Here is a 53,534-nt window from a genome sequence, read left to right as displayed (position 1 = left end):
AACCCAGGACCCCTACATTAAAAGTGTAATGCTCTACCAGCTGAGCTACAGAGTCGTAGCAATGAAGTTGTAATTTTATATATTTTAGTGACCCCGCTGGGATTCGAACCCAGGACCCCTACATTAAAAGTGTAATGCTCTACCAGCTGAGCTACAGAGTCTAAAACTATTTCTTCATTGCGGGTGCAAATATATGATGATTTATTTATTTTGCAATATCTTTTTTATATTAATTTTATTATTTTTTTAATTTTATTTATAACCCCTTAATTAAGAAGTGTTTGTTACGATTTTGGTGTTATTTATAATCAAGATTTCATTAATTTATTATACTTTTATGCCATATAAAAATTTAAAAAATCATGAAAATAATTCTAGTTGGTTATATGGCTTCGGGAAAAACAATGATTGGAAAAATACTTTCTGAAGCATTGGAAGTGCCTTTTTATGATTTAGATTTTTTAATTGAACAAGAATTACACCTGAAAATAACTGAAATTTTTGAACAAAAAGGCGAACTTTTCTTCAGAAAAAAAGAAAGGAAAATTTTGGAATCATTTTTAAATAATACAGCTAGTTATGTTTTAGCTTTAGGCGGCGGCACGCCATGTTATTATGATAATTTCAATTTATACCAGAACCAGAATATAAAAAGTTTTTATTTGAAAGCATCTGTTACTTCCTTAACGGAACGTTTGAAATTCCAAAAAAGTACTCGACCAATATTAGCGAATTTAAATGGTGAAGCGCTAAATGAATTTGTAGCCAAACATTTATTTGAACGTAATTATTTTTACAACCAAGTTGAAACAATTATTACTGTTGACAATAAAAACGAAAAGGAAATTGTTTCAGAAATGCTTTCTAAATTAGCTTAAATACACATAAGAATTTTGTTCTTCAAAAACTACTTGTACGTGTTCCTGTAACGAAGTAGACAGTGATAATCCTTTAAAATCCGCTTTTACGGGGTATTTTTTATGATTTCTATCAATTAAAACCGCTGTTTTAAATTTATTTAAAGGTACGTTAAGGAAATGTTTAATAGCGTAAATTAAGGTTGCACCAGAATTTAATACATCATCTACTAAAACTAAGTTTTTATTAGCATAAGCTTCTTCTGGTAATGAGGTAGTAATCGTATCAGAAGGATTTTGCTTGTTGATATTTACTTCGCAAATAGTAATTTTAATATCACTAATAGTTTCTAATTGTTTGGCAATTTTTTGTGCAAATAAAAAACCACTATTTGAAATTCCAGCAATAATTAATTCAGAATCGCTAGCAAATGTTTCGTAAACTTGATACGCTATACGTTTTGTTTTGTGTTCTATTTCTTTGTGAGTTAAAATAATGTGTTGCATGGTTTATTTTTTTTCAAATGTAAAAAACAATTCTTTATTTGCACGTGGTTTTATGGAATTATATGCAAGATTTAATGTTTTTATCGAAAACGTATTAGAAAATAAATTTATATATTCCTCTACACTTCCACCAAAAGGCGGGCCTTCTTCAGTTAATGGAAAATTAAATAATAATCCAGAAACTTTTCCTTTTTCGGATAATAAATCATGCATTTTAGTAACATATTTTCGTCTTAAATTTGGCTGTAAAGCACAAAAGAAGGTTTGTTCTAGTATTAAATCATACCTGCCGTTATGATTAAAAAAATCATCGTGAATTAAATGCTTTTCTAATGTTTTATTTCTTCTGATTATAGCATCTAAAGGATGTTTTGCATAATCTATTACGAAGACATTTTGAAAACCATTTTCAATTAAATAATCCAATTCATACCCATTTCCAGCACCAGGAATTAAAATACGACTATTTTTATTTTTTAATTGGTCAATATATGTTTTTAATGGAGTTGAAATTTCACCAATATCCCAATTTGTAGTTACGGACTCATATCTTTCTTCCCAATATTCTTTATTTAATACCATATTTATTCGGTATAATCATCAATATCTCTTCTGTCTTTTTTAGTAGGCCTACCTTCGCCTTTAGCTCTGTAATGTTCTTTCGCAAGTTTTATTATTTCTAAATGTTCAAAGGTTTCTGGTGGTGTTTCATCTTTTCTGTATAAATCTACAATTTTTGCTGCAACTCTACTTGGCGGAATGCCTAAAACTTTAATAATATAGTTTATTTGGTCTCTTCTTAGCGTAATTTTGTCTAAAGGAAAGACATCTCTTGATGCTTTTGCTTTTATGTTATTTACAGAAACATGTCCTTTTTTTATGGCTTCAGCAGCCAAACCTCTTGTTTTAAAGTACCTGATGCACCATAAATATTTATCAATTCGCATAAAAATCAAAAATGAATGTTAATATTTGTACAAAAATAAATGAAAATCGTATCTTGCGACCACTTTTTTAAATTAAATTTTTACAAAATGAAATTATTATTAAGATTATCACTTTTATTACCTTTTATATTCATTATGGTAGGTTGTCCAGCTGATGATACCACAGAAACAATCCAGTCAAGACCTTATTTAGAGGTTTATAATGAAGATATTACTAAAATTGAGGATTTTATGGACTCGCATTACATTACTGTAGATGCTAATTATAATGTAACTTTTACAAAAATTTCTGCAACAACACCTGGAACCCCAATATTTGATGCATTAGATACTTCCGTAAGTCAAAATAATCCTGCGAAACCTTTAAAATTTAAAACTATTTCAAAAGAAGGTGTAAATCATAAATTATATTACTTAAAACTTAATGAAGGTCTAGGTTCAAACCCAACTAGATTAGATTCTGTTTTTACAGCTTATAAAGGATACAAAACGGATTTAAGTAGTTTTGATGCGGCTTCAAGTCCTACATGGTTTGAACTGCAAGATGTAATTCAAGGTTGGCAAGAAGTTTTCCCAGAATTTAAATCTTCTAATGGACAAACTATAAATACTGATGGAACAATTACTTATAATAATTTTGGTGCAGGTATAATGTTTGTTCCTTCTGGATTGGCGTATTACAGTCAAAGTCCAGGAACTATTGGTTCATATACACCAATTATTTTTACTTTTAAACTAATGAATGTAAGATACAAAGATCATGATGGGGATAAAATTTTATCTAAAGACGAATATGGCGGACCCGCATCAGGCACACCACTAGATACCGATGGTGACGGCAAACCAGATTATGCTGATTTTGATGATGATAATGATGGAAAACTTACTAAAAACGAACTTTTTGATGTTCTTCCGGCAATTCAAAAGACAAATGGATATTATAATTTTAATGATATACCTGATTGTAATGGAATACGACCAGCAATTACAAAAAGAAAACATTTAAGTAATTCTTGCCAATAATATTTTAATCCTGCTAAAAGCAGGATTTTTTATTTGTATTACTAATTTGAAACTTTATCTTTGTTAAAAATAGTAGTATGACAAATTTACAATTAATTATAGAAAACGCATGGGATAACCGCGAGTTATTACAAGAAGAAATTACACAAAACGCCATAAGAGAAGTGGTTAATTTATTAGACACTGGTTCACTTCGTGTAGCAGAACCTGTTGCTAATGGATGGCAAGTAAACGAATGGGTTAAAAAAGCGGTTGTAATGTATTTTCCAATTCAGAAAATGGAAACATTGGAAGCGGGTATTTTTGAATATCACGATAAAATTCCGTTAAAGCGAAATTATGCTAAACGAGGTATTCGTGTTGTGCCAAATGCAGTAGCTCGTCATGGGGCATATATTTCATCAGGTGTAATTTTAATGCCTTCTTATGTAAATATTGGTGCTTACGTAGATGAAGGCACAATGGTAGATACTTGGGCGACAGTTGGAAGCTGTGCACAAATTGGAAAGCATGTACATTTGAGTGGAGGAGTAGGCATTGGTGGCGTATTAGAACCTTTACAAGCAGCACCTGTAATTATTGAAGATGGTGCATTTATTGGTTCCCGTTGCATAGTTGTTGAAGGTGTGAGGGTAGAAAAAGAAGCGGTCTTAGGAGCAAATGTTTGTTTAACGGCTTCTACTAAAATTATCGATGTTACGGGATCTGAACCAATTGAATACAAAGGAGTTGTACCTGCAAGATCTGTTGTAATTCCTGGAACGTATACTAAAAAATTTCCTGCTGGAGATTTTCAAGTGCCTTGCGCTTTAATTATCGGACAACGAAAAGCTTCTACAGATTTAAAAACATCTTTAAACGATGCTTTACGCGAATATAACGTAGCGGTATAATGAAAATTTTAGTAATTCAGAAAAAAAGAATTGGAGATGTACTAACAAGTACTATCATTCTGGAAGCACTTAAAGAGCGTTTTCCAAATGCTGAATTACATTATTTAGTATACGAAAATAGTTACGCCGTTGTAAAGAACAACAAATTCATTGATAAAATAGTAGTTCTTGATGAAAAATCAAGAAAAGGAAAATTGGCTTTTCTTGCTTTTTTATTTAAAATAAGAAAAGAAAAATACGACATAGTTATTGATGCTTATGGCAAACCAAATAGCGTGATAGTAGCTTGGTTTTCAGGTGCTAAAAAAACAATTTCATTTGAAAAAGGGTATTCAAAATTACTTCTATCTGATGTAATTAATAGAAATGTTACTACAGAATCAAACGCATCCAAAGCCATCGAACACAGAATGGCTTTACTAAAACCATTTGGTATTGATTTTAATTTAATCGCTCCAAAAATATTTTTATCTGAAGAAGAAATCAATAGCGGTAAGCAAAAATTAGTTGAAGCAAAAATTGATATTTCTAAAAAGATACTTATGATTAGCGCTTTAGGCAGTCAGGATATTAAGAATTATCCATTGCAATATATGGCGGAAGTTTTAGATTATATTGTGGCTCAAAAAGAAGTGCAAATTTTGTTTAATTACTTACCGTGGCAAAAAAATCAGGCAATTGAAATATATAATTTATGTAATGAAACTACGAAAAATAAAATATTCATTGATTTTTTTCAAGACGATTTACGTGAATTTCTAACAATTTTATATCATTGCAAAGCCTTAATCGGCAATGAAGGAGGCGCTGCAAATATGGCAAAAGCATTAGAGATACCAACTTTTAGTATTTATTCTCCAGGTATAGAAAAGACAGATTGGAATTTGTTTGAAAACACTACCACAAACATTTCTGTTCATTATGATGATTACGCAAATGAATTGCCCAAAGAAGGCGATTTATTTAAAAAATACAGTAAATTTAAACCCAATTACTTTTACGACAAGTTACATGATTTTTTAAATTTTAATTGTAGTTAAATGAATATCGGATTTGAAGCAAAACGAGTTTTTCATAATAAAACGGGATTGGGTAATTATAGTCGAGATTTAGTTCGGATTTTAAGTAATTATTTTCCTGACAACAACTATTTTTTGTATAATCCTAAAAAGTTTAAAAAAACGCTTTTTGTATCAAATAATACCAATATATTCGAGAGAAATCCGATTTCTAAATTTAATCAAAAATTTAAAAATTATTGGCGACAAAATACGGTTGTTAAAGATTTAGTTAAGGATGAAATTATTTTATATCACGGGCTTTCAGGTGAATTGCCAGCTGGTTTAGCTAAAAATGGTATAAAATCTATTGTTACTATTCACGATTTAATTTTTGTGCGTTATCCTAAATTGTATTCTTTTTTTGATAGGAAAATTCATTTTTATAAGTTTAAAAAAGCAGCCAATAATGCCGATTTAATTATAGCAATTAGTGAACAAACCAAAAAAGATATTATTTCGTTTTTAAATATTGATGCGAGTAAAATAATAGTAGTTTATCAAGGATGTCAAGATGTCTTTAAAAAAGATTATTCAGAATTAGATAAGCAACTTGTTTCCAAAAAACACAATTTACCTCAAAAATTTGTTTTAAACGTGGGTACAATAGAAGAAAGAAAAAATGCGCTAACTATTGTAAAAGCAATTATAAACTTAGATATCGATTTAGTTTTGATTGGAAAGAAAACAGATTATACGGATAAAATCCATCAATATATTATTGAAAATAAATTAGAAAAACGAGTTCATTTTTTAAAGTGTTTATCTAGAACAGACTTAGCAATTATTTATCAATTAGCGACAGTTTTTGTTTATCCATCTCTATTTGAAGGGTTTGGTATTCCTATAATCGAAGCGTTATATTCAAAAACACCGGTGATAACATCAAAAGGCGGCGTTTTTCCAGAAGCAGCTGGGCCAAGTTCGTTATACATTTCTCCATTTGATGTGAAAGATTTATCTGATAAAATAGCACTTGTTTTACAAGATTCGTCACTTGCTTCAAAAATGAAAGAGGAGGGATGGCAGTTTGTGCAACAATTTAATGATGAAGAAATTGCAAGAAATATTATAAATTGTTATCAGAAAGTTCTTTCAACTTAGCATATTTAAGATAATTGCTAAATGCGGCAAACATGCTCCAGGTAAAACCTTCATACCCATTTAGAAAATTGCGTTGCAAAAAATAATATCTAATAAAATCAAACGGAAATTTTATAATTATTTTTAAAACACTACTTTTTTTCTTTTTTTCGTAAAGCAATTCTCCACCTAACAACGCATATTTAATTTGTTTTTGTATGGCGGTATTTATGTCAAATACTGTATAATGTAGCATTTCTTGTTCTAATTTTCCTATCGAACCTTTTATTTCAATGGTTTCGTGCACTATGTTTGGAGTGAATTTGCCGAAATTTTTATCAAACAATCTTAAAATTGGACGTTTAGTTTCGGCACCATTTTTAAAAACTTTATTTAAAAAAACATGCGTTCTTGGAATAGTATATGCCTTTACATTTTCTTGGTGATTTATGTTCTGTATTTCCGAAATTAATGCATCAGACAATACTTCATCAGCATCTAAAGATAAAACCCAATTATGAGTAGTTTGTTCCAATGCAAATTGTTTTTGCGATCCAAAATTTTCAAATTTATGTAAAATTACTTTTGCACCAAATGATTCACATATAGAAACTGTAGTATCAGTACTTCCAGAATCTACAACAATAATTTCATCAAATGTTTTTAATTTCTCTAAACATTTTGAAATGATATGTGCTTCGTTATACGTTATAATAAATATTGAAATTTTATGTTTCATTGTTCAAATATTTAGATAAACCATTTTGTATAGCAGTCACTTTTTTTTGCTTGTTAAATTGCCTTATGTAATTGTTTTTTAACCAATTATCTTTTGTGGCGTAATTTCTGTTATGGTTTAAATGTAAACAAATGGCGCTATATCTTATTTGTTTGCTTCTGATGTAATTATTAAATAAGCGTTCGCCAATTTCTCTATCTAATCCGCCATATTTCATATCTTCATTAAATCCATTAACAGCTATTAAATCTTCTTTGAAACAAGAAGTATTGTGTCCGTTAAATGTTTTTTTTGTAGGTGTTATCCAATTCATAAAATAGGCAAAAAACGAATTCTTTGTTAATTTTATTAATTTAAAATTCCATTTCAAACCATTTTCTAAAAGCCATTTAGACTGAAAACAACTTTGATTTTTAACGTCAATTTCGGAAATCGAATTAGAAACAAAATCATTTAATTTAAAGTAGCCACCAGATAAAAAACTTCCTTTTTTCATGTGTTTTAAATGGGTTGCAACAAAGTCATTACGTGGAATACAATCTCCATCTGAAAATAAAATATACTCGCAAGACGCTTTAATAATAGCTTTATTTAAAATTTTAGTTTTTTGAAATCCTTCATCTTTTTGCCAAACATGAATTACAGGATTTTTAAATTCGGATTGAAATTTTTCAATTAAATTTTTCGTTTCTTTTTTTGAGCCGTCATCGGCAATAATCAATTCAAAATCGGAATAGGATTGCATAGTGTAACCCCATAAAACTTTTTCTAACCAAGTTTCAGAATTGTATGTAGTTAGTATTATCGAAATTGTACTCAAAAAGATTATTTTAAATTTTTTAGAATTAAAAATTCTTTGAAAGTACCAAATATATATTTTTTTTCTTTCATGGCATGTATAAAACTACTTAATCTTTCCGTCATGGCTTCACCAGTGTTTTTACTAACATATTTAGGAAAATTATAGGCGGTTTTATTATCTAATGGAGTAAATTCCCATGGATGAAAATAGATATTTAAATATCCGTCATTTTTATATGTCCATTTTGCTAAAAATTTATAAATACTCAAAGGTAAATTATGAAAAGATAGCCAGAATAAAGGAAATCGAACTAAAGGGCTTACAGATGCTGGTATTTGCCAAACATTGTGTAATTTAAAATAGGTTCTGGGTTTGTCTAAATGATTATATCTTCCAGGTAAAAATGTTGGATTAATTGATGAATTATATAAATAGCCAGCATTTTCGATTTCTCGTTCATCTACAGGATACATTCTAGGCATTCTAAATCCAACAACTTCAGAATTTGAAAGTGCTTCTAAAGCATCTTTGGATTGTTTTAAATGTACCACTTCAAAATTACTATGATAATAGGTGTGTGATGCTAATTCATGCCCTTCATTTATAATTCGTTTTATTAAATGAGGTACTTTTTCAGCAAAAACTACCGTAGAAAAAAACGTAGCCTTAATTTGATGTTTTTGTAATAAATTTAAGATGATTTCCGTTCCATTTTCGGAAACGGCAATTTGATTTTCAATTGAAATATCTTTACCGTACTCAAAAGGCATGTCAAACTCTTCTATATCGAAACTAAGTAAAATCATTTGTAATTTGTACTGCTAATTAAATAATTTGGTCTTCCTTTAGATTGCATAAATAATTTACCAATGTAAACACCAATAATTCCTAATACAACTAAATTTAAACCTCCAAAGAAAACAACTGTTGTTATTACTGAAGCCCAACCAGAAATTACATGTCCATAATATATGCTATACAATACATATGAAATATAAAAGATAAATGCCATTACAGATAAACAGATACCCAAAATAATTGCCATTGAAAGTGGCTTCGTACTAAAAGAAGTAATCCCCTGAACCGCAAAACGCATCATTTTTCCTAGAGTGTATTTGCTTTTACCTGAATATCTTTCATTTGGTTCATAATGTATGGCAAATTGCTTAAAACCTACCCAATTAATAATACCTCTAATAAATAATTCATTTTCAGTAAAATCCGAAAAAACCTGAGCTACTTTTTTGTCTATTAACCTAAAATCGGCTGTTCCAGGTTCAAATTTAATCTCTGACAACTTATTCATTAAGCCGTAAAACAGATTAGATGTTTTGTTTTTTATGAAACCTAATTTTTTATCTTCTTCTCTAATGGTGTACACTACCTCAAAACCTTCTTCCCATTTTTCAATAAGTTTTGGAATTATATTTGGAGGATGTTGCATATCGCCATCCATTGAAATAATTGCGTCTGCATCATTTTTTACTAAATCTATACCCGCTTTAAGGGCATTTTGATGTCCGAAATTTCTAGATAATTCTAAATAAAAAACATGCTGATGTTCCTTTGATTTTTCTTTCAAAATAGCAACGGTTTTATCACTTGAGCCATCATCCACAAAAATAAATTTAAAAGTATAATTTATATTTTTAATGGTTTCGTTTAACGCATGTATTAAAACATCAATATTTGTTGCTTCATTATATGAAGGTATCACTATGGCAATGGATTTAATCATAAGCAATGGATGAATTTGATTCTTTTTTTAATGTCAGCAATTCGTAAATAATTTGAAACCAAATTAACACACAAGGTAACGCTTTTAAACTATAAGGTCTTACATACGTTTCTTTAATAAACTTCGGAAATAAATCTGAAGGTGAAAAACTGGTTAACAACATAGCAAATATAAACAAAAACCAGGTCCATTTTGTTTTTTCTTCTTGTATTACAAACCAAATGGCAACACCTGCAAATGCAATAATATAAGTCGGACTTTCAGATCCTGAACTAAAAATAACGGTGAAAATCAATACAGATGACAATAATAATAATTGAAATTTTTTGTTCGAAAACATATTAAATCTTAAATAAGGTAATCCGAAAAGTACTAATCCAGGAATTAAAAACAGCAAGTTTGAAAGATTGGGCATATTTAATATTTTCTTGACCATTCCCATAATTGAAATATCTTGCATAGAATCAAAGGAAGTATTTTCATTGTTTTTTTCCACCAATCGAGCAAACCATTCCGAATAACTATTTATAATAAATTCTGGAGAAGAAATAGCCATTGGTAACACAAAAAATACAATTGACCAAAAAGCCAATGAACTTATAAATTTTATTTTATTTTTTGAAAAAAAGAAAAAAGCCAAGCCAACGATGCCATATAATTTTATGAATGTACCTAGAATAATTAGACAAGCGGACCAAAAATCTTTTTCTTTCTCAATTAAAACATAAGACAAAATAATAATACTAGTCATTATAGGATTGAATTGTTGTCCTAAAATAGCCGTTAAAAACTCATGAGCACAAATCCATAAAATTAAGTTAATTTTAGAGCTTTCTAGATTTATCTGACGAATGGCATAAACTAGAAATAAAGCATTAAACACACACCATAAAACCGTACCTAAAAAATCTGGCATCAAAGCAAAAGGAGCAATAAATAGGCTGAAAATAGGGCCGTAATGGTTGTGATCAAAATATAAATTTGGATAAGTTGCATATAATGATTTTTGTTCTATGGTATTATAAAAAACATTTTTAAAGATAAGATAATTGTTGATTTTGTTTATGAAATATTGTTTTACCGAAGTAATTAATGCCAATAAAATCCAAATAGTAACTATAAATTTTTGATTATTAAAAAGTTTGTTTATCATAGTCCTAATTTTTGTTTCATATTTCTTTTTTTAGCGGTACCTTTAAAAAAAGCATCCGTGTAATGCCACATTAATTTAAATACTTCTTCTTCTGGTTTTTTATATAATTTAGCATATTCAGTACTGATTATCTGAACCATATACTCTGAGGGTGTTAATTTACAAAGGTTTTTCATTCGTAACTTAAAATCCATTTCTTTATGAAATCGCATTCTATTTAAATCGATAAGAAAAAAATCAAAAGTACCGGATTCATTTTTTTTAATCAAAGTGTTTCCAGGAGAATGATCTTTAAATTCAATACCCGCTTCATGTAGTTGAAAACAAAAATGGGCAAGCTCTTTTAAAATAGCATCGGTATCAGGGCTATTTACAACAAACAAATCTTTAAAAACATAATCGGCATACAGGTGTTCGCAAACATAATAACTGTCTAAAAGTCGGAAAAAGTTTTTGTTTTCATAAAACCCAATTGGATTAGGAGTTCCAATGTTTTTTTGTTTTAAAATCGTAGCAAATTCATAAGATCTTCTGGCTTTTGATTTTCTAAAATATCTATAAATTATTCCATTAATAAATATCGGAATTTTAAACGATTTTATATTTAAAACAATAGAATTATAAGGAAATGTTTTAATAATATTCCTTTTTCCTGCAACTAATAAATCGCCTTCGGTTTCAAAATTTTTAATTAAGCTTACTATCGATTTATCCATTGGTTTAATTTGATTTAGCAAATTTAATTGAAATCTTTTAAAAAAACAATATCTTTGTTTTTTTTAAAATGTATGTATGTCGCATAAAATTGCCGTAATTAGTTTTGATCATTGGAATTATGATGCCCATATTGTTATCGCTTTACAAAAAAAAGGAATAGAAAGTTTTCATATAAAAATTGGGGATTTCAAATATAAAAACATTTGGGAACGTATTTTAAATAGTTTATCTAAAATATTTTTAGGTAAAAACCCCAAACTTAAAAAACGCCAAGATTATATTCTTAAACAACTTGAAAAAAGCGGCTTTCAAAATCAAATTTTAGTAATTAATCCAGAATTAATTGATTTAGAATATCATCTAGAAATTAAAAAACATACTGATAAATACATTGCTTATTTGTACGATAGTGTTTCGAGATGTCCAGTAAAGCATCTTTTAGAGGGTGTTTTTGATGAAATATTTTCATTTGATAAAGCGGATATTTTAACTTATGGATTTTCAGAAACTACTAATTATATTTATTTTGATACACCTGAAAAAGCGGCCATACAAAAGCAAAATTTTGTGTATATAGGTTCAATAGATAATAGATTGAAATTTTTGAACAATTTTGCTGAACACTTAAAAAAGCAACAGCAATCTTTTATTTTTTATGCCATCGGAAAAAAAGCATTCATCAATAAATTGAAGCAATTATTTTTAGGAAAAAACAAGAATATAATTTTCCAAAAGAAAAGATTTACTCAAAATGAAACCTTAAAAATGTATGATGAAAGTGAAATTATTGTCGATTTAGTTCGGGATAATCAATCGGGTTTAAGTTTCCGAATTTTTGAAGCTTTAGGTTTACAAAAAAATGTAATAACTAATAATAAGTCAATAATTTTTTACGATATTTATGATTCTGGAAAAATTATTTATTTAGATGATTTGCACAAACTTAATGAAGTAACATTTAATAAAGAGAATTTTTCAAATGCTATTATAAAAAAATATAGTTTAAATAATTTTATTAAAAATATTTTTCAATTATGATTAAACAAACAATTCTGGTAATGATGACTTCCGATGTTAAAATTTGCAATTCGGTAAAAGATAATTTGGAATTTTTAAACTATAAAGTTGTTTTAGTTGTTAATGATGATTTTAAATACAAAAACTTTAAAGACAAATTAGTAAATTTTTATAAAAAAGTATTTAAAAATGATAAAAGTTTTAAAAGGCAATTGACAAGAAATTATGAAGAAAATAAAAACTTAATTTTTTTAAAACAACAAAAAACAATTTTTGATTATACGTTAGTCATAAGACCAGATAAATTCAGCTTAAAAGTACTTGAAGAAGCTAAAACAAAATCAAGAAAAATGGTTGCTTATCAATGGGATGGTATGTCAAGATTCCCCGAAGTTATAGAAACTGTTGATTTTTTTGATGAATTTTACGTTTTTGATAAAAACGATATCGAAAGCAATTCAAAAAAATTGTCTTACACTACAAATTTTTATTTTGATTGTTACAACAATTTATTTAAAAATGAGATTAAATATGATGTCTATTTTATTGGTTCTTACGACAGTAGAACGCAAGATTTGATTCGTATGTGTTCGGAGTTAGAAAGTATGGGATTGAAAATTAATGTATTGTTAGCCACTTCACCAAAAAAGCATTTGAAAAAATATAAATTCATTACCTATCTGAAGAAATCATTAACCTATTATGATAATTTAGAAATTTTGTCTCAATCAAAAATAATTATCGATTTAGCTCATAAAGATCTGCATACGGGCTTGTCTTTTAGAGCATTCGAGTCTCTAGGATATAACAAAAAAATGATTACTACAAATAAAATTATTAAATCTATGGATTTTTATAATCCACAAAATATTTTTGTTTATGATGATGATAGAGCCGATTTAATTGAATTTGTAAAATCAGAATATATTTCTATTCCGGAAACGATTAAATTGAAATATAGTTTCTCAAATTGGTTTAATTATATGTTTAAAATTGAACCTTTTATTAACATAAATAATTAATAAATTAATTTTATTTAAAATCGATTAACGTTTAATAAGAGTTAAAAAAATGAAAGTATCTGTTGCACTTTGCACTTATAATGGTGAAAAATATATTGTAGAACAATTAGATTCAATATTAAATCAAACAAAACCAGTTGATGAAATTGTTATTTGTGATGATATTTCAACCGATGGAACTCACGATATTATTTACCAGTATTGTAGTAAATTTCCAAATATTATTAAGTTTCATATTAATGATGTAAATTTGAAAAGTGTAAAAAATTTTGAAAAAGCCATTTCATTGTGTACTGGTGATGTAATTTTTCTTTCCGACCAAGATGATATTTGGTTACCAGAAAAAGTTGCAGATATCGTTCATCATTTTGAGTTAAATCCTCAAACAAGTGTGGTGGCAACTAATGGTAATTGTATAGATGAAAACTCTGAATTAATAGAAGATTTTCTTGTTTGGGATGTTCCTCAATTATTTATTGACAAAAAAATACATCTTGATTATTATTATTTAATTTCTTGTTTTTTTAATATTGCCACAGGTGCAACGATGGCTATAAGAAGTAAATTCATAAACGAATGTGTACCTTTTCCGTTAATTCCAAATTTTCATCATGATGAATGGATTGCAAGGGTTGCTTGTTCTAAAGGACAATTTTCATTCTTGCCAAAGAAATATATTTATTACAGGCTTCATGATGCTCAACAAGTTGGTGGGATTATATATGAATCAGATGAGGAAAGTAAAATTGAACTATTAAATTTATTAGATTTAACTAATTATGAAATAACTTTTTTTGAATTTAAAAGAAGAATAAAAAGATTATGTACGGGTTACAATAATAATAAAAAATTAGCTCAATTTGATGTAAGTAGCGACGTTTTTAACAATACATTATCTAAAATTTGTAACTTAGTTGAAAACTACAAATTAAATATGAAGAAAAAATATCCGATATCGGCATTTTTTCTAAATTACACAGATAAAATTTTAAACAAAAGACAATTAAACTAAAAATAAACTTAAAAATCACAAATCATGTTAAAAAAGTTAGCAAAACTTAGATTATTAAAAAATCATTTTTCTCTAAAAGACGCTTTATCTCTTTACTTCGGATTAAAAAATAATAAAGAAGAAATTAATCTTTCTAATTTAGGAAGAAAAATATATTTACGAAAAGATACTAAAGATACAGAAACATTTGAAGAAATATTTTTATCAAGTTTATATAATACTACTTTGCCAATTGTTCCTAAAACAATTGTAGATGCGGGAGCAAATGTTGGTTTAGCGTCATTGTTTTTTAGAATGAAATATCCAAAAGCAAGTATTGTTGCCATTGAAATTGAAGATAATAATATTTTAGCAATACAAAAAAACACGGCAAATTTTACTAATTTCGAAATTAAACACAATGCTCTTTTTAACAAAAAGGCTTTCTTTAAAATTACCGATCACTACAATGCTACAAATAGTTTTCAAATAGTAGAAACAACCAATCCAGAAGAGGCAAATAGTACCTCAATTACTTTAGATGAAATAATGACTTCCAAAAATTGGGAAACAATTGATGTTTTAAAAATTGATATTGAAGGTGCAGAAAAACAATTATTTGAAAGTAATTATGAAAATTGGTTGCCAAAAACTAAAATAATTATGGTTGAAACTCATGACAGAATGATACCAAAATGTTCGTATACAGTAATGAAAACCATTAATGATTATAATTTTATTTTATATACCACAACTGAGGGAACTTTGATTTATTATAATCTAGATTTTATTAAAATTCCATAATGGTATCAATCAACACCGAAATTCACAACGCCTACGAAGTCATTAAAAATGGTGGAATTATATTATATCCAACAGATACCGTTTGGGGAATTGGTTGTGATGCCACTAATGAAGATGCTGTAAAAAAAATCTATACGTTGAAACAAAGAGAAGAAAGCAAAAGTATGATTTGTTTAATGAATGGCGAAAAAATGATGTACCATGTTTTTGCGAAAATTCCAGAAGTAGCTTGGGAAATTTTGGACCATTCTGAACGTCCAACGACTTTAATTTTGGATCAACCAAAAAATGTAGCTAAAAATATAATCGCAGAAGATAACACTTTAGGAATCAGATTAGTAAAAGAACCATTTTGCTTTAAATTAATGGAACGTATGAAAAGACCATTGGTTTCCACCTCTGCAAATATTTCTGGAAACGCCACACCGATGAATTTCAAAGAAATTTCACCAGAAATTATAAAAGGAGTCGACTATGTTGTAAATTTGCATCACGATAAAGTTTGCAAAAAACCATCGGCAATTATCAAATTATCACTAAATAGTCAGGTAAAGGTGATTCGCAAATAAAATGTGCCAATATTTTGATTTGTCAATTAGCTAATAATTTTGTTTGCTATGATATTGGCACATTGGCTAATTGTCAAATTGACTAATTAACAAATGAATTACAAACAACATTTAGAAAATAAAATATTCAAAATCATATCACAAGCAGCACTAGAACTAAACTTGGAATGCTATGTGATTGGTGGTTTTGTACGCGATATTTTATTGAATAGAAATCATAAAAAAGACATCGATATTGTTGCTGTTGGAAGCGGTATTGAATTAGCTTTAAAAGTGTCAGAATTACTTCCAAACCAACCTAAAGTTCAAGTTTTTAAAAACTACGGAACTGCTATGTTACGTTATAAGGAAATGGATATTGAGTTTGTAGGCGCAAGGAAAGAATCATATAAACATGATAGCAGAAATCCTTTAGTTGAAAATGGAACTTTGAAAGATGACCAAGAGCGCAGGGATTTTACCATTAATGCGATGGCTTTTTCTCTAAATTCTGTTGATTTTGGAGACTTAGTGGATCCATTTAATGGGGTTGCCGATTTAGAAAACAAACTATTAAAAACGCCTTTGAATCCAGATATTACTTTTTCTGACGATCCTTTACGAATGATGCGCGCCATTAGATTTGCGACCCAATTAAATTTTGAAATTGAAAGCGAATCGTTAACTTCAATTGCAAAAAATAAAGAGAGAATCAATATTATTTCTGGTGAACGAATTGTAGATGAATTAAACAAAATTTTGTCATCAGAAAAACCATCTATCGGTTTTTTACATTTGTATCAAAGCGGTTTATTAGATTTAATTTTACCTGAATTGACCGCTTTAAACAATGTCGAAGAAGTAGAAGGGCATACACATAAAAATAATTTTTACCACACGTTAGAAGTTGTAGATAATATTTGCCCAAATACGGATGATGTTTGGTTACGCTGGGCGGCATTATTGCACGATATCGGGAAAGCACCCACTAAAAAATTCAACAAAAAGCAAGGTTGGACGTTTCATGGACATGAATTTTTAGGTGGAAAAATGGCAAAAAAAATCTTCGAAAGACTTCATATGCCTTTAAATCAGAAAATGAAGTTTGTGCAAAAAATGGTTATGATGAGTTCAAGACCAATAGTAATAGCTGAAGATATTGTTACCGATTCAGCTGTTCGTCGTTTGGTTTTTGATGCAGGAGAAGATATAGAAAATTTAATGATTCTTTGCGAAGCGGACATCACTACCAAAAACAGTAAAAAATTTCAAAAATATCACAATAATTTTAAAATTGTACGTCAAAAAATAGTTGAAGTAGAGGAGAAGGACAGAGTTCGTGTGTTTCAGCCACCAATTTCTGGAGAGGAAATTATGAAACTATTTGGATTAAAACCAGGTCGTGAAATTGGAGTTTTAAAAGAAGCCGTAAAAGAGGCCATTTTAGAGGGTGAAATTCAGAATGAATACGAAGCTGCAAAAGAATTTGTTCTAAAGCGTGCTGAAAAAATGGGATTAAAAAAAGTATAATTAATACATAATAATCTAAAAACTGCATTATTAACCAATGAAAAAATATTTTCTTACAACAGCAAAAACAGCATTAGTTTTAGTTTATTTAGTAATTCTTGCTGGAGCCTTGGTACGAATGACTGGCTCAGGAATGGGTTGTCCAGATTGGCCAAAGTGTTTTGGATATTACATTCCGCCAACAGAACAAAAAGAACTTGAATTTACACCTAATAAAGTATACGATAAAGGTCAAGTGATTATTAAAGACGAAGGATTACTTGTAGCAAAATCAGATTTCACGGCTGCTGCTTCTTTTTCAGAAACTAATTGGGAAGCTTATACCAAACACGATTATGCTATTTTTAATACAGCACATACTTGGATAGAATACATCAATAGATTGCTTGGTGCTTTGGCTGGAATTGCCTGCTTTGTAACATTTATTTTCGCTTTTGGTTATTGGAAAGAAAACAAAAAAATAGTTGTCTATTCTTTTTTGGTTTGTGTTTTGATGGGTTTTCAAGCTTGGTTAGGAAAAACGGTGGTTGATTCGGTATTAAGTCCCGTTAAAATTACTACTCACATGTTAACTGCCTTTTTAATTGTGGCTTTACAGTTGTATGTTATTTATGTGGTTTCAGCTAAAAATAGCATTAGAAAATATGACAAAAAGTTTAGTATAACGCTTATTATTGTATTGCTTCTTACGATTGTTCAAGTGGTTTTAGGAACTTATGTTCGTGAGTTTATTGATACAATAGAGAAATCGGGAGTTCCAAAATCATTTTGGTTGTTACAACCCGAAATCACATTCTACTTTCACCGCAGTTTTTCAATTGTCGTCTTTTTGGTAAATTTATTTTTACTACTTAGAAATAGAAATCTTCAATTGGGTTTCGAAAAAGTAAATTGGGTGGTTCGGATTTTAATTTTCGAAATTATTTCTGGAGTGATTATGGTGTATGTCGATTTCCCTTTCGGAAGTCAAACCTTACATTTGGTTTTGGCGACATTCTTATTTAGTGTTCAATTTTATTTACTTTTAGAAAACAATAAAATAACAAAAAATTAATATTACTTTTGCAATCCGACTATATTGTCACAGTTCTTTAGATTTGATGAATGTCTAAACTAGCAACTCAAGATAAATTTTTTGATTTATCAGATTACGGAAGATCTTTTGGTACGTTTTTGGCCAATTCTTTAAAAAATACTCGTTTTACACCCATTCATGTTACCTTATTATTCGGACTTTCTGGATTAATTGCAATTTATTGTATGTTAAACCAATATTATATAGCAGCAGCATTTTTCATCATTTTAAAATCAGGAATTGATGCCGCTGATGGAGAATTAGCCCGTTTGAAAAACACACCATCCTATTCTGGAAGATATTTAGATAGTGTTTTTGATATTATCTTAAATTTTATGTTTTTCATGACAATTTGTTACATGTCAAATAGTACAATTTGGTATGCATCACTTGCCTTTATTTGTATTCAATTACAAGGCACCTTATACAATTATTATTACGTGATTTTAAGAAATAAATCGGTTGGAGGCGATACAACCAGTAAAATATTTGAGTACAAAACGCCAAAAGCGTTACCAGGTGAATCGCAAAAATCGGTAACTATTTTATTTGGAATTTATACTGTTGTTTATGGTCTTTTTGATAAAATCATTCATTTATTAGACCCAAATGCGTATAAAATCAAAACGTTTCCCAATTGGTTTATGACTTTAGTTTCTCTATACGGATTGGGATTTCAATTGCTTATTATTGCAATATTATTAACGTTTAACGGTATTGAATTCATTGTACCTTTTTTTATTTTATATTCAGTATTCATACTTGTTTTGATTGGCATCAGAAAAACAGTTATTCATTAGCCAATCCACTCTTTAAAATCGCTAACGCGTTCTCTGGATACAATTACTTCATCATTTTTGAAAGTGGGTAAAATAATTTTTAATCTTGAATTAGAATATATTAGAATTTCTTTAACAGCTTTCAACGGAACAATGAATTTTCGGCTTACGCGATAAAAATCTTTTGGATTAATTTCGGCTTCTACAACTTCTAAAGTGGAATCAATTAAATAATTTCGATTGTCTAATGTATGAATATAAGTGCCTTTATTTTCACTATAAAAACATTCTATTTCGTCAACGGAAATCACTTTTAATTGTTGACCAATTTTCACCGAAAAACGCAATTTGTATTCCTTTTCCAAAGGATTAATTAGCATACGTTTTATCGCATCAAAATCTAAATTAGAAATGGTGTTTTTTTGAAATTGATTTTTGAATTTTAAAATCGCAACTGATAGTTCTTCTTCGTCAATTGGTTTTAATAAATAATCAATACTGTTTAGTTTAAAGGCACGCAACGCATATTCGTCATAAGCAGTAGTAAAAATAACCGCACTTTTAATGTCAATTTGTTCAAATAGTTCAAACGATAAGCCATCAGACAATTGAATGTCGAGAAAAATCAAATCAGGATGCGAATTATTTTGAAACCAAGCAATTGATTCTTCCACAGAATGAAGCATTTTAGTTACTTTTAGTCCAAGTTTTTCCACTTTACGTTGCAATAATCTGGCCGCTGGTTTTTCGTCTTCGATGATGATGATGTTCAGCCCTCTAACCCCCAAAGGGGGAATATTTTCGTTTTTCATAATTTATAAATTTTCAAATTGGCACATTTTCAAATTGACACATTATATTATTCCCACTTATTCGCTTTTTCCTTTTCCATTAATTCTTTAATTTTACGCTCTTCCCAATCTTTTCCTAAAATAATATAAGGTAAAAATGTTGACAAACCATGCGCCAATAAACCAATTCCCCAAAAGAAAGCGGTCATAAAATTCTTAAACTGAAAATAACTTTCACCTTCATTTAAGTTTTGAATATTTAAGATAACTAACATAATATTAATTACCAAATATACCAATGCGTGTGTATAAAATCCTTTTAATTTTTTTACTCGTTTTACCGCTTCCTCATAGCGAATTTGTTCTGAAGTTATATTTTCCATAATTTTTTACTGAATTTGATATTGTTACTGATATTGTTATTGAATTTGTTATTGAAATTGTTATTGAAATTGTTATTGAAATTGTTATTGAAATTGATATTGAAATTGTTATTGATATTGAATTTTTTATTCCCAATTATTATTTTTTCCTCTATTTACAAATTCTTGAATTTTTCGTTCTTCCCATGATTTTCCATATCCGAAAACGCCAAACGCGTGGAATGAAACACCTAATCCCCAACCTAACATCGGGAACCAAAACCATTGAAATCCCCAAAATGTATTGTAATTAATTATTGCCAATGTTGGTATTACGACGCAATAAGCAGTCAAATTTCCGTAAAAGCCTTTCAATTCTTCTACACGTTTTTTGGCTCTTGCGTAAGCAGCATTTTCTGAAAATAGGGTGTTGGTTTCAATAACTGAAATTTGTTTGGTTAATATGGGTAGGCTTATTTTAAATTCATTTTCATTTACTTCTACTAAAACTTTTCTATTGGTTAGAATTCTGTATCGATTTACAATGTTTTCTAATCCAACACCTTTTCTGCCTGATAACACCTCTTTCTTTTGTAAATTATTTGATACTACTAACGCATCATTTTCGATGCTAATTTTTATATGAAGCGGTTTGTTTTCACTTACAACATTATGTTTGATGCAATTTTCAAGTAATAATTGTAAGGATAATGGCACAACTTTTGTTTCGTCATTCTCAATGTTTTCAGGAATTTCAAATGTGATGCTGTTTTCAAATCGCATTAAAAGTAAATTCATATAGGTTTTGGCAAAAGTTAATTCTTCGGTTACCGAAACCAATTCTTTGTCTTTTTGCTCTAAAACATAGCGATATACTTTTGATAATGAAGTAGTAAATTTTTGCGCTGCAATTGAATTTTCCTCAATTAATGAACTCAACACATTTAAACTATTAAACAAAAAATGCGGATCAATTTGATTTTTTAGGCTTTCAAACTGTGCTGAGGCTGTTCCAGCAATGATTTTTTGTTCTTTTAACTTGTTTTCTTGATACGCTTTATAAAAGTATATTAGATGAAATACAATTGATACAATTATAGTGATAAGTAGGCTAAATAGATATTGTGCTTTATTTTCTTTCTCCAAAAAATACTTGTAAGAATTTCCTTCAATTAGTACTTTTATACAAAAACGAATGAAAAATATGCCTAAAATGGTAATAAAAACACTTCCAATAAACCCAATTAGGATTCTATATTTTTTTAAAAATATCAACTTATCCCAATTCAATTTTTTATTTAAAAAATAGAAATAAGTCGAATTGATGATTGATAAAACTACACCATAAATAACATAGTAGGAAAATTCTCTAACTAAATTTGCATTTAATTTTACAATTCTACCTAAAAAATATTGAGTACCAATTATCACTAAAAATATTACTAATGACACTACTAATCCTTTTAAAATAGCTTGAAATAAATAGGAGATTGTTTTCATTTTAGTAAATTATTTACATTTTTTTAATTCAACTGTTGCTCTATCTAAACCCCAACTTGGGTGCAAAGCGGTTTCTGGTTTAAAAGTAGCAAAAAGTTCGATTGCTTTTTCAATTTGGGCACACATTGGTTTTGAATCTTGTCCAAAATATTGTGCCATGCCAATTTCAAACGAAGCTTTTTGAAACACAACTCTAGGATTTTCAGGTGCAATTTTGTACGCTTTATTTAAAATATACATTACATCACCCGATAATTTTTGTCCGTTTGTCATAGGATCATAAACAATATTAGCAGTATGAATCATGGCTTGAATAACTAAAATTTCTGGATTTTCTAGAGCTAAACTATTACAAACATCTTGTGCTTTTTGTGCAGATTCAATCAATAACAACATTTTTGTTTTGTCTTGTTCACTAAAAGCTCGAGTAGTATTTATTAGTGCAATATAATAATTTGGCAACCAATTTGTTTTTTCAACCGAAGCAATTTGTTCAAATTGAGTAACTGCTTCTGCTGGTTTTCCTTGTTTCCATGTTTGTAAAGCTCTGTTCATTTCTTTTTCAAAAGTAGTTTGAGCTGTTAATAATCCACAAATTAAAATTGTGATAAATGTGATGATTTTTGTCATGATAAATTTTATTTAATGTTTACATTGTTTATTTTGATGAAGCAAAGTTGCAACATAGATTGTATTTGTAAAATTATATCTAACCCAACTGTAATTTTTTATGGATGAATTGTAAGTTTGATACTTTTTAAAACAAAAAAAGACTGCAATTAGCAGTCTTTTTAAAGTAATGTATAAAGAATTAAATACTATTCAACTTTTTTAGTTTGTCTTTCCAAGTTTGTAATTCCTCTTTATTTTTTTCAATATTTTTTTGTACTTCTTTCAAAAATGGATTTTCTCCTTTTTTGTTGTTACTAAAAAAGCCAATATTGTTTTCTAATTGGTTGATTTCATTATTCAATTCGTCAATTTTTCTTCTCATAAAAATTTGTTCGTTGGCAATCGCTCTTTGGTCGTTTCCTTCCGAAAGTTGATCTAAACGGTTGCTAAATTTCATCATTTCAAAATCTTTTTTAGATAAGCTCAGTTTTTCAAATAAAGCATCTAAAATTTTGTTGAATTTTCCTTCAATATGACGACGATTTTGAGGTACTTTACCAAATTCTTTCCATGCAGCAATATGAGCTTTAATAGCATCTAAATCTGTTTTATGATCACCAACAAGTTCAAATGCACGAACGATTTCTAAGTATTCTTTTTTCTTTTCAAACGCTTCAACTTCTACGCCGATTTCTTCTTTTCTTGACTCGTGTAATCTATCAAAATAAGCATTACAAGTTTTTTTGAATGTATCCCAAATTTCATCAGAAAGTTTTCTTGGTACATGACCAATTTTTTTCCATTCTTCTTGAATTTGCTTCATTATTGGAGTAGTAGCATCAAAATCTTCGGTATCGATATTCGCTTTTGCTTTCTCAATTAAGGCTAATTTTAATTCTAAATTACGATGTTGTTCATTTTTAATATCTTTATAAAATGAATTTTTCGTAGCATTAAAAGCACGAACGGCATTTTTAAAATTACTCCAAGTAACATCAGTAGCTTCTGCTGGCACACGTCCCGCTTTAAAGAATGTATCGCGTAACGCTTCTAATTTTACAATTTGATTTTGCCACTCACCATGATTAGTAACTTTTTCAGTACTTAATACATTTACTTCAGCAATAATTTCATTTTTACGAGTTAAATTTTCTTGCTCTTTTTCTTTAAATTGTCCTGCTAATGCCTCGCGTTTATCATGAAGAATTTTTGTTATTTCGCTAAATTCTTGCCAAATTTTTTCTCTATTTTCTTTGTCAACAGGTCCAATTTCTTCTTTCCAAACGCGATGTAATAATTGAAGTTCTCTGAAAGCTTTAGTTAAGTCTGGTTCTTCAACTAAAAGTTTTGCTTTTTCAATAATTTCTAACTTCTGCTCTAAATTATTCTTAAAATCAGCATCTCTAATTTCTCTATCTAAATGAACAATTTCGTAAAATCTATCTACATGAAAATGAAAATTATTCCAAACTAAATTGTACTTGTCTTTTGGTATGGCTCCAGAGTTTTTCCAACGTTCTCTAATGTCGTTGAATTTTTTAAACATTTCAGAAATATTAGAATCAGTACTAGCAATTAATGCTTTTAATTCTTCTATTAAGGCTGTTTTCTCTGTAAAATTATTTTTTAATTGATTTTCAATATTTTTAAAATTTGTATTTCTTTTGTTACGAAAAGTATCTAACAATTGATCAAATTTTACTTTTATTGGTGAATGATATTCAAATTCTGTAGACGTTTCATTTTCAGCAAAAAAGGCAACTCTTTTTTCTTCAATTAATTGCTGAAATTGATTTAAAAACGCTTTTTTTACATCTTCAATTTGATTTTTGAAAACTAAGGCTTTTTCATGACCTACAAAATTAGCCAATTCGTCAACTAATTCTTCTAAAGAAAGACGTTCGTAATCTTTTACTTCAATCTCCAAATCAGAATCAATAGAACCATCTTCGCTAGATTCAGCTAAACTGTTGTCTATTTCTTCTTGTGCAGAAACGATTGTTTCTTCTTCTGATTTTTCCGAAATCGATTCATTCTCAGTTACTTCCAAAACTTGACTTTCTAATTCAGTTTCTTCTGAAATAGTTGCGTGGTTTTCAATTGAAGTTGCTTCTTCTTGTCCATCTGCTTGTTGCAGGCTATCATTCAATTCTTCTAACATGTTATAATGCTTAAGTTAAGGCTTCGAAGATACCAAAAGAGGGGGAAAGTACAAAGAAATTGTCCTAAAATATCAAATTAAATGTTATTTGTTCCAGATTAACCAAGCTTTTTCTGCCTGATTAAGTAACATTTCATAACCATTTTTTGTAATTGCACCAGATTTTTTAGCTTTTTTTAAGAAAGTACTTTCTTCTGGGTTATACACCAAATCAAAAGCAATATGTTTAGATGTAAATAAGGAATAATCTAATTTTGGTGATTCAGAAATATTTGGAAATGTTCCAAGTGGTGTGGTGTTTATAATTATTTGATATTCATTAAATATAGCTGCATTTATTTCCTTGTATCCAATTTCATATTCCGAAGCATTTCGAGATGCAAAATCAAATTCGATATTTAGTTTTTTTAAAGCAAAAGCTACCGCTTTACTAGCGCCCCCGGTTCCTAAAATTAATGCTTTTTTGTGATGACTTTTTAATAAAGGTTTAATTGACTTTTTAAAACCATAAAAATCGGTATTATACCCTTTAAGTTTTTTGTTTTTTGAAATAGAAATACAATTTACAGCGCCTATTTTTTTTGCATTTTTTGAAATTTTATCTAAAAAAGGAATGATACTTTCTTTATATGGAATGGTTACATTTAATCCAACTAATCCTTTTGTCTTATCAATAATTTCTGTAATTTCTTTTATATTTTCTATGTCATAATTTTCATATTCGCAGTTGTGAAAATGGTTATTTATAAATTTTTCGGAAAAGTATTTTTTTGAAAATGAATAACTTATGTTTTTACCGATAAGCCCAAACTTGCGCTGTTTTTTTTGTGATTTATAATTCATTTCTGTTACGTTTTATTAAATTTAGATTTAAAAATTTTAATAAAAATTGGTAAAACAGAAATAAGAACTATTCCTAAAACTAGTTTTTCAAAATTGGATTTTACCACCTCAAATTGCCCTAAAAAATAGCCTAAAAGGGTTATTCCAGCTACCCAAAGTACGGCACCCAAAATACAATTTAAAATGTAATTTTTATATTTCATGCTTCCTGCTCCAGCCACAAATGGTGCAATAGTTCTTACAATAGGCACAAAACGAGCCATTATTACTGCTTTTCCACCATTTTTTTCAAAGAAAACCTCTGTTTTTTCAATATATTCTCTTTTAAGAAATAGAATTTTCTTTTTCTCTTTTATTAATTCTCCAAATTTATGACCTACAAAATAGTTTAAATTGTCACCAAGTAACGCAGCTAAAATTAACAATGGAATAATAATCACCAGACTTAATTTTCCGGTAGTTGCAGCAATGACACCAATAGCAAAAAGCATTGAATCTCCTGGCAGTAGTGGCATTATTACAAAACCAGTTTCAACAAAAACAACTAGAAATAAAATAAAATAAATTAGAGTATTGTATTGGTCTATTAATTGTGTAATTACGGTTAAAGGATCTTTTAAGAAGTGCAATAAAAAGTCGATAATTTCCATGAATTGGCTTATAAAGTATGTTTTTTAATACTGTTTTGTACTGTTTCACATTCCCAAACGTGTGGAAATGCATCTTTTAATATATAATTTTTATTAAAATCGGTAGTTAAAGCCGTTTCCAATGCTTCGATGGCGTTTGTTTCCTCTTCGATGTTGTAAAACAAGCCTACTAAACGATATAAAATCTCCGCTTCATTTGGATACAATTCTTTAGCTTGATTTAAGATTTCGAAGGCAGCATTTACTTCACCCAAAACGTATAACACATCACTCCAAAAAAGGAAATTATCTAAAGCTACATCTCCGTTTTCAAAAGCTTTTCTGTATCCTTCTTCTGCTTCTTCAAAGAAATTTAAATACTGATTAATAGAAGCATATCTTCTCCAATATAATGGGTTTTCACCATCAATTCCAATTGCTTTATTTATATAGTATAATGATTTTTGGTAATTCTCTTGTTTGATGTAAAAATCGGTTATGGTTAACCAGGCTTTATCTAACAAGGGATCCTCGTGAACGGTTTTTAAGTAAAAAATTAGTGCTTGTTCTGTATTTCCTAGTTTTTCGTAACATTTTCCAATTCGCAGAAAAGCAAAAGAAGTAGGATCGTCTAATTCAATTGTGACTAAATAACAATCAATGGCTTCTTGATAGTGCTGAAGTTTTTCTAAAGATTTTGCTTTTTCTAAGAATGCACCCAAAAAACCTTCATCTATAATACAAGCATAATCAAAAGCCCAAATGGCTTTCTCATAATTTTTTAAAGCATAAAATTGACGCCCAAGTTGATGCCATGCGACTTCACTGTAAGGGTTTTTGTCAATAAAGTTTTCTAAATACACAATTGCTTCTTGGTTTTGATCTAAAAAATCAAAGCAATATACTACATTATACAAGGCAGAAAAATCATCTTCATCATTCTCTAAACATAAAATAAAGTTTTCTTTGGCCAATTCTAAGCTATCCATAAATAGATATTCCATTCCTATCATTGAATATATATCGGCTTCATCATCTGTATAGCGAAGCGCAATTTGCAGATGCTCAATAGCTTTTTCGTGTTGATCTCTTTTAGAACAAATGTTGGCACGTTGGATGTAAACTTCCTCGTTAGTAGGTTCTAACAAAGCGATTTCGTTTAAGATTTTTTCGGCTTGTTCAATTTTGTCATCATAAATTAATAATTCAACATGTACCAGTTTCAAGCCATTAGATTTTGGATGTTGTTCTAAACCCAATCGTAGCGCTTTTTTTGCTAAATTGATTCGTCCCGTATCCATATAGTGTAAAACAATATCTTCAAATTCTTCCGAATCAAAGAAAAAAACTTTGTTGGTTTTTAGCATCGATTCGAATTTAGAAAGTGACAAACTGTTTTCTTCCTCTTCTTCATTATAGCTCATATTCATAGCAACAACTTTTTAAAAGTTACAGTAATAAAATTACGTAATTTAGTGTTAGCAATTTCTTTGCCAAGTGTATCTTTTGAACAATTTAATTAACAAAATTTAAGTTAAAATACAGTTATCAGTCAAAACAGATTTGAGAAATTATATTAATTTTTAAGATTACTCAAATCTGTGTTTAAAAAAATACTACTTGAATTTTATAGATTCAAAGTTTGAACTTCATCCATAACTTCCAATAATAATTGGCAACCTTCTTCAATTTCTTGATTGGAAATGGTTAGTGGCGGTGTAATTCGGATGGCTGTTCCTTCAAATAATAACCAAAATAATATTAAGCCACGTTTGTGACATCGTAAAATAACTTCGTTTGTAATAGTTGTGTTTTTTGTCATGGCAGCCAACATTAATCCTTTTCCACGAACTTCTGTTATTAAAGGGTGTACCAATAATTTTCTGAAAAGTTTTTCTTTTTCTAGTGTTTCAGCTATTAAATTTGTTTCAGTTATTTCTTGTAATGTTGCCAAACAAGCTGCTGCAATAACAGGATGTCCACCAAATGTGGTGATATGTCCTAACTTCGGATTGTCGTATAATAAATCCATATGTGCTTCAGAAGCTACAAATGCGCCAACTGGCATACCGCCGCCCATTCCTTTTCCGATTACTAAAACATCTGGAATGCAATCGTAATTTTCAAAGCCGAATAATTTTCCAGTTCGACCAAATCCGGGTTGAATTTCATCAATAATTAACATCGCACCAACTTCGGTGCATCGCGCTCTAACTTTTTTAAGAAAATCGTTTTGAGGTTGAATAAAACCTGCGCCACCTTGAATGGATTCTAAGATAATTCCCGCTGTTTTTGTTGTAATTCTCTTGATATCTTCTTCGTTATTAAACGTAATGAAATCGACATCTGGTAGTAATGGTCTAAATACTTGTTTGCGTTCTTCAAAACCCATTACACTTAGACTTCCCATTGTATTTCCGTGATATGCATTGTGACACGAAATAAATTGACTTCTTCCGGTAACTCTTCGGGCTAATTTTAAAGCGCCTTCGGTAGCTTCGGTACCAGAATTTACTAAATATGTTTTTTTTAAGGGATAGGGAAGATGTTCGGCTAATAATTTACAATATTCGGTTGCCGGATGTTGAGCATATTCGCCATACACCATTACGTGAGAATATTTATCTAATTGATCTTTTATAGCCGTATTTACACGTTCATTTTGATGTCCTAAACTACAAGCTGAAACACCTGCAACAAAATCTAAATATTTATTTCCAGAAGTATCATAAATATAAGAACCTTTAGCATAAGAAATTTCCATAGCTAATGGGTGAGGAGAGGTTTGTGCTTGATATTTAAAGAAATCTTTTATCATGGTTTTGGGTTTTAGGTTAAGGGTTTAAGGTGATTGAGTTTTTTGCTTTTTACTTTTCACTTTATCCTTTTTACTTCCTACTTTTTTTCCATAATCCGTAGTTTCTTTTAGCACGGTCATAGGTTTTTTCTCTTCTTTTTCTTTCTTCTTCGTTTCGATTTTTACTTTTTCGTCGATGGCATTTTCTTCATCAGGAAAAATATTCTCTAAAGAAGTAATTTTTTCATCTATTCGCCAAATAAAACCTCTAAGTCGCCTTGCGTTTTTTGGAAATTCTTTATCAGGATAGGTATCGCTTAAAATTTGTTTGAAAGAAGTTAATTCTAAAATTTTATTGTTTTCTAGTTGCATATTTATACTACTTGAAACGCCTTTGTCAATTCCAACCATTTCATTTTCATCGTTATACATAAAATAAATTTTCTCTGTATTTTTGATTAAATCTACTTCGTATAATTTGTTATCTCTAAACTTTCCGTATAAAAATTGCCCTTTCACTTGATTGAAATTGTCTTCACCTATAGTATCTTTTTGAACCAAAAAGGCATTATTGAGTATTTTCAATGAATCTAATTTCTCGGTTTTATTATTTCCTATTAAATGAATAACGTCGCCCGTCATTTGATTGTCGGCATTCCAAACCACAGGTCTTCCGATAAGTTTTGTGAGTTGTGTTTTATTATTTGAATGAATGGAATCGCATTTTCCACTCATGTCTGTTTTAAAAAATCGAACATTGTTAAAAGCTCTTATGGTTCTATCTTCTTGCGGACCCGTAACCAATATTTTTTTTCCGTGTAAATACATAGTATCTTTTTCTACTAATGTTTTTACTAACGCTTTTTTGGTAATATACATCGAATCTTTTTTGGTTCCGCCAATATTTCGATATACTTCTGCGTAATGTCCGGTAGCAATCATGTTGTTAATGGTATCGGTAATTTTTACATTATTGGTAGCTTTTGCGAAATTTTTCTTACGGTCGTAATTGATAATCTCGCCTTCAACTTTCCGATTGTTATAAACGATATTGGATTTATCTAAAAGCCTTCCTACATCATTTTTAGTATCGTAAAAAGCGTTTGTAGTATTAATCACATTTTCTTTGCTTGTAATCGTACTAGGACCGTAAACGTAAGCGTGACCTGAGTTGTCGTAAAATTCTAAATTATTGGTTTTAATAGTTACTTGTGGATTTACAACTGTTACTGCTGTTTTGAAAACGTATTTTTTGTTGTTTATATAGTATCTTCCAGATTTACTTTTTAAGGTATTTTCTTTATTTATTATAGTTCCCCAACTTCTATAAAAAGCCTCTTGCTTATTTCTATCAAAGTAAATGGTATCGGTTGTTAAATTAGAATCGGGCGAACGCAAATTTACATTTCCAGTTGCAAACGCTTGTAACGATTTTCCGTTATATTCCGCATAACGGCTATTCATTACAATAGTATCACCTTGGTTTAATATTACGTTTCCAAACGCTTTTACATAATCTTCATCGGTATAATGATAGGCTTTATTGCAATTAATTAATACGCCATTATGTTGTACTTGAACATTCCCAGTAAAAATAATGGCACCAGGAATTTCATTTTGATTTTTATCGATAAAATCAGAATGTAAAATTTTTATCCCATTAGGATTTGAAGGAGTAATCGGTTGATTTGTAGTTTGAGCATTTCCAACCCATATGGTAAATACCAAAACGACAGCATATAAATATTTTTTCAATTTCTCAATTTTTGTCAAATTTAAGTAAAATGTATAATAATGAATGCGTATTAAGAATATTTTATGGTTTTTTTGATAAGTACACAGATTTTGCGGATTTTAATAGATAAAAAAATAAACCGCAGATTTAAGATTTTGGATCATCTGAGAATCTGCGGTTTTGATTGTGTGAATACTGAAACGAGTTCAGTAAAACAAAATTGTATAAATTATCTTGTAATTGTCTGAGTTCTATCAGGTCCTACAGAAACTACTTTTATTGGCACTTCTAATTCTTTTTCAATGAATTCGATGTAAGTCTTTAATTCTGATGGTAATTCTTCATATGTTGTCATGCCTGTTAAATCCGCTTGCCAGCCCTTCATTTCTTTATAAATTGGTTGTACATTTTCCGGCTCAATGTTAAATGGAAAGTGCTTTAAAACTTCTCCTTTGTATGTATATGCAGTACAAATTTTTAACGTTTCAAATCCTGATAAAACGTCACCTTTCATCATATATAATTCGGTAACACCATTTACTTCAACGGCATATTTTAGTGCTACTAAATCTAACCAGCCACAACGACGAGCACGTCCTGTAACCGATCCGAATTCGTTTCCGATTTTTGCCATATTGGCGCCTACTTCATCAAATAATTCTGTTGGGAAAGGACCGCTTCCTACACGAGTGGTATACGCTTTAAAAATTCCGAAAACTTCTTTTACTCTGTTTGGAGCAATTCCTAATCCTGTACAAGCTCCAGCAGCAGTAGTATTAGAAGAAGTTACAAATGGATATGTTCCAAAATCAACATCTAATAAAGAACCTTGTGCGCCTTCTGCTAAAATGGTTTTACCTGCTTTTAAAGCTTTGTTTAAATACTCTTCAGAATCAATGAAAGTTAATGTTTTTAATTCTTCTACTGCTGCGAAAAATTCAGCTTCCATTTCTGCTAAATTATATTGTAAATCTACATCATAAAAAGCAATCATCGCTTCGTGTTTATCGGCTAAAGCACGGTATCTTTCTTTAAAATCAGCCATTTCTAAATCGCCAATTCGTAAACCATTTCTACCGGTTTTGTCCATATAAGTAGGACCTATTCCTTTTAAAGTAGAACCAATTTTAGCTTTTCCTTTTGAAGCTTCCGAAGCTGCATCAAGTAAACGATGTGTAGGTAAAATTAAATGTGCTTTTCTTGATAAGAATAATTTTGATTTAATATTCAAATTAAATTTTTCTAAACTTTCAATTTCTTTTTGAAAAACAACAGGATCCATTACCACGCCATTTCCAATAATATTTACGTTGTTTTTATGAAAAATTCCAGAAGGAATGGTTCTTAAAACGTGTTTAATTCCATCAAATTCAAGTGTGTGTCCTGCATTCGGACCGCCTTGAAAACGGGCAATAATATCGTATTTTGAAGTTAATACATCGACGATTTTTCCTTTTCCCTCGTCACCCCATTGTAATCCAAGTAGTAAATCTACATTCATTGTGTTGTTTGCTTTGAATGGACAATTGTCCCTATTTATTAATTCTTTTTTGTTCCGTAAAAATATAAGGAATGTGTTTCGATATCAATTCCAAACATTTCTTCCATAGTTTGTTTTATTTGCTGAATACGGGGATCACAAAATTCAATTACTTCTCCTGTATCTGTTAAAATTATATGGTCGTGTTGCTTGTCAAAATAAGATTTTTCGTAATGTGCCTGATTTTGCCCAAATTGATGGCGACGAACTAATTTACAATCTAACAATAATTCGATAGTGTTGTATAAAGTGGCACGAGAAACACGATAATTTTTGTTTTTCATTTTGATATACAATGATTCTATATCAAAATGTTCTTGATTTTCGTATACTTCTTGAAGTATCGCATAACGTTCAGGCGTTTTGCGATGTCCTTTTTCTTCAAGGTATTTTGTAAAAACGTTTTTTACCGTTTCTTGGTTTTGGTTGATACCCATTTTATGTTTAAATGAAAGAAATGCAAATATAGTAAAAAGTGATTAGTGAAAAGTAAAAAAAATAATTTACTCATTTATTTACTTCATAAATTATATAATACTATTTTTATGTATTATAAACTCTTGTTACTTTATCTATGCCTTCGACAGTTTTAATATTCTCAATTAATTTTTTAAGAATAACATTATTTTGGACCAATACTGTAATTTGCCCTTTAAATATTCCCGCTTCAGAACTTAGACTAATACTTTGAATGTTAACATGCATTTGATTTGAAATGACTTTGGTTAGTTGATTGGTTAAACCCATTACATCCATTCCTGTGATTTTTAAAATGGCATTAAATTCCTCTTGAGTGGAATCAATCCACTTGGCTTGAACAATTCGGTAAGCAAAATTAGATTGTAAACTTATGGCATTTGGGCAATCCATTTTATGCACTTTTATTCCTTCGTTTATAGTAACAAAACCAAAAACGAGGTCGCCAGGAATCGGACTGCAACAAGGAGAAAATTTATATTCTATTTTGCTTTGTTCGGCCCCAAAAACTAGTAAATCAAGTTGTTGTTTAGAGTTATTTTTTTGATTTTTATCATTAGTAACACTATTACCTCTTTTGATTGTTTTCTTAAAAAAGTTTACCAAAGTATTACTTTTTTGTGCTGCATAATCACGGAGTTGTTGGTTTTCAATTGCACCAATCCCAACACGATAAAATAAATCTAAACTCGTTTTTAATTTGAAATAATTAACCAATTCATTAATTGAATTTTCGGTTAATGTTATTTTTAAATGGCGTAATTTTCGAGTTAAAATTTCTCGACCTTCTTCGCCAATTTTTTTAATATCTTCATTTAATACATTCTTGATTTTAGTTTTGGCACGAGATGTTGAAACATAATCCAGCCAATGAATAGTTGGCTTTTGATTTTGCGAAGTAATAATTTCTACTTGATCGCCACTGTTTAAGATGTAATTTAAAGGCACTAATTTTCCATTTACTTTTGTACCTCGAGTTTTTACACCAATTTCCGAGTGAATACTAAATGCAAAATCGAGTGTAGTTGCTCCTTTTGGTAAGGATTTTATTTCACCTTTTGGTGTAAAAATGTATATTTCTTTAGCGTATAAATTCAGTTTAAAATCTTCAACAAAATCTACGGCATTATTGTTTGAATTTTCAAGCGCTTCTTTTAGTTGATTTAGCCAAATTTCTAAGCTATTTTCTTCTGTTGTATTATTTTTATATTTATAGTGCGCTGCGTAACCTTTTTCTGCAATTTCATCCATTCGTTCACTTCGAACTTGAATTTCCACCCAACGTCCTAAAGGTCCCATTACAGTAATGTGCAACGCTTCGTAGCCTGTTGATTTTGGTGAGGAAATCCAATCGCGTAAACGACTTGGACTGGGTCTATAATGGTCTGTTACCACAGAATAAATTTTCCAAGCTAAGAATTTTTCATCGTGAAGATTGGATTTGTAAATAATTCTAAGCGCAAATTTATCGTATACTTCATCAAAAGTTACGCCTTGCACTTTCATTTTTCTACGAATTGAATAAATCGATTTTGGTCGGCCTTTTATAATAAAATCGATACCTTCTAAGGCCATGGATTTGCTTAAAATATCTGAAATCGATTTTATATAAGTATCTTGTTCTTCTTTGGTTTCTTTAATTTTACTAACAATATCCGCATAAACTTCTGGTTCTGTGTATTTTAAACCTAAATCTTCTAATTGGGTTTTTATATTATAAAGTCCTAAGCGATGTGCTAATGGTGCGTAAATATATAAGGTTTCCGATGCGATTTTTGCTTGTTTGTAGTCAGACATGCCATCCATAGTTTGCATATTGTGCAATCTATCGGCTAGTTTAATTAAAATTACCCTAACGTCATCATTAAGCGTTAGTAGCATTTTCCTAAAATTTTCAGCTTGAAGCGAAATTTCTTGGTCGTTTTTTACTTTTGGAATTTTGGTTAATCCTTCAACAATTTTGGCAATTTTAGGATTAAACATTTTTTCAATGTCAGAAATAGTAATGTCGGTATCTTCAACCACATCGTGAAGTAGTGCAGAGGCAATACCCGTGGATCCCAAACCAATTTGTGAGGCTACAATTTTAGCCACAGCAATAGGATGAAAAATATAAGCTTCGCCTGATTTTCTTCTTTGATCTTTATGCGCTTCTACGGCAATATCAAAAGCCTTACGAATTATTTTTTTATCTTCAGCTGTTAAACTTTGATAACTAATACGAAGTAACTCTTTATATTCCTGGGCAATAGCTTTGTTTTCCGCTTCTAAATCAATCTCTGTCATATTCAATTTTTGTAGAACATAAAAATAGTGTTTAAAATTTAGATATCAAAAAAGATTTTTAAAAAATTATGGTTGCTGGATTAAAAGTTTTGAAACACAGATTTAAGAAATTTTACAAATTTTACAAATTTTAATAATTTTTTAAATCTGTGTTGTTTTTATTGGCATATCGACACATTGAAAATTGACCAATTAAAACCTACGTTGTCTTTTGGCTTCGAAAAGTAAAATAGCCGCCGCTACCGAAACATTCATAGAATCAATGCTGCCTTGCATTGGGATAATTATATTTTTTGTTGCATTTTTTCGCCAAAACTCTGTAATTCCGGTGGCTTCTGTTCCAACAACTAAAGCGGTGGGTTCGTTATAATTTTGTGAGTGATATGTGGTTGAATCTTGTAAAGTCGCACAATAAATATTTATGTTGTTTTCTTTTAAATAAGCAATTGCTTCCTCTGAAGTCGCCACAGCAATTTGTCTTGTAAATAAACAACCCACACTCGAACGTACAATATTTGGATTATAGATATCCGATTTTGGATTGGCAATAATCACAGCATCAATATTTGCCGCATCTGCAGTTCGTAATAAAGCCCCTAAATTTCCTGGTTTTTCTAATCCTTCTGCGACTAAAATTAAAGGGTTTTTAGATAATTTTAAATCGGATAATTGCAATGATTTCGATTTCGCAATAGCTATAATTCCTTCGGTTGTATCGCGATAAGCCAGTTTTTGATAGACTTCTTTAGAAATTTCTATTTTGAGATGTTCTGCTATTTCAATTTTCAGATTTTCAGATTTTCCAGATAATTCTGGACAAAAAAGTAATGTTTCTATTTCATAACCACCTTTTAAAGCCAATTCAATTTCACGTTGTCCTTCAATAATAAACGTTCCCGATTGTTTTCGTGCTTTGGCTTTGTCTTGCAATACAACTAAGTTTTTTACAAACGGATTTTGAATGGATGTGATTTGTTTCATTTTGAGTGACTAAGTTGCTGAGAATTTAATATTTTTTTATTTTTATAATAATCAAAAATTGAAATAAGCACATAGATAAAAAATAATACTACAAATAGTATTACAGGAATTTTAAAAGATAAATAATTAAATAATTCGATTGATATTGATGATAATCTTTCAATTAATGGCACTAAAAGCATTAAAAATCCTAGAAAATTTACAAAAATACTTTTAAATGTTTCTTCCTCAAAATTCTTTATGATTATGATTAAACCTATAATTCCAATTAATGAAGACACTGATTGATTTATTCCTTCCAAATAAAATATCGAAATACTAGCAGAAATCAAATATAATATAAATGGAATTGCTATAATACTCCCATTAATAATAATTAAGCAATATGATAAAATAGAAAGTGTCTTTACTAAACTTTTGATTTTCATTTTTAGAATATAATTTACAAATAAATATAAAAGTTCAATCAAGTTATTTTGAATGTTGAATCAGATTTTCAATTTCTATTTTTAATTTTGGTAAATGATTAATTAAGATAGACCAAATATTTTCATCGGAAATGTTATCATAAGCGTGAATAACTTGATTTCGCAACCCAATTATAGATTTTGCATTGCTTATCTTTTCAATATAAATTTCATCACGAGTTATGATTCTGTTAATAGCTTCACCAATAATTTCAAGATTTCTTTCAATTGCTCGTTTTAGCATTATGTTATTTCGATATCTGAAAAAATCTTTTTCTTCATTTATAAAATAAATATCAATTTCATCAATTGAAATTTTTATATCATATAACCATTTAAGTATTCTTTCATCCATAAATTAGTTCTTTCGATTTTTCTATTGATTCAATAAGTATTGGGTTTCTTAAGCTTTGTTCTTCAACTAAATCAATATTTCTACCTAATACTATTTTTAAATTTTCTTTAAAATTAATGTAATTGTCAAAATAATATGCTAATTCAATTGGCTTGAATTTGACTAATAAATCGATATCACTTTTGCTATTAAAATTTGAATTTAGGGCAGAACCAAATAGATACATAGTTTCCACATTATACAAAGTACAAAGTTTCTTTACATTTTCTATATTGTTATCAATGATTCTCATAGTACAAATTTAGCATTTTTATTTATTAAAACAAAGTCGCAAAACGATGTGCTTTGCGACTTTGAAAATAATATTCTGTATTTTAGTTTTTTACTTCCGATTTTGAAGAACCTTCACTTTCAAACTTGCCTTTATATCTTTCGTACAATTCGGTTTGATGACTTTCTAAACTAATTTGTCTTCCATCAATAAAAGCGTGAGATAATTTATTGGTTTTCATATCTAATGCATCACCTTCTGAAATAAATAGGGTAGCGCTTTTTCCGGCTTCTAAGGTTCCGTATTTGGCATCAATTCCTAAAATTTTAGCAGTGTTTGATGTAATTAATTTTAATGCTTCTTCTTTATTCATTCCCCAAGCGGCACAAGTACCGGCATAAAACGGTATGTTTCTTGTTTGCATACGTTCCATATCGCCCGCATTTTCTAATCCAACTACGATTCCTTTTTCGGTTAAGATTTTAGCAATTTTGTACGGTAAATTTACATCTTCATCTTCAGAGTTTGGAACGTCGTGCACTCTTCTCAATAAAACAGAAACATTATTTTCTTTTAATAAATCGGCAATTTTATGTGCATTATAGCCACCAATAATGACTAATTTTTTAATATTGTTTTTCTTTTTGAATAAGATAATATCCGTAATTTCTTTTTCACCATTTGCGTTTACAAACAACGTTTTTTCTCCACTTTGTAACCCGTTCATCGCATCGTAAGGAATGTCTTTTGTTTTTTTATCTGAATTTAAATAATTAAACGCATTATCAAAAAACTGTTGAATGCCTTTGGTTTGCTCGTCATATTTTTTATTCGATTCAATGCCGCCTGGTTCAGCCCACCATCCTAATCGTGCATAACTATTTGGCCATCGCATATGAATTCCGTCATTTTCTTTTATCACAGCATCTTCCCAATTCCAAGCATCAAATTGAACCACAGAAGAAGTTCCAGAAATTCTTCCACCACGTGGTGTAATTTGGGCTAAAAGTACGCCGTTTGGTCGAGCGGATTCGGTTAGTTTCGATTCCGCATTATAAGCAATTAAACTTCTAATATGTGGATTGAATTCACCAATTTCACTTTCGTCATCTGAGGCACGAACGGCATCAATTTCTACTAATCCTAAAGTAGAATTTGGTGCGATGAAACCCGGATAAATATGCTTTCCTTCAGCTTGAATCACAATATCGTGTTTGCCGATTTTAGTTACCGTTGCATCTGAAACGGAAGCAATTTTTCCATCAACAATGGATATTAAACTGTTTTCTTGAATTTTCCCGTTCCCTAAATGCGCCGTTCCACCCATTATTAAAATCGATTTTGTTTGCTTTGGCGCTGGTGTTTGTTGTGCAAAACTAATTAAAGTAGTTAATGCTAGTATGTATGTTAATTTTCTCATTTTATATTAATTTTTTTTAACACAGATTTTTAAAATTATTTTAATCTGTGAAATCTGTGTTGAAAAATAGTGTAATACTTATTAATTATTGTATTTAGCGTGAAATTCTCTGCATTTTTCACCAAGGGTATCACAGTGGTAATGTCCGCTCGATTTTTTCTTAGGTTCTTGTGTTTTTAAGCCTTTGTTTTTAGCGTCTAACATTAAATTAATTAATTCGTTTCTTTCTTTTTGAACCGTTTCGTTTTTTGCTTTTTCTTGGTCTAAATCAAAGAAAATAATTCCATCCACAACTGTTTTTTCAACTGTAGCATAAATAGTTAACGGATTGTTTGACCAAAGCACTACGTCGGCATCTTTACCAACCTTTATACTTCCAATTTTGTCATCCACTTGTAATAATTTCGCAGGATTTAAAGTTACAAAATTCCAAGCCGCTTCTTCTGTTACACCACCATATTTTAGTGTTTTTGCCGCTTCTTGATTTAATCTTCTTGACATTTCAGCATCATCGGAATTAATAGAAACCGTTACACCTACATTATTCATAAGTGCTGCATTGTATGGTATGGCATCATTTACTTCATATTTATAACCCCACCAATCTGCGAAAGTAGAACCACCAACTCCGTGTTTAGCCATTTTGTCTGCCACTTTATAACCTTCTAAAATATGAGTGAATGTTTGAATCTTAAAATTATATTTTTCGGCTACTTTTAGTAACATATTTATTTCAGATTGCACGTATGAATGACAAGTGATGAATCGTTTTTTATTTAAAATTTGACTTAAGGTTTCCAATTCTATATCAAAACGAGGTGCAATTTTACTTTTATTTGTATTGTATGTATCCCATTCTTTTTGATACGCCATTGCACGTGAAAAATAGTCTTCATAAACTTGTTCTACACCCATTCTGGATTGTGGGAAACGCAGTCTTTCAATATCGCCCCAATTGGATTGTTTTACATTTTCACCCAAAGCAAATTTGATGTATTTAGGAGCGTCTTTAACTAATATTTCATCTGGATTGTATCCCCATTTCAACTTAATGAATGCAGCACGACCACCAATTGGATTGGCAGATCCGTGTAATAAATTAGCAGAAGTTACACCACCAGCTAAATTTCTGTAAATGTTTATATCTTCTGAATTTACTACATCTTCAATAGTTACTTCAGCAGATGAATTTTGACCGCCTTCATTTACCCCATTTGAAATGGCAATATGTGAATGTTCATCTATAATCCCTGCGGTTAAGTACTTGCCCGTAGCATCAATAACCTTTCCTTTTTGAGGTAAGTTTTTGCCGATTTTAATGATTTTTCCGTTTTCAATTAAGACATCGGTTTCTTTTAAAACACCATCTTTTTCGCCTGTCCAAACTGTAGCATTTTTAAATAATATCGTTTCTTGTTTTGGTTTTGTGTTATTTCCGAAAGCTATATTAGGGAATGTAACTGGGTAAAAAATTGGCGTTTTCTTTTCTTCTTTTTTATCAGTAGTAGCTTCTTTTTTAACTTCTGTAGTTGCTAGTTTTTTAACGGCACTCCAAGACACTTCATTTCCGTTTTCTAAAAAGGCTTTTCCAGATAAACCTGTTTCAGATTTTAATCCAGAAATTCTGATAAATTTCGATGATATAGTATCTTTTCCTCTAACGACCATCGTAATCCAAGGATCGTTGTACGTAATTTTTGTTCCGAACTCTATTTTATCTTGTGAAATTTTAGCTTCTAATTTTGTAATTTCTCCTTCAATCGCTAAATCGTAAGTGTTGGAATCCAGAATTAAATCGTATTTTCCTCTAACATCTGAAGGTTGTATTTTTTCAATTACAAATCTATTTCCTTGAACCCAATTTTCTTGAATAGAAGTTTTTGATTCGAAAATATCTCCACTTACAATTATAAAATTCGCTAAATTTCCTTTCTTTAAAGTTCCAATATTATTTTGATTAGCAATTTTAGCAGGTATTTCAGTTAAAGCCGCTAATGCTTTTTCTTTCGGAAAACCAAATTCTACTGCTTTTCTTAGATTTGTTAAAAAGTCTTTTGAATTTTTTAAATCTGCAGTTGTTAAAGCAAAATTCACATTGTTTTCTGCTAAAACTTTTAAATTATATGGCGCTTGATTCCAAAATTTCATATCAGACAACACTACTTGTTCTGCAAGAAACGAGTCAGAAACATCATAAGCATCAGGGAAATTGATTGGAATAATTAGTGTTGCATTTGTTTTTTTAATTTCATCAATACGTTCTAATTCGTTTCCACTTCCTTTAATAACATAATTTATTCCAAATTCGTCACCAATTTTATCTGCTCTTAGGATATTTAGTTTATCGCCAGCATTAAATATTTGAACCAAATTTTTATTTTGATTAAATACATTTAATGAAATATCTTTCGTTTTTGAACCTCCAGCAGCATACCATTTTGCATCATGATAAAATTGACGAATTAATGCCATACTTCCCATTAAGGAAGAAGGGTAGGATTGACCAGAAAGCGAACTTCTTTTGAGTGTAATGTGTTGTGATATTTTATTATTTAATATTCTAGTTCCATTATTCTCGATATCATTTAATGTCCAAAGCAATCCTGTTCCGGCTACAATTCCATCGTTATTAAAACTTAAAACCGTTCCAAAACCAGTTTCTCTTAAATCTTTCGCCGCTTTTTCATCGTAATTTAAATTTTCAAAAGCATTGAAATCGGCTCTAATATGGTCGTTCCAATAATAGCCATTTCTTTCAGAATCGTATTGTGGCGATCTAGAATTAGAGGATTTTTTTTGTGGTTTTTGAATTCCAAATTCAGTATACAAATCAATAAATGAAGGATAAATAGTTTTTCCTGTAGCATCTATTATTGTCGCATTTTTAGGAATTGAAATTTGCGTTCCGATTTCTAAAATTTTATCGCCATCAAATAAAAGTGTTGCATTTTCAATTTTAACTGTTGAAGAGGAGTAAATTGTAGCATTAGTTATTGCTACTGGATTTTTATAGGTTTGTTTGACGCCATCATTTTTTGGAAAATAATTTTGGCTGAAACCACAGTTAATAGCCAATACCGCTATTAAGACATTAAATATTCGCATAGTTTTTTGTTTTTTGTTTGCTAAAAATATAAAATATATTTGAGAGAATTCGCTTTTATGAATTATTAGTTGCGATTTTATGGTTTGTCTAACTATTTAGAAATTATCTTCTTAAATATAAAAAACCATTTATTGGTCTTGGATAATCAGGGTCATTTAGATATAAAATGTAGTAATACGTTCCACTTGCAGCTTCATTATTTCCCATTGTATTTTCAGAATATCCATTCCAATTAGGTTTGTTGTTGTCTCCTGTCCATAATAATCTTCCCCAGCGGTTGTAAATTTCTAACTTAAAATTGATAAAAATATCTCGTAATCCTTCAATAAAAAAGAAATCATTTTGCCCATCATTATCTGGTGAAACAGCATTATAAACTATCGGTTCGCAATTTTTTGTAAGTAACGCAAACGAAGTTAAACTATAACAACCAATTTGTTCATAGTCAATTCTCACCCAAATGGTTTTTGGTGTTTGTAATGCTTCAAAATTATTTAAAAATAGTATTTGATTTGTAAAATTTAAAGCATCGATTTCTGAATTATAGAAGGTGCTAAGATGTCCAGGATTAGTTTTTACGCTTCCTTCATACTCAGAAAAATCGAAAATACCCTTTGTTAATCCTAAATTACAATTTACAATATCATCAAGTGGATTGAAATTTGGTGAAGCTAAAAGTTGAATTGGTAAAATAAAATCATTATTAGTTTCCGATATTTCATTTACAATACCAGTACCATTTCCAGTATCATCTACTTTAGCTATTAAATTGAATTGCAATGGAATACCTACAGGAATTGTTAACGTGATAGTTCCGATTTCAGTTCCATCAATTGGAATAGTATTTTGTGTAAATGCCGAACCAACCATCACATTATCAGCATAAAAAGTTATAGGTGTATTTGCAGGTAAACTGGCTGTAGAATTGTTATTTGTTACTATGTAATTGATTTGAAGTTGCCTTACATCACAACTTAAAGCTGGTGCTGGAAAAGTAATTCGCGCATCTGGTAACTGGCTGTTTAATTTCGTTACAATAGCATTAATCATTACATAATCTTGACTTGAAGTTAGTTGAATTAACGCCGAAGTATCACCTATATTGATATTATTTTGGATGTTGTAAATATCCAAATCCATATTGTATAATTGATTGGAATTGGTAATCGAATTCGTGCCGTTAAAAGCATTATTAGCAGGATTTAAAGGCGGATTACTAATTATATTTCCATTGATTCGCAACGTTTCATTCACTTGAATTCCAGAATCGCCTTCCCAAGCTAAAAATCCAATTTTTGCATCAACATTATCAATAACATTTAAAGCGTTAAGCGTAACATTTAAATTGTTTTGTAATTGCGATACCACTTGTAATCCATCGTAAATATTTAACTGATTTAATGGTAATGATAGGTTTTTATATACAACTATTAATGCCCAACCTGCAAAATTAGTGCTGTTTTGCGCGTGAAGCGGAACGAAACTACTCACATCTAAATCTGAAAGAGTGTAGGTGCCATTTCCAGTCGATTGAACTTGCGAGGTAACGTTAGCAAATGCACTAAAAAAATTAAAGGATTGACCTTGAGTTAATATATTTGAAAAAGTTCTGGTAGCTAGTACATCTGTACCATTTAATTTGACATTAAAATCACCAGTTCCACAGCCAGCCCAATATAAATAGGCACTTTCAATAATGTCATTGGGGCTAAGTGCTAATGCAGCCGAAGATGTTGTTAAAACTGCCGGAGTGGTTTGAAATGAATTTTCAACAGGATTTAATGTGTTTCCTACAAAAGTAAAGTCATATCTCCCATTAAATTGGCTATATAAACCAATATTTTGAGAAAATGTAAATTGTAAGAAAAACACAAAAAACACAAGTGACTTTTTCATCAATAGGTTTTAAAATTTAATATTTATGCTCAATAATTTTACCAAAGTAATAAATTTTACTAATTTCCCCAAAGATTTATGAAGCGAAATTGCTATTTTTCATAATTAGAACACTCAAAATCAAAAATGAATACTTTTAAAACAATAAAATATACTTCCGAACATTATAATTTATGGAATGACTTTGTAGCAAAAGCTAAAAATGCCACATTTTTGTTTCATAGAGATTTTATGGAATATCATTCTGATAGATTTGAAGATTATTCCTTACTTATTTTTGATAAAAAGGAAAAATTAGTAGCGGTTTTACCAGCAAATAGATTAGGTAACGAAATATATTCGCATCAAGGATTAACTTATGGTGGATTAGTTTTAGATTCAAATTGCAAACTTTCAGAAGTGATACAGTTAAATTATCAGTTATTGCACTATTTATTTGATGCTGAAATTATAAAACTTCATCTTAAGATAATTCCTCCAATTTATAATTCCTTTCCATCGGACGAAATGGAGTACATTTCATTTTTATTACAAGCCAAGCTTATTCGAAGAGATGCCATAGCTATTTTGGAATTAGCAAATAAAATTGTGCCTTCTCGTGTTCGAAAAAGAGGTATAGAAACCGGTGAAAAACATCAGTTAAAAATTGTAGAAGAAACTACTTTTGATTTATTTTGGGAGGAATTATTAATACCAAATTTAGCACAAAAATATCAAACAAAACCCATTCATTCTTTAGAAGAAATAACATATTTAAAGTCTAAATTCCCAAAATTAATAAGACAGTTTAATGTGTATTTTGAAAATAAAATTATCGGTGGTGTAACTGTTTTTATAACAAAAAACGTAATTCATCCTCAATACATCTCAGGAAATATAGCATTCAATACTAAATATGGCGGTTTAGATTTTTTATATAATCACTTAATTAACAATGTTTTTAGTAATTATAAGTATTTTGATTTTGGTATTTCTAACGAAAATAATGGATTACAATTAAACGAGAGTTTACATTATTGGAAAGAATCTTTTGGAGCAAGAACACTTGTTCAAAATTTTTATGAAATTGAGACTAAAAATTACATAAAATTAAATCAAGTTTTGATATGATAAAATTTTTAGATTTACAAAAATTAAACAAGCCATTTGAAGTTCAATTTTTAGATAAAACGGCAGCATTTTTAGATAAAGGTTGGTATATTTTAGGTGATGAAGTAAAACAATTTGAACAAAGTTTTGCCACATTTTCTAAAGCAAAGCATTGTATTGGTGTTGGAAATGGATTAGATGCTTTAGTGTTAATTTTAAAAGCTCATATTCAACTAGGAAATTTACAAAAAGGCGATGAAGTAGTTGTTTCTGCAAACACCTACATAGCTTCAATTTTGGCGATTTTACAAGCCGATTTAATTCCTGTTTTTGTAGAACCAAATATCGAAACATACAATATCGATTCCAATTTAATTGAAGAAAAAATCACTTCAAAAACTAAGGCTATTTTGGTGGTTCATTTATATGGACAATTAGCTGAAATGGATAAAATTAATGCTATTTGTGCGTCTCACAATTTACTTATTATTGAAGATGCTGCTCAAGCTCACGGACTACCTTTTAATGGAAATCACACTAAAGCTTTTAGCTTTTATCCCGGAAAAAATTTAGGTGCTTTAGGCGATGGCGGCGCAATAACAACTAACGATGATGCATTATCAGAAATTTTATTTTCTTTACGTAATTATGGCTCAAATAAGAAATACCATAACGATTTTATTGGATTAAATTCTCGATTAGACGAAATACAAGCCGCTTTTTTAAACATAAAGTTGCCACATTTAAATACCGAAAACGAAACGCGAAAAAAAATAGCAAAACGTTATTTATCTGAAATAAAAAACAATAAAATTCAATTGCCAATTTGCAATAATTTCAATGATCACGTTTTTCATTTATTTGTAATTCGTACAGAAAACAGAGGTACCTTGCAAGAATATTTATATAAAAACGGAATAGAAACGGTAATTCATTATCCAATTCCGCCTCACAAACAAAAAGCATTGCAAGAATTTAATCATTTAAGTTTACCAATTACTGAAAAAATTCATCAAGAGGTGCTGAGTTTACCAATGAGTTCCGTGTTGTCAGATGAAGAAATTACGCATATTATTGCTACTTTAAATTCGTATTAATTGTCTGAAATTAAAAAAATAATGCAACAACCTCTATTCAAAATTACTTCTTTGAATAGTATTCATATTTTGTTGAAATTGATTTTTGGTTTCATAACATCTAAAGCGTTAGCCCTTTTTGTTGGTGCAAACGGAATGGCCTATGTAGGAAATTTTAGAGCTTTTTTAAATGTGTTGGAAAATTTTTCTTTACTTGGAATTCAGAATGCCGTTGTGAAATATGTTTCTGAATATCAACATGATAAATTAAAATTAAAATCGGTTTTAGCTACTTTTGGAATATTACTTTTAACTTCTTCTATTGCAATAAGTTTGTTTCTGATTTTAGGAGCTGATTATTTATCCAAACAAATTTTTAATCACTCAGAAATATATAGTTTTATGTTTTACAGTATAGCGGTTGTATTTCCATTATATGTTTTTTCAACGTTTTGTATTTCAGTAGTTAACGGTTTTCAGGAATATAAAAATGTGATTTATATTCAAATTATTTCAAGTGGAATTGCTTTGATTTTTTCGGTATTTTTTATCTATTATTACTCCACAATTGGCGCATTAGTTTCATTAATTTTCGCACCTATTTTTGTTTTTTTTGTAAGTCTTTTTTACTTAAAGAAACATATCCGTTTTCGGGATGTTTTATCTATTGAATTTTTCGATTTCAAAGTAGTGAAAAATTTGTCAGAATATGTCTTAATGGCACTTGTTTCTGGTGTAATTGGTTCTTTTGTTTTGTTGAAAATCCGAACTGATATTGTTGCTATAACTGGATTACAAAACGCAGGAATTTATGAAGGTTTACAGCGCATCTCGTCTTATTATTTGCTATTTGTTTCATCTATAATGGCGATTTATTTTTATCCAAAATTAGCAGAAGCGAATTCAAATAGTAAAGATATTGTGTTCAATTATTTAAAAACGATTATACCTTTTTTTGCTACTGGTTTATTAATTATTTATTTTTTGCGAAAATATATTATTCAGGTTTTGTTTTCATCTGAATTTGAATCCATGGAATCGTTGTTTTTATGGCAATTAATTGGCGATGTGTTAAAAGCTACTTCACTTATTTTTGGAACCCTATTAATAGCAAAGAAACAGACTAAAGTATTTATAATTACAGAAATAATATCGTTGAGTATTATGTATTTTTCTTCAAATTGGATGTTGCATGCGATTGGAATTAACGGAATTGTTCAGGCATATGCCTTTACATATTTGATTTATTTAGTGGTTTTAGTTATTTATTTTAGAAAACAATTAAAATGAAAATTACAATAATAATTCCGTTTTATAACGAAGAAAAACGAATCGATATTGATTGTTTTCACCAGATTTTCAATAACTATTTACAATATAATTTTATTTTAGTTGATGATGGAAGTACTGACAATTCAAGTATTATTTTAGACGAATTCAAAAACAAATTTTCTGACTTAACTATTTTAAAATTAGATAAAAATGTTGGAAAAGCAGAAGCCATTCGTTCGGCTGTTTTAACTATTTCTAATGCCGATTTTGTTGTGTATTACGATGCTGACTTGGCTACACCTTTTTCGGAATTAGAAAAATTGATTCAATTTTCTGTATTACATCAAAACTACAAAATGGTTATGGGTGCAAGAATTAAACTAATTGGAAACGGAGTAAAAAGATCTTTAACAAGACATTATTTTGGTCGTATTTTCGCCACAATTGTGAGTCAATTTGTACTAAAAGTAGCGGTTTATGATACGCAATGTGGTGCTAAAGTTATTGATTTTGAAACAGCTAAGCTTATTTTTTCGAAACCTTTTCTTTCCAAATGGTTATTTGATGTAGAATTATTGAAACGATTGCAAAAGATTCATAATTTAAAAGAAGTGGTGAAAGAAATTCCATTGGAAAATTGGTCAGAAATAGGAAATTCGAAAATTAAAGTTACCGATTTTTTCAAAGTTCCATTTGAACTTCTTAAAATTTATAGAACATAAAATGAAACAACATATACTTAATAACAAATATATTTACTCGTTGATTTTTTTCCTTTTTACGGCAAAAACAATTTTCTATTTTGGCTACAATACTTTTTCTGAAGCACCGGATAGTTGGGCATTTAATCATTTTGTATTAGAATTGCTAAATAATAATTTTAACGATTATGTAGGGGAAAGAACGCCCGGTTATCCGTATTTGGTTTATTTGCTAAATCACGATAAAATGTTGGTGGTTTTAGTACAAATGTTAATGGGAGTTATCACGAGTATTTTATGGTTTAAAACGTTATTAAACCTTAAAATATCTGAAAAAATTGCTTTTTATTGCACGTTGTTTTTTGCTTTATACCTTCAAAACTTTTTTTATGAAACGTTTATTTTAGGAGAAACATTCATGTTGTTTTTAAATTCGATTATTCTTTATATTTTATTGAACAATTATTTCGAAAAAAAGCAAATTCTTGTTGAAATTTGTATGAGCGTACTACTTGCTATTTTAATTTTAGTAAAGCCATTTTTTCTTTTTTATCCGTTTTTATTTTATGCATTGTATCTAATAAAAAATCCTTTTTTTAAAAAAGTGATTTCTGTCAAACTAATTATTTTTATTTTGCCAGCTTATGCTTATTTTTCCTGGTGTAATTTTGTAGAAGAAAAAACGGGTTACTTTGAACCTACAGCTTATTTAGGTTTAAATTTAGCTCAAAACTGTCTCTTTTTTGCCGAAAAAGGCCCTAAAGAATATGATTTTATAATAAAGCCGTATGTGAAATACAGAGAAGAAATGTCACAAAAAGGTGAAGACGCCTCTATGGCCGTTTGGAAGGTTTGGGGTGGTCAACATTTAGCACCAAAATACACGAAATTTGCAGACGTTACCCATCAGTTTGGAAAATATGCAAAAGCCAATATTGCCAGTAATTTAGGAGATTATTTTTATTATTCAATTACGAATTCTTGGTTTGATTTTTGGAAGGTTTTTGATATGAAACCGTATATGAACTTTAAAGATGGTTCTTTCAATTCTGTGGTTTCTGTGATTAATACCATTCAGATGTTACTACTGCTAATTTTGAAATTTGTTTTTTTGATTTTAAGTTTTTATTACTTTTTTCTATTTATAAAAAACAGAAAAGTTACAAATGTGATGATTCTTTTAGCATTCATTCATGCAGCAGCTATTTTGCAGGCACTTGTAGTCTATGGAACCAATGCTAAATATGCTTTTCCGTATGAATTTTTTATGTTAGTTGTGATACTGTTGTTTTTGAAAGAAAAACTTAATTGGACATCCAAAGCGTCAAATACTTTTGAGCTTGAGTAACATAATGATGTTCTTTGTTTATAAATTGAATGGCATTTTGACCAATTCGATTAATTTCAGAAGGATTTTCTATTAAATACGATAATTTTTCAACTAAATAATTTACATCGGGCAAAGCATTTATAGCTACTTCATCTACTTGTAAACTATAATGATTTAAAAATTCAACTTCTGCACCAGTAAACACTACTTTCCCTTTAGCCATTGCTTCTAGGGCATTGAATCCTTGGTCAAAACCATACACTTGATCTAAAATGATGTGTGCATTTTCAAAATGTTTTTGATATTCTATGTAAGGTATATCTGTAGTAATTTTAACTTCGATCAAATTCGGATATTTTTCTTGAATAATTACTAAAGCTTTTTCAAAAAATGAAGTTCCCTTTGTGAAAGAATTTCCTGAATTTATCCCTAAGAAAATAAAAATTTTTCCGGAAATTGTAGTTTCACTACTTCCAATTTTATCAATATTTATTGGATTTGCAACCATACCTAAATACTTTTCATTTCCAATTAGCGGTGCAACATAATCTAAATCAGATGCAATGACACCTGAACTATTTTTGTATAAAAATTGATGAATTTTTTGATGCGATTTTGTTAAAAAATCAAAATAGTAGTGATATTGTTTTTTAGCTTCTGAAATTCCTTCAAAGTAGGGATTCATTACAGAATATCTATCTTTTTGTTGTAGCATATGAGATACGGTCATATAATCTATGCCACAACATATTGAGAATACTTTTTTATTTTGCTTGAAAATACGTTTCAGTAAAAACAATTCTAATTTAGAAGTAGTTTGAATTGGTCTTTCATTAATTAACTGAACGACATCAAAGTTTTTTAGTTTTTTGGAAATCCACCAAAATCGAATGCCATGTTCCAACAGAGCCAAATCATATTTGAAAATTCTTACCCAAATTTGTCTTGGGATATTGCCTAATTTCGATTTGAAAAAAGCCGCTCGAATACTAATATCTGCAGGATAGTTTTTAAATCCATCGCCATTATTCACTAAAACAACTTCATGACCTAATGCCAAGAGTCCTTCTTTTAATGAATTGTGTAACCGACTAAATTCTCCTACAAGTAGTATTTTCATTATTTAATTTTAATATTTCAAATATAAAGAAAAAACCTATAAGTTTAGTTTCTTATAGGTTTTAGTCTGTTTTCTGAATATCCGAAAATCTAATTTGTCTTTTTAATATCAAAACTTACGGGGTTTTTTACTTTTTCTTTCAAAATAGCAATGTCAATTACCTCTTTCATTGTATCTACGTAATGAAAAGTTAAACCTGTTAAATAATCGGCTTTAATTTCTTCTATATCGCGTTTGTTTTCCTTACACAAGATAATTTCTTTAATATTTGCACGTTTTGCGGCCAATATTTTTTCTTTAATTCCGCCAACTGGTAGTACTTTTCCACGCAAAGTAATCTCGCCAGTCATCGCAATATTTTTCTTAATTCTACTTTGTGTGAAACTTGAAACCATTGAGGTTAACATGGCAATTCCAGCACTTGGACCGTCTTTTGGAGTAGCACCTTCTGGCACGTGGATATGTATATTATATTGACTTAAAACTTCAGATTCAATATTCAATTGTTTTGCATTTGCTTTAATATATTCTAATGCAATTGTTACAGATTCTTTCATTACCGTTCCCAAATTTCCAGTCATCGTCATGGTGCCTTTTCCTTTTGAAACTAACGATTCAATAAATAAAATATCACCGCCAACGGATGTCCAAGCTAAACCTGTAACTACACCAGCAGTATCGTTATTTTCATATTTATCGCGTTCCATTCTTGGCGATTTTAGCACTTCAAGAATGTCAGCATCTGTTACTTTTTTATTGTAGACTTCTTCCATAGCTACAGATTTTGCTGCATATCGCACCATTTGAGCAATCGTTTTATCTAAACCACGAACTCCAGATTCACGCGTATAACCCGTTACGATTTTTTCAAATTGTTTTTTTCCAATTTGTAAATCTTTTGAAGATAATCCGTGTGCTGCCAATTGCTTTGGTAACAAGAAGTTTTTTGCAATTTCAATTTTTTCTTCAATAGTATAACCCGACATGTTTATAATTTCCATTCTATCCAATAAAGCAGGCTGAATGGTTGATAAACTGTTAGATGTAGCAATAAACATTACTTTAGAAAGGTCGTAACCAAGTTCTAAGAAATTATCATGAAAATCGTTATTTTGTTCTGGATCTAAAACCTCCAATAGGGCAGAAGATGGGTCGCCATTATGACTAAATGACAACTTATCAATTTCATCTAATACGAAAACGGGATTAGAGGTTTTTGCCTTTTTTATCGATTGAATAATTCTTCCGGGCATGGCTCCGATATACGTTTTTCTATGTCCACGAATTTCTGCTTCGTCACGCAAACCACCTAATGAAATTCTAACATATTCTCTTCCCAATGCTTCTGCAACCGACTTCCCAATGGATGTTTTTCCCACACCTGGAGGTCCGTATAAACATAAAATTGGTGATTTCATATCGTTTCGTAATTTTAAAACTGCTAAATGTTCTACGATACGTTTTTTAACATCTTCTAAACCAAAATGGTCTCTGTCTAAAATTTGTTGTGCTTTTTTTAGGTCGAACTTATCTTTTGAAAATTCGTTCCAAGGTAATTCTAAAAATAAATCCAAATAATTACGTTGAATTCCAAAATCAGGTGAATTCGGATTGGTGCGTTGCAATTTGTATATTTCTTTATCAAAATGTTCCGCAGTTTTGGCATCCCATTTTTTACTTTTTCCCTTGGTTCGCATTTCTTCAATTTCTGCATCATTTGAAACGCCACCCAATTCTTCTTGAATGGTTTTCATTTGTTGTTGTAAGAAATATTCGCGTTGTTGTTGGTCTAAGTCAAATCGAACTTTAGATTGAATGTCGTTTTTCAACTCCAATTTCTGAAGTTCTAAATTCATATAACGTAAGGTTTCTAAAGCGCGCTCTTTCAAATCTACAATACCTAACAAGTATTGCTTATCTGAAACATTTAAGTTCATATTTGAAGAAACAAAATTGATTAAAAACGGATCACTTTCGATGTTTTTAATCGCAAAAGTAGCCTCTGAAGGTATGTTTGGACTTTCTTTTATGATTTCAATTGCTAAATCTTTTATAGATTCAATAATGGTTGAAAATTCTTCGTCTTTTTTCTTCGGACGCACTTCGTTTACTTCCTTTATTTTGGCTTTGAAGTAAGGTTCGCTTTGGGTAAATTCGCTTATTTCAAAACGTTTTTTTCCTTGAAGAATGATGGTTGTATTTCCGTCGGGCATTTTCAAAACACGCATAATACGAGCAACGGTTCCTACGTGATAAATTTCATCTGAGGTAGGATCTTCGTCAGCTTCATTTTTTTGCGCTACTACACCAATAATTTTACCAGCGGCATTAGCATCGTTAATTAATTTTATCGATTTGTCTCTTCCAGCGGTAATTGGAATAACCACTCCAGGGAATAAAACCGTGTTTCTTAAAGGCAAAATGGGTAAATCTGCAGGTAATTTCTCATTATTCATTTCCTCCTCATCTTCTGGAGTCATTAATGGAATTAATTCTGCTTCTGAATCTAGTTCTTGAAGCGACAAATTGTCAATCGCTACTATTTTATGGTTTGGCATATCTATTTATAAGTCATTTTGTCATTAAAAAAGGGACGTAAATTTACAACTATTTATTTTAATCGACGTAAGTCTCAATAAAACAACAAGTACAGATTAATTTACATTTGTAGTAGTCAAGATGTATGCCATAAATGGGAATACAATATTTGGATTTTTGAATTATTTTTTTATTTTTAGTGTTCTAAAAAGTAAAATAACACCAATCACAAAAAACAACACTAAAAATAAAACAGCATTTCGCATACTTCCTGTAATTTGGTTGATGCTTCCGTAAAGTAACATTCCAATTACAATTCCAATTTTTTCGGCTACGTCATAAAAGCTAAAAAAAGAGGTGGTGTCATTTGTTTCGGGCATTAATTTTGAAAAAGTAGATCGTGAAAGCGATTGTATTCCACCCATAACTAAACCTACAATTCCAGCAACCAAGTAAAACTGAATGGGTTCTGTAACAAAAAAAGCACCGATACAAATAAATATCCAAACAGAATTGATGCCAATTAACGTTTTAATGTTTCCGAATTTTATAGCTAATTTTGAGGTTAAAACAGCTCCAAAAACCGCAACTAATTGAATCATTAATATACTAACAATTAAACCTTGTCTTTTTTCATCATCAGTACCCCAATTTATTTCTTGTTCTCCGAAATAAGTAGCTACAAGCATTACTGTTTGTACCGCCATGCTGTAAACAAAAAAGGCAATTAAAAAGCTTTTTAATTTTGCGTCCTTAAAAAATAATTTTTGAACTTTCTTTAGTTCTTCATATCCATTTAGGACTACCGAAAAAGTTAGCGGATGCTTATTTTTATTTCCTTTTGGTAAATAATAAAAAGTATATTGACTAAATGCAATCCACCAAATTCCTGTAAA

The 53,534-nt window shown here is 29.6% G+C and carries 50 protein-coding genes and 1 tRNA gene (1 of these 51 running past the window's edge); 18 read left to right on the top strand and 33 right to left on the bottom strand.

The genetic code is table 11. The features are described 5' to 3' along the window. Nucleotides 1–88: 88 nt before the first annotated feature. Nucleotides 89–161 (bottom strand) — tRNA-Lys (locus ABWP78_RS03300). A gap of 201 nt (nucleotides 162–362) precedes the next feature. On the opposite strand from ABWP78_RS03300, the gene ABWP78_RS03295 reads away from it, so the two are divergent. Beyond that, complete coding sequence (locus ABWP78_RS03295; RefSeq protein ID WP_353169013.1) at nucleotides 363–878, top strand: shikimate kinase; 516 nt, start codon at nucleotides 363–365, stop codon at nucleotides 876–878. Here the strand turns inward: ABWP78_RS03295 and ABWP78_RS03290 are convergent. The 3 genes from ABWP78_RS03290 to ABWP78_RS03280 are packed head-to-tail and all read right to left on the bottom strand — an operon-like array spanning nucleotide 870 to nucleotide 2,311. After that, on the bottom strand, nucleotides 870–1,364 hold the full coding sequence (locus ABWP78_RS03290; protein WP_353169011.1) for a phosphoribosyltransferase family protein: 495 nt from the start codon (nucleotides 1,362–1,364) through the stop codon (nucleotides 870–872). The genes ABWP78_RS03295 and ABWP78_RS03290 overlap by 9 nt on opposite strands. Before the next feature lie 3 nt (nucleotides 1,365–1,367). Next, nucleotides 1,368–1,946: a class I SAM-dependent methyltransferase gene (locus ABWP78_RS03285; RefSeq protein WP_353169008.1), complete on the bottom strand. Its 579-nt coding sequence runs from the start codon at nucleotides 1,944–1,946 to the stop codon at nucleotides 1,368–1,370. A 2-nt stretch (nucleotides 1,947–1,948) separates the two neighbouring features. Beyond that, complete coding sequence (locus ABWP78_RS03280; RefSeq protein ID WP_353169006.1) at nucleotides 1,949–2,311, bottom strand: RNA-binding S4 domain-containing protein; 363 nt, start codon at nucleotides 2,309–2,311, stop codon at nucleotides 1,949–1,951. Between the two features lie 87 nt (nucleotides 2,312–2,398). Between ABWP78_RS03280 and ABWP78_RS03275 the strand changes: the two genes are divergently transcribed. From ABWP78_RS03275 to ABWP78_RS03260, 4 genes are all read left to right on the top strand, one after another. Further along, complete coding sequence (locus ABWP78_RS03275; protein ID WP_353169004.1) at nucleotides 2,399–3,334, top strand: FKBP-type peptidyl-prolyl cis-trans isomerase; 936 nt, start codon at nucleotides 2,399–2,401, stop codon at nucleotides 3,332–3,334. Between the two features lie 77 nt (nucleotides 3,335–3,411). Next, a complete protein-coding gene (locus tag ABWP78_RS03270) occupies nucleotides 3,412–4,227 on the top strand; it encodes a 2,3,4,5-tetrahydropyridine-2,6-dicarboxylate N-succinyltransferase (RefSeq protein ID WP_353169002.1) in 816 nt (271 codons plus the stop codon). Next, the gene (locus ABWP78_RS03265; RefSeq protein WP_353169000.1) at nucleotides 4,227–5,267 is read left to right on the top strand and encodes a glycosyltransferase family 9 protein; all 1,041 of its coding nucleotides are present in this window, start codon (nucleotides 4,227–4,229) and stop codon (nucleotides 5,265–5,267) included. The genes ABWP78_RS03270 and ABWP78_RS03265 overlap by 1 nt, the downstream gene beginning before the upstream one ends. Further along, nucleotides 5,268–6,389 (top strand): glycosyltransferase family 4 protein, encoded by a 1,122-nt coding sequence (locus ABWP78_RS03260; protein WP_353168997.1) that lies wholly within the window; start codon nucleotides 5,268–5,270, stop codon nucleotides 6,387–6,389. It begins immediately after the preceding gene. Here the strand turns inward: ABWP78_RS03260 and ABWP78_RS03255 are convergent. From ABWP78_RS03255 to ABWP78_RS03230, 6 genes are read right to left on the bottom strand one after another with little or no spacing between them, the layout of a single operon-like run. Continuing rightward, nucleotides 6,355–7,107, bottom strand: a complete 753-nt coding sequence (locus ABWP78_RS03255) for a glycosyltransferase family 2 protein (RefSeq protein WP_353168995.1) — start codon at nucleotides 7,105–7,107, stop codon at nucleotides 6,355–6,357. The two genes, ABWP78_RS03260 and ABWP78_RS03255, sit on opposite strands and share 35 nt — an antisense overlap. Further along, on the bottom strand, nucleotides 7,097–7,927 hold the full coding sequence (locus tag ABWP78_RS03250; RefSeq protein WP_353168993.1) for a glycosyltransferase family 2 protein: 831 nt from the start codon (nucleotides 7,925–7,927) through the stop codon (nucleotides 7,097–7,099). The genes ABWP78_RS03255 and ABWP78_RS03250 overlap by 11 nt, the downstream gene beginning before the upstream one ends. Before the next feature lie 5 nt (nucleotides 7,928–7,932). Next, on the bottom strand, nucleotides 7,933–8,715 hold the full coding sequence (locus ABWP78_RS03245) for a polysaccharide deacetylase family protein (RefSeq protein WP_353168991.1): 783 nt from the start codon (nucleotides 8,713–8,715) through the stop codon (nucleotides 7,933–7,935). Then, the gene (locus tag ABWP78_RS03240; RefSeq protein ID WP_353168990.1) at nucleotides 8,712–9,647 is read right to left on the bottom strand and encodes a glycosyltransferase family 2 protein; all 936 of its coding nucleotides are present in this window, start codon (nucleotides 9,645–9,647) and stop codon (nucleotides 8,712–8,714) included. Before ABWP78_RS03240 ends, ABWP78_RS03245 begins: the two co-directional genes overlap by 4 nt. Beyond that, nucleotides 9,640–10,800, bottom strand: a complete 1,161-nt coding sequence (locus ABWP78_RS03235) for a glycosyltransferase family 87 protein (RefSeq protein WP_353168988.1) — start codon at nucleotides 10,798–10,800, stop codon at nucleotides 9,640–9,642. Before ABWP78_RS03235 ends, ABWP78_RS03240 begins: the two co-directional genes overlap by 8 nt. Further along, nucleotides 10,797–11,516, bottom strand: a complete 720-nt coding sequence (locus ABWP78_RS03230) for a lipopolysaccharide kinase InaA family protein (RefSeq protein ID WP_353168985.1) — start codon at nucleotides 11,514–11,516, stop codon at nucleotides 10,797–10,799. The genes ABWP78_RS03235 and ABWP78_RS03230 overlap by 4 nt, the downstream gene beginning before the upstream one ends. A gap of 76 nt (nucleotides 11,517–11,592) precedes the next feature. Between ABWP78_RS03230 and ABWP78_RS03225 the strand changes: the two genes are divergently transcribed. From ABWP78_RS03225 to ABWP78_RS03190, 8 genes are all read left to right on the top strand, one after another. Continuing rightward, a complete protein-coding gene (locus ABWP78_RS03225; protein WP_353168983.1) occupies nucleotides 11,593–12,555 on the top strand; it encodes a WaaS/CpsH family glycosyltransferase in 963 nt (320 codons plus the stop codon). Next, the gene (locus ABWP78_RS03220; protein WP_353168981.1) at nucleotides 12,552–13,556 is read left to right on the top strand and encodes a WaaS/CpsH family glycosyltransferase; all 1,005 of its coding nucleotides are present in this window, start codon (nucleotides 12,552–12,554) and stop codon (nucleotides 13,554–13,556) included. Before ABWP78_RS03225 ends, ABWP78_RS03220 begins: the two co-directional genes overlap by 4 nt. Nucleotides 13,557–13,605: 49 nt before the next feature. Continuing rightward, complete coding sequence (locus tag ABWP78_RS03215; protein WP_353168979.1) at nucleotides 13,606–14,568, top strand: glycosyltransferase family 2 protein; 963 nt, start codon at nucleotides 13,606–13,608, stop codon at nucleotides 14,566–14,568. Between the two features lie 24 nt (nucleotides 14,569–14,592). Further along, the gene (locus tag ABWP78_RS03210; protein WP_353168978.1) at nucleotides 14,593–15,351 is read left to right on the top strand and encodes an FkbM family methyltransferase; all 759 of its coding nucleotides are present in this window, start codon (nucleotides 14,593–14,595) and stop codon (nucleotides 15,349–15,351) included. Further along, entirely contained in the window at nucleotides 15,351–15,920 is a 570-nt protein-coding gene (locus ABWP78_RS03205; RefSeq protein WP_353168975.1) for an L-threonylcarbamoyladenylate synthase, read from the top strand. The genes ABWP78_RS03210 and ABWP78_RS03205 overlap by 1 nt, the downstream gene beginning before the upstream one ends. Before the next feature lie 93 nt (nucleotides 15,921–16,013). Beyond that, nucleotides 16,014–17,429: a CCA tRNA nucleotidyltransferase gene (locus ABWP78_RS03200; RefSeq protein ID WP_353168972.1), complete on the top strand. Its 1,416-nt coding sequence runs from the start codon at nucleotides 16,014–16,016 to the stop codon at nucleotides 17,427–17,429. Between the two features lie 37 nt (nucleotides 17,430–17,466). Then, nucleotides 17,467–18,483, top strand: a complete 1,017-nt coding sequence (locus tag ABWP78_RS03195; protein ID WP_353168969.1) for a COX15/CtaA family protein — start codon at nucleotides 17,467–17,469, stop codon at nucleotides 18,481–18,483. A gap of 50 nt (nucleotides 18,484–18,533) precedes the next feature. Further along, nucleotides 18,534–19,304, top strand: a complete 771-nt coding sequence (locus ABWP78_RS03190; RefSeq protein WP_353168968.1) for a CDP-alcohol phosphatidyltransferase family protein — start codon at nucleotides 18,534–18,536, stop codon at nucleotides 19,302–19,304. Here ABWP78_RS03190 and ABWP78_RS03185 read toward each other — a convergent pair. The 20 genes from ABWP78_RS03185 to ABWP78_RS03090 all read right to left on the bottom strand — a co-directional run bounded on the left by ABWP78_RS03185 (nucleotide 19,301) and on the right by ABWP78_RS03090 (nucleotide 43,512). Beyond that, entirely contained in the window at nucleotides 19,301–20,056 is a 756-nt protein-coding gene (locus tag ABWP78_RS03185) for a LytR/AlgR family response regulator transcription factor (protein ID WP_353169026.1), read from the bottom strand. The two genes, ABWP78_RS03190 and ABWP78_RS03185, sit on opposite strands and share 4 nt — an antisense overlap. An 86-nt stretch (nucleotides 20,057–20,142) precedes the next feature. Next, the gene (locus ABWP78_RS03180) at nucleotides 20,143–20,457 is read right to left on the bottom strand and encodes a 2TM domain-containing protein (protein ID WP_353168965.1); all 315 of its coding nucleotides are present in this window, start codon (nucleotides 20,455–20,457) and stop codon (nucleotides 20,143–20,145) included. A gap of 126 nt (nucleotides 20,458–20,583) precedes the next feature. Continuing rightward, complete coding sequence (locus ABWP78_RS03175) at nucleotides 20,584–21,936, bottom strand: 2TM domain-containing protein (RefSeq protein WP_353168963.1); 1,353 nt, start codon at nucleotides 21,934–21,936, stop codon at nucleotides 20,584–20,586. A 9-nt stretch (nucleotides 21,937–21,945) separates the two neighbouring features. Next, the gene (locus tag ABWP78_RS03170; protein ID WP_353168962.1) at nucleotides 21,946–22,566 is read right to left on the bottom strand and encodes a hypothetical protein; all 621 of its coding nucleotides are present in this window, start codon (nucleotides 22,564–22,566) and stop codon (nucleotides 21,946–21,948) included. A gap of 181 nt (nucleotides 22,567–22,747) precedes the next feature. Continuing rightward, the gene (locus ABWP78_RS03165; protein ID WP_353168960.1) at nucleotides 22,748–24,709 is read right to left on the bottom strand and encodes a DUF349 domain-containing protein; all 1,962 of its coding nucleotides are present in this window, start codon (nucleotides 24,707–24,709) and stop codon (nucleotides 22,748–22,750) included. 84 nt (nucleotides 24,710–24,793) lie between these two features. Further along, nucleotides 24,794–25,552: a shikimate dehydrogenase family protein gene (locus ABWP78_RS03160; RefSeq protein WP_353168957.1), complete on the bottom strand. Its 759-nt coding sequence runs from the start codon at nucleotides 25,550–25,552 to the stop codon at nucleotides 24,794–24,796. A 5-nt stretch (nucleotides 25,553–25,557) separates the two neighbouring features. Further along, nucleotides 25,558–26,202 carry a VTT domain-containing protein gene (locus ABWP78_RS03155; RefSeq protein ID WP_353168956.1) on the bottom strand — a complete coding sequence of 215 codons (645 nt, stop codon included), beginning with the start codon at nucleotides 26,200–26,202 and terminating at the stop codon, nucleotides 25,558–25,560. An 8-nt stretch (nucleotides 26,203–26,210) separates the two neighbouring features. Next, nucleotides 26,211–27,605, bottom strand: a complete 1,395-nt coding sequence (locus ABWP78_RS03150) for a tetratricopeptide repeat protein (protein ID WP_353169023.1) — start codon at nucleotides 27,603–27,605, stop codon at nucleotides 26,211–26,213. Nucleotides 27,606–27,808: 203 nt separating this feature from the next. Further along, on the bottom strand, nucleotides 27,809–28,999 hold the full coding sequence (locus tag ABWP78_RS03145; RefSeq protein ID WP_353168953.1) for an aspartate aminotransferase family protein: 1,191 nt from the start codon (nucleotides 28,997–28,999) through the stop codon (nucleotides 27,809–27,811). A 24-nt stretch (nucleotides 29,000–29,023) separates the two neighbouring features. Continuing rightward, nucleotides 29,024–30,733 carry an OstA-like protein gene (locus tag ABWP78_RS03140; RefSeq protein ID WP_353168951.1) on the bottom strand — a complete coding sequence of 570 codons (1,710 nt, stop codon included), beginning with the start codon at nucleotides 30,731–30,733 and terminating at the stop codon, nucleotides 29,024–29,026. A gap of 209 nt (nucleotides 30,734–30,942) precedes the next feature. After that, nucleotides 30,943–32,214 (bottom strand): adenylosuccinate synthase, encoded by a 1,272-nt coding sequence (locus ABWP78_RS03135; protein WP_353168948.1) that lies wholly within the window; start codon nucleotides 32,212–32,214, stop codon nucleotides 30,943–30,945. Nucleotides 32,215–32,252: 38 nt separating this feature from the next. Continuing rightward, the gene (locus ABWP78_RS03130; protein ID WP_353168946.1) at nucleotides 32,253–32,690 is read right to left on the bottom strand and encodes a Fur family transcriptional regulator; all 438 of its coding nucleotides are present in this window, start codon (nucleotides 32,688–32,690) and stop codon (nucleotides 32,253–32,255) included. A gap of 106 nt (nucleotides 32,691–32,796) precedes the next feature. Further along, the gene (locus ABWP78_RS03125) at nucleotides 32,797–35,016 is read right to left on the bottom strand and encodes a RelA/SpoT family protein (protein WP_353168944.1); all 2,220 of its coding nucleotides are present in this window, start codon (nucleotides 35,014–35,016) and stop codon (nucleotides 32,797–32,799) included. A gap of 192 nt (nucleotides 35,017–35,208) precedes the next feature. Continuing rightward, the gene (locus ABWP78_RS03120; RefSeq protein ID WP_353168942.1) at nucleotides 35,209–35,997 is read right to left on the bottom strand and encodes a TrmH family RNA methyltransferase; all 789 of its coding nucleotides are present in this window, start codon (nucleotides 35,995–35,997) and stop codon (nucleotides 35,209–35,211) included. Continuing rightward, on the bottom strand, nucleotides 35,994–36,425 hold the full coding sequence (locus ABWP78_RS03115) for a hypothetical protein (protein WP_353168940.1): 432 nt from the start codon (nucleotides 36,423–36,425) through the stop codon (nucleotides 35,994–35,996). Before ABWP78_RS03115 ends, ABWP78_RS03120 begins: the two co-directional genes overlap by 4 nt. A gap of 43 nt (nucleotides 36,426–36,468) precedes the next feature. Then, the gene (locus tag ABWP78_RS03110) at nucleotides 36,469–36,819 is read right to left on the bottom strand and encodes a HepT-like ribonuclease domain-containing protein (RefSeq protein WP_353168938.1); all 351 of its coding nucleotides are present in this window, start codon (nucleotides 36,817–36,819) and stop codon (nucleotides 36,469–36,471) included. Beyond that, nucleotides 36,812–37,111 carry a nucleotidyltransferase family protein gene (locus tag ABWP78_RS03105; protein ID WP_353168935.1) on the bottom strand — a complete coding sequence of 100 codons (300 nt, stop codon included), beginning with the start codon at nucleotides 37,109–37,111 and terminating at the stop codon, nucleotides 36,812–36,814. Before ABWP78_RS03105 ends, ABWP78_RS03110 begins: the two co-directional genes overlap by 8 nt. A gap of 82 nt (nucleotides 37,112–37,193) precedes the next feature. Further along, a complete protein-coding gene (locus ABWP78_RS03100; RefSeq protein ID WP_353168933.1) occupies nucleotides 37,194–38,510 on the bottom strand; it encodes an amidohydrolase family protein in 1,317 nt (438 codons plus the stop codon). Between the two features lie 81 nt (nucleotides 38,511–38,591). Beyond that, a complete protein-coding gene (locus ABWP78_RS03095) occupies nucleotides 38,592–41,615 on the bottom strand; it encodes an amidohydrolase family protein (protein ID WP_353168930.1) in 3,024 nt (1,007 codons plus the stop codon). A gap of 103 nt (nucleotides 41,616–41,718) precedes the next feature. Next, the gene (locus ABWP78_RS03090; protein ID WP_353168928.1) at nucleotides 41,719–43,512 is read right to left on the bottom strand and encodes a T9SS type B sorting domain-containing protein; all 1,794 of its coding nucleotides are present in this window, start codon (nucleotides 43,510–43,512) and stop codon (nucleotides 41,719–41,721) included. Nucleotides 43,513–43,638: 126 nt separating this feature from the next. Between ABWP78_RS03090 and ABWP78_RS03085 the strand changes: the two genes are divergently transcribed. The 5 genes from ABWP78_RS03085 to ABWP78_RS03065 are packed head-to-tail and all read left to right on the top strand — an operon-like array spanning nucleotide 43,639 to nucleotide 48,998. Further along, nucleotides 43,639–44,622 (top strand): GNAT family N-acetyltransferase, encoded by a 984-nt coding sequence (locus ABWP78_RS03085; RefSeq protein ID WP_353168925.1) that lies wholly within the window; start codon nucleotides 43,639–43,641, stop codon nucleotides 44,620–44,622. Further along, nucleotides 44,619–45,698: a DegT/DnrJ/EryC1/StrS family aminotransferase gene (locus tag ABWP78_RS03080; protein ID WP_353168923.1), complete on the top strand. Its 1,080-nt coding sequence runs from the start codon at nucleotides 44,619–44,621 to the stop codon at nucleotides 45,696–45,698. The genes ABWP78_RS03085 and ABWP78_RS03080 overlap by 4 nt, the downstream gene beginning before the upstream one ends. A 21-nt stretch (nucleotides 45,699–45,719) precedes the next feature. Beyond that, nucleotides 45,720–46,967, top strand: coding sequence for an O-antigen translocase (locus tag ABWP78_RS03075; RefSeq protein WP_353168920.1), 1,248 nt, complete (start codon nucleotides 45,720–45,722; stop codon nucleotides 46,965–46,967). After that, entirely contained in the window at nucleotides 46,964–47,671 is a 708-nt protein-coding gene (locus tag ABWP78_RS03070) for a glycosyltransferase (RefSeq protein WP_353168918.1), read from the top strand. The genes ABWP78_RS03075 and ABWP78_RS03070 overlap by 4 nt, the downstream gene beginning before the upstream one ends. A 1-nt stretch (nucleotide 47,672) precedes the next feature. Further along, on the top strand, nucleotides 47,673–48,998 hold the full coding sequence (locus ABWP78_RS03065) for a hypothetical protein (RefSeq protein ID WP_353168915.1): 1,326 nt from the start codon (nucleotides 47,673–47,675) through the stop codon (nucleotides 48,996–48,998). Here ABWP78_RS03065 and ABWP78_RS03060 read toward each other — a convergent pair. The 3 genes from ABWP78_RS03060 to ABWP78_RS03050 form a co-directional block, all read right to left on the bottom strand. Further along, nucleotides 48,955–50,100: a glycosyltransferase gene (locus tag ABWP78_RS03060; protein WP_353168912.1), complete on the bottom strand. Its 1,146-nt coding sequence runs from the start codon at nucleotides 50,098–50,100 to the stop codon at nucleotides 48,955–48,957. The genes ABWP78_RS03065 and ABWP78_RS03060 overlap by 44 nt on opposite strands. Before the next feature lie 89 nt (nucleotides 50,101–50,189). Next, the gene (lon, locus tag ABWP78_RS03055) at nucleotides 50,190–52,658 is read right to left on the bottom strand and encodes an endopeptidase La (protein WP_353168909.1); all 2,469 of its coding nucleotides are present in this window, start codon (nucleotides 52,656–52,658) and stop codon (nucleotides 50,190–50,192) included. Nucleotides 52,659–52,820: 162 nt separating this feature from the next. Beyond that, nucleotides 52,821–53,534, bottom strand: the 3' portion of a protein-coding gene (locus ABWP78_RS03050) for an MFS transporter (protein ID WP_353169020.1). 579 nt of this gene lie beyond the right edge of the window; the window shows 714 of its 1,293 coding nt (coding positions 580–1,293); the start codon falls outside the window, past its right edge; the stop codon is at nucleotides 52,821–52,823.

Origin of the sequence: Flavobacterium sp., from assembly GCF_040402955.1 — a bacterium.
Taxonomy (GTDB): Bacteria; Bacteroidota; Bacteroidia; order Flavobacteriales; family Flavobacteriaceae; genus Flavobacterium.
The sequence above is the reverse complement of the archived record's forward strand: the minus strand, read 5'-3'. Positions and strand labels throughout refer to the sequence as shown.

Bases quoted from the DNA above. Each gene is read 5' to 3' on its own strand.
- ABWP78_RS03175 (WP_353168963.1), bottom strand. From the start codon at position 21,936: ATGAAAACAATCTCCTATTTATTTCAAGCTATTTTAAAAGGATTAGTA.
- lon (WP_353168909.1), bottom strand. From the start codon at position 52,658: ATGCCAAACCATAAAATAGTAGCGATTGACAATTTGTCGCTTCAAGAA.
- ABWP78_RS03245 (WP_353168991.1), bottom strand. From the start codon at position 8,715: ATGATTTTACTTAGTTTCGATATAGAAGAGTTTGACATGCCTTTTGAG.
- ABWP78_RS03270 (WP_353169002.1), top strand. From the start codon at position 3,412: ATGACAAATTTACAATTAATTATAGAAAACGCATGGGATAACCGCGAG.
- ABWP78_RS03115 (WP_353168940.1), bottom strand. From the start codon at position 36,425: ATGAAAATCAAAAGTTTAGTAAAGACACTTTCTATTTTATCATATTGC.
- ABWP78_RS03170 (WP_353168962.1), bottom strand. From the start codon at position 22,566: ATGACAAAAATCATCACATTTATCACAATTTTAATTTGTGGATTATTA.
- ABWP78_RS03065 (WP_353168915.1), top strand. From the start codon at position 47,673: ATGAAACAACATATACTTAATAACAAATATATTTACTCGTTGATTTTT.
- ABWP78_RS03195 (WP_353168969.1), top strand. From the start codon at position 17,467: ATGAAAAAATATTTTCTTACAACAGCAAAAACAGCATTAGTTTTAGTT.
- ABWP78_RS03150 (WP_353169023.1), bottom strand. From the start codon at position 27,605: ATGAGCTATAATGAAGAAGAGGAAGAAAACAGTTTGTCACTTTCTAAA.
- ABWP78_RS03225 (WP_353168983.1), top strand. From the start codon at position 11,593: ATGTCGCATAAAATTGCCGTAATTAGTTTTGATCATTGGAATTATGAT.
- ABWP78_RS03160 (WP_353168957.1), bottom strand. From the start codon at position 25,552: ATGAATTATAAATCACAAAAAAAACAGCGCAAGTTTGGGCTTATCGGT.
- ABWP78_RS03240 (WP_353168990.1), bottom strand. From the start codon at position 9,647: ATGATTAAATCCATTGCCATAGTGATACCTTCATATAATGAAGCAACA.
- ABWP78_RS03260 (WP_353168997.1), top strand. From the start codon at position 5,268: ATGAATATCGGATTTGAAGCAAAACGAGTTTTTCATAATAAAACGGGA.
- ABWP78_RS03230 (WP_353168985.1), bottom strand. From the start codon at position 11,516: ATGGATAAATCGATAGTAAGCTTAATTAAAAATTTTGAAACCGAAGGC.
- ABWP78_RS03180 (WP_353168965.1), bottom strand. From the start codon at position 20,457: ATGGAAAATATAACTTCAGAACAAATTCGCTATGAGGAAGCGGTAAAA.
- ABWP78_RS03290 (WP_353169011.1), bottom strand. From the start codon at position 1,364: ATGCAACACATTATTTTAACTCACAAAGAAATAGAACACAAAACAAAA.
- ABWP78_RS03165 (WP_353168960.1), bottom strand. From the start codon at position 24,709: ATGTTAGAAGAATTGAATGATAGCCTGCAACAAGCAGATGGACAAGAA.
- ABWP78_RS03210 (WP_353168978.1), top strand. From the start codon at position 14,593: ATGTTAAAAAAGTTAGCAAAACTTAGATTATTAAAAAATCATTTTTCT.
- ABWP78_RS03095 (WP_353168930.1), bottom strand. From the start codon at position 41,615: ATGCGAATATTTAATGTCTTAATAGCGGTATTGGCTATTAACTGTGGT.
- ABWP78_RS03075 (WP_353168920.1), top strand. From the start codon at position 45,720: ATGCAACAACCTCTATTCAAAATTACTTCTTTGAATAGTATTCATATT.
- ABWP78_RS03205 (WP_353168975.1), top strand. From the start codon at position 15,351: ATGGTATCAATCAACACCGAAATTCACAACGCCTACGAAGTCATTAAA.
- ABWP78_RS03235 (WP_353168988.1), bottom strand. From the start codon at position 10,800: ATGATAAACAAACTTTTTAATAATCAAAAATTTATAGTTACTATTTGG.
- ABWP78_RS03145 (WP_353168953.1), bottom strand. From the start codon at position 28,999: ATGATAAAAGATTTCTTTAAATATCAAGCACAAACCTCTCCTCACCCA.
- ABWP78_RS03130 (WP_353168946.1), bottom strand. From the start codon at position 32,690: ATGGGTATCAACCAAAACCAAGAAACGGTAAAAAACGTTTTTACAAAA.
- ABWP78_RS03090 (WP_353168928.1), bottom strand. From the start codon at position 43,512: ATGAAAAAGTCACTTGTGTTTTTTGTGTTTTTCTTACAATTTACATTT.
- ABWP78_RS03275 (WP_353169004.1), top strand. From the start codon at position 2,399: ATGAAATTATTATTAAGATTATCACTTTTATTACCTTTTATATTCATT.
- ABWP78_RS03105 (WP_353168935.1), bottom strand. From the start codon at position 37,111: ATGAGAATCATTGATAACAATATAGAAAATGTAAAGAAACTTTGTACT.
- ABWP78_RS03265 (WP_353169000.1), top strand. From the start codon at position 4,227: ATGAAAATTTTAGTAATTCAGAAAAAAAGAATTGGAGATGTACTAACA.
- ABWP78_RS03190 (WP_353168968.1), top strand. From the start codon at position 18,534: ATGTCTAAACTAGCAACTCAAGATAAATTTTTTGATTTATCAGATTAC.
- ABWP78_RS03125 (WP_353168944.1), bottom strand. From the start codon at position 35,016: ATGACAGAGATTGATTTAGAAGCGGAAAACAAAGCTATTGCCCAGGAA.
- ABWP78_RS03110 (WP_353168938.1), bottom strand. From the start codon at position 36,819: ATGGATGAAAGAATACTTAAATGGTTATATGATATAAAAATTTCAATT.
- ABWP78_RS03120 (WP_353168942.1), bottom strand. From the start codon at position 35,997: ATGAAACAAATCACATCCATTCAAAATCCGTTTGTAAAAAACTTAGTT.
- ABWP78_RS03085 (WP_353168925.1), top strand. From the start codon at position 43,639: ATGAATACTTTTAAAACAATAAAATATACTTCCGAACATTATAATTTA.
- ABWP78_RS03255 (WP_353168995.1), bottom strand. From the start codon at position 7,107: ATGAAACATAAAATTTCAATATTTATTATAACGTATAACGAAGCACAT.
- ABWP78_RS03100 (WP_353168933.1), bottom strand. From the start codon at position 38,510: ATGAGAAAATTAACATACATACTAGCATTAACTACTTTAATTAGTTTT.
- ABWP78_RS03060 (WP_353168912.1), bottom strand. From the start codon at position 50,100: ATGAAAATACTACTTGTAGGAGAATTTAGTCGGTTACACAATTCATTA.
- ABWP78_RS03155 (WP_353168956.1), bottom strand. From the start codon at position 26,202: ATGGAAATTATCGACTTTTTATTGCACTTCTTAAAAGATCCTTTAACC.
- ABWP78_RS03080 (WP_353168923.1), top strand. From the start codon at position 44,619: ATGATAAAATTTTTAGATTTACAAAAATTAAACAAGCCATTTGAAGTT.
- ABWP78_RS03295 (WP_353169013.1), top strand. From the start codon at position 363: ATGAAAATAATTCTAGTTGGTTATATGGCTTCGGGAAAAACAATGATT.
- ABWP78_RS03135 (WP_353168948.1), bottom strand. From the start codon at position 32,214: ATGAATGTAGATTTACTACTTGGATTACAATGGGGTGACGAGGGAAAA.
- ABWP78_RS03215 (WP_353168979.1), top strand. From the start codon at position 13,606: ATGAAAGTATCTGTTGCACTTTGCACTTATAATGGTGAAAAATATATT.
- ABWP78_RS03280 (WP_353169006.1), bottom strand. From the start codon at position 2,311: ATGCGAATTGATAAATATTTATGGTGCATCAGGTACTTTAAAACAAGA.
- ABWP78_RS03070 (WP_353168918.1), top strand. From the start codon at position 46,964: ATGAAAATTACAATAATAATTCCGTTTTATAACGAAGAAAAACGAATC.
- ABWP78_RS03285 (WP_353169008.1), bottom strand. From the start codon at position 1,946: ATGGTATTAAATAAAGAATATTGGGAAGAAAGATATGAGTCCGTAACT.
- ABWP78_RS03220 (WP_353168981.1), top strand. From the start codon at position 12,552: ATGATTAAACAAACAATTCTGGTAATGATGACTTCCGATGTTAAAATT.
- ABWP78_RS03200 (WP_353168972.1), top strand. From the start codon at position 16,014: ATGAATTACAAACAACATTTAGAAAATAAAATATTCAAAATCATATCA.